Below are 45128 nucleotides of genomic sequence, written 5' to 3' on the forward strand. Positions count from 1 at the left end.
TCGGCCTGAACTTCGCCGACCACGCCGCCGAATCCAACCTGCCGATTCCGGAAGAGCCCGTGGTCTTCACCAAGGCCGTCTCTTGTTTGACGGGCCCGAATGATACCGTTGTCATTCCCCGTGGTTCGGAAAAGACCGACTGGGAGGTCGAGCTGGGCATCGTCATCGGCAAGCGCGCCTCCTACGTCGAACAGGCGGACGCCCTGGACCACGTGGCGGGCTACGTCCTGATCAATGACGTGTCCGAGCGCGCCTTCCAGACCGAGCGCGGCGGCACCTGGGACAAGGGCAAGGGCTGCGACACCTTCGGCCCGGTCGGCCCCTGGATCGTCACCACCGACGAGATCGGGGACGTGCAGCAACTCGACATGTGGCTGGACCTGAACGGCAAGCGCATGCAGACCGGCAACACCAAGACCATGATCTTCGGCGTCGCCGAGATCGTCTCCTACGTCAGCCAGTTCATGACGCTGGAGCCGGGCGACCTGATCACCACGGGCACCCCGCCCGGCGTCGGCCTGGGCCAGAAGCCCGAGCCCTTCTATCTGAAGGCGGGCGACGTCATGGAGCTGGGGATCGAGAAGCTGGGCGTGCAGCGCCAGCAGGTCGTCGCCTGGTCGAAGGACGCCGCCGCATGAGCGCCTATGAAGGACGTTTCGCCGGCCGCACCGCCGTCGTCACCGGCGGGGCCTCGGGTCTGGGCAAGGCTTCGGCCGCCCGCATCATCGCCGAAGGCGGCAAGGTCGTCCTGTGGGACCTGAACGCCGAGACGCTCAAGGCCGCCGCCGAAGAGATCGGCGCGACCGGGGTCGTCGCCCTGGACGTCGCCGACCCTGACGCCGTCGCCGTCGCCGCCGCCGAATCGCACAAGATCCTAGGCGGACGCATCGACATCCTGGTCGCCTCGGCCGGCATCACCGGCGCCACCGTTCCGGTGCAGGAGTTCCCGGTCGACAGCTGGAAGCGCGTGGTCGACATCAATCTGAACGGCGTCTTCTACTGCTGCCGCGCCGTCACGCCCTATATGCTCGACAGCGGCTACGGCCGGATCGTCAACGTGGCCTCGGTCGCGGGCAAGGAAGGCAATCCCAACGCCAGCGCCTATTCGGCGTCCAAGGCCGGGGTGATCGGCTTCACCAAGTCCCTGGGCAAGGAGCTGGCCGGCAAGGGCGTCATCGCCAACAGCCTGACCCCCGCCACCTTCGAAAGCCCGATCCTGGAACAGCTGCCGCAGAGCCAGGTGGACTACATGCGCTCCAAGATTCCGATGGGCCGTCTGGGCGAGGTCGAGGAGAGCGCCGCCATGATCTGCTTCATGGCCTCCGAGGAATGCAGCTTCACCACCGCCTCGACGTTCGATACGTCGGGCGGCCGCACCACCTATTAAAGGAGCGCCGCAAGTGGGCCGCGACCTTCGCATCGTCGATTGCCACGTCCACTTGTGGGACCTGTCGCGCGCTCGCTACGGCTGGCTGCAGGATGATCCCCTGCCGAACAATCCGGCAGGGGACATGTCCCCGATCGCCCACCGAGACTATCTGCTAAAGGACTATCTGGCCGACACGGCGAACTGGCGCGTCGACAAGATCGTCCACGTCGAGGCCGGCCAGCCGCGCGGCGCGCAGTTGGCCGAGACGGACTGGCTTCAGGCCATGGCCGACGATTACGGCTATCCGCACGGCGTAGTCGCCGGGGCGGACCTGACCGATCCCGATGTGGACGCCCTGCTGGAGGCCCACGCCGCCCGGTCCAGCGTCCGGGGCGTGCGCCAGATCGTCTGCTGGCACGCCGATCCGAAGAAGACCTACAATCCAACCGACCCCCTGCTCGCTCCCGCGTGGCGCGCGGGCTTCGGCAAGCTGGCCCGCCACGGCCTGTCGTTCGACCTGCAGCTCTATCCGTCGCAGATGGCCGAGGCGGTCGAACTGGCCGACGCCCACCCCGACATCCCCCTGATCATCAACCACGCCGGTCTGCCGACTGACCGCGACGAGGCCGGCATGGCCGTCTGGCGCGCCGGGCTGAAAGCCCTGGCCGAACGCCCCCAGGTCTCGATCAAGATTTCCGGCCTCGGCATCACCGACCGCGCCTGGACGCCCGACAGCATCCGACCGGTCGTGCTGGAGTGCATCGACATCTTCGGCGCCCGCCGAGCGATGTTCGCCAGCGATTTCCCGGTCGAGCGAGTCCACGGCGCGTTCGACGCCTTCTATTCCGCCTTCGACGCGATCACGGCCGACTTCACGGCCGAGGAACGCGACCGCCTGTTCGCCGCCAACGCCGAGGCGATCTACCGCATCTGATCCATCGTTCGCCGAGCCCGCAGCAAGACGGAGCCGGACCGAGGAAGCCCGAGAGGACGACATGAGTATCGAAACCGACGCCGCCCACACGCCCGGGGGCCTCGCCCTGCCCGCCGGAAACCTGCGCGGACCGCTGGCTTTCGCCATCGGCTGCTTCCTGATCTGGGGGCTGGCCTATGGCCTGCTGGACGTGCTGAACAAGCACTTCCAGGAAACGCTCAGCATCAGCCAGGCGGACAGCTCCTGGCTGCAGATCGCCTATTTCGGCGCCTATCTGCTGCTCAGCCTGCCGGCGGGCATGTTGCTGAACGCGCGCGGCTACAAGTTCGGCATCGTCTCTGGCCTCTGCGTCACCGCCATCGGCGCCCTGCTCTTCATCCCGGCGGCCAATGCGGGCGCCTTCCTGCCCTTCGTCGGATCCATGTTCGTGCTGGCCGCCGGCCTGTGCGTGCTCGAGACGGCCGCCGACACCTACGTCAACGTTCTGGGCGACCCGGCCAAGGCCTCGCAGCGCCTGAACCTGGCCCAGTCGTTCAACGCCCTGGGCGTCTTCATCGGCCCGATGATCGGCGGCGCGGTCTTCTTCAGCCCGACGACGACCGAAGCCCTGGGCGGCGCCACCCGCTCGATCCAGATCGTCTACGGTCTAATCGCCGTGGCCGTCCTGCTGTTCGCCGCCGTCGTCTGGCGCGCCCGCCTGCCCGAAACCGGCCTGGCCGACCACGGCGAGTCCGTCGCGGGCGACGCCCCGGCCAAGCCCCATGCTCCTAAAGGATTGTCCCAGCAGCCTCACTTCATCGCCGGCGTGGTGACCCAGGCCCTCTACATCGGCGCCCAGGTCGGCATCGGCGCCTACTTCATCAATCTGGTGACCCACAACTGGCAGGACCTGACGTCGCAACAGGGCGCCTACATGCTGTCGCTGGCCGCCATCGGCTATCTGGTCGGGCGCTTCGCCGCCACGGGCCTGTTGCTCAAGGTCAAGCCGCGCGCCCTGCTGACCACCTACGGCGTCATCAACGTCATCCTGACGCTGATCGTCTCGGCGGGCATCGACAAGGTGTCGCCCATCGCCCTGATCGCCGTCTTCTTCTTCATGTCGACCATGTTCGCCACCATCTTCGCCCTGGGCACCACGGGCCTGGGGGCCAGCACCAAGAAGGCGTCGTCCCTCATGGTCATGGCCATCGGCGGCGGCGTCCTGCTGCCCTGGCCCATGGGCAAGCTGGCGGACCTGTACGGCGCCAACATCGCCTTCCTGCTGCCCGCCGCCTGCTTCGCCGTCGTCGCCTGGTACGGCTGGAAGGGCGCGGGCCTGGGCCTGAAGGCGGAGGCCTCGTGATGCGTCTGCGCTCCGCCCTCCTCGCCTGCACCCTCCTGGCCGGCACTCCGCTGGCCGCCTGCGCCCAGACAGTTCAGCCCGTCGCCGCGGTCGCGCCTGCGACGCCGATCGACCGGCAGGCCCTGGTCACGCGCCACAACGTCGTCCTGACCGGCGTGGATCGTCACGCCCCGATCATGCTGGGCAATGGCGATCTGGGCTTCACCGCCGACATCACCGGCCTGCAGACCTTCCCGGAGCAGTATTCCGAACTGGCCCCCCTGCTGACCATGGCCCAATGGGGCTGGCACAGCTTCCCCAATCCCGAGGGCTATACCGAGCAGGACGGCCTCGTGAACGTCCCCGTCCCCGGCCGGGGCGAGCAGCCCTACGCCTGGATGAAGTCCTGGGCGGATGCAGAGACCAACCCCGCCTACACCTGGCTGCGGGCCAATCCGCATCGCATCTCGCTCAGCCGCATCGGCCTGACGTTCAATGACGGCCGCACGCTGGACTTCGCCAAGGTGGCCGTCTCGCGCCAGACGCTGGATCTGTGGACCGGCGCCCTGACCAGCCGCTTCACCTATGACGGCCAGCCCGTCGAGGTCGTGACCCGCGTCCATCCGACCCTGGACATGGTGATGGTCGAGATCTCCTCGCCTCTGGTCGCGTCTCAAGGCCTGGGCGTTCAGGTCCGCTATCCGGGCGTGAACCCGGCCATCAACCCCGATCCGACCAGCTTCGACGGCGCGGGAGCCCAGGGCCTTGAGGTCGTCGCCTTCGACACGGGCGACGTCCGCATTCGTCGGACGCTGGACGACACCGTCTACTATTCAGGCATCATCGGCTCGGGAAAGATCGAACAGAGCGGGGCCGACAGCTTCAGCGTCGTCGCCAACGGTCGCGACCGGCTGACCGTCATGGTCCGTTTCGATCAACAGGCCGACAAGACTCTCGCGCCCGCCTATTCCGCCAGCGTTGAGGCCGTCACCCGGCACTGGAACGCCTTCTGGAGCGAGGGCGGCGCCGTCGACTTCTCGGGTTCGACCGATCCGCGCGCTCATGAGCTGGAGCGTCGCGTGGTGCTGTCGCAGTATCTGTCCGCCGTGAACGGCGCGGGCGAGCTGCCGCCACAGGAAGAGGGTCTCTTCTCCAACTCCTGGTACGGCAAGTTCCACCTGGAGATGCACCCCTGGCACGCCGGCTGGCAGGCCATGTGGGGCCGCCCCGAACTACTGGAGCGCAGCCTGCCCTGGTATCTGGGCAACCTCGACAACGCCCGCGCCGAGGCCGCGCGTCACGGGGTCAAGGGCGCCTGGTGGCCCAAGATGGTCGGGCCCGAGGGCCGCAACAGCCCCAGCCTGGTCTCGCCCTTCATCATGTGGCAGCAGCCGCACCCGATCCTGCTGGCTGAACTGATCTGGCGATCGGAAAAGGACCCTGCCGTCCTGGGCCGCTACGCCGAACTGGTCGAGGCCACCGCCGACCTGCTGGCCTCCTGGCCGATCGAGGCGAACGGCCGCCTGAACCTGGGCGCGCCGATGATCCCGGCCCAGGAAAACTATGATCCCCTGACCACGATCAACCCGACTTTCGAGGTCGAGTATTTCCGCTGGGCGCTGGAGACCGCCCAGCAATGGCGCGTTCGTCAGGGCCAGCCCCGCCGCGCCGACTGGGATCAGGCCCTGGCGAAGATCGCCCCGCCCGCGATGAAGGACGGCCTCTACCTGCCGGTCGAGAGCGTGCCGGACTTCTGGGAGACGGCCATGTCCGACGCCTGCCGCAAGCACGCGGCGGCGGCCCAGTGCAAGAACCGCGACCACCCCTCCTTCCTGATGGCCTACGGCTTCATTCCCGGCGCCCGCATCGACCCGGACGCCATGCGCCGCACCTTCGAGGCGGTGGAGCAGAACTGGGACGTGCGTCAGACCTGGGGCTGGGACTTCCCCATGATGGCCATGACCGCCGCCCGCCTGGGCGAACCGGAAAAGGCCGTCGACTGGCTGTTCGCCGATCTGAAGAACAACCAGTGGGGCGTCACCGGCATGACCCCGCGCGTCCACCTGGACGAGCACGCCGACGAACTGGTGCCGGTCTCGGCCGGAGCCGGCGGCGTCGAGATGGCGGTCAACCCCGACGGCGCCGGCTATCGCCGGGCGGCCGAGACCTACTTCCCCTCCAACGGCTCCCTGCTGATGGCGGTGGGCCTGATGGCCGGCGGCTGGGACGGTGCGACCGGCCACGCGCCCGGCTTCCCCAAGGAAGGCTGGACCGTGCGGGTCGAAGGCCTGACGCCCGCTCCCTGACCCTGCTTTGCGATTACACAAGGAACGCCCGATGACGACGTCCCGACGCCTTGCCCTGAAGGCCCTGCTGGCCGCCCCCGCTCTGGCCACCCCCGCCCTGCCGGCCCCCGCCGGCGCAGCCGCAGCGCGATCCGCTGCGCCGCAAGCCGCCGCTCCCCTGATCGAACCACCCCTGCCGCCGGAGGGCCAGGTTCCCGCCTGGCCTGCTCCAAACACCGCGCCGCCGTCGACCCAGGAGACGCCGCACCAGGCGCCGCAATGGTCGGGCCCGGTCCCGCGCGAATGGGTCGATCCGCGCACAGGCCATCGCATCCGCCGGGTCTCGCCCGACGGCGGCGGCGGCAAGCCCTACTTCTACAAGAACATGTTCCTGCCGGCGAAGGCGGGCGCGCCCGACCTCATGGTCATCTCCACGCCCCAGGGCATCTCGACCGTGGACCTGAAGACCTGGGCGCTCAGCGTGCTGGTTCCCGACCAGAACGCCGATCTGATGTTCACGGGGCGCAAGGGCCGCAACGTCTATTATTCGGTCACCGAGCCAGGCGAGACCCAGCTGATGGACCGCGCCAAGACCCTCTACGTCATCGATGCGGACACCCGGCGCGTGCGCCGGATCGGCCGCATTCCCAACGGCCAGGTCAATTCGGTCAATGCCGACGAGACCCTGCTGCTCGGCTTCGTCGCCTATGATTCCCAGCCGCTCCAGCCCGGCGTCGGCGATCCCCGCAACCGCCGCTTCGACCAGGCCGAATACGAAGCAGCCGGGCCGGACGGAAAGCCGCTGAACTTCGCTCGCGCCAAGGGCGTGCGGATGCTGCAGCGCTGGGCCGCCCGCTATCCGATGGAGATCTTCGTCATCGACATGGCGACCGGCGAACGCCGCGTGATCCACAAGACCAATGAATGGATCGGCCACACCCAGTTCTCGCCGACCGATCCCGATCGCATCATCTTCTGCCACGAAGGCCCCTGGCACCGGGTCGACCGCATGTGGACGATGAAGGTCGACGGCTCGGACCTGCGCAAGACGCACCAGCGGACCATGAATTTCGAGATCTTCGGCCACGAGTGGTTCAGCCCCGACGGCAGGCAGGTGCTCTATGATCTGCAGACGCCGCGCGGCCAGGTCTTCTGGGTCGCCTCCGTGGACCTGGAGACGGGCAAGCGCGTCTATCGCCGGGTCGAACAGAACGACTGGTCGGTGCACTACAACGTCTCGTCGGACGGACGGATGTTCGCGGGCGACGGCGGCGACGGCGACATGGTGGCCCATGCGCCGGACGGAAAATGGCTCGTCCTGCTGCGTCCCGAGCCGATCGTCGACGAGGATCCGTCCAGCGACAAGGACGATCAGATCAGCGTCGAGTATCTGCGGTCGCAGCGCCTGGTCGACCTGTCGAACCATGACTACCGGCTGGAGCCCAACCTGACCTTCACGCCGGACGGCCGATGGATCGTCTTCGTCTCCAACATGCATGGCGCCAATCACGTCTATGCGGTGGAGGTGGCGCGGGCGGCCTGACGCCCGCCGTCTCCCCCTCTACGAAAAAGGGCTCTGGAGCGATCCGGGGCCCTTCCTGTTTCGGCGACGCCTCGAGGCAGGTTCCGTAACCTCATGAAATCGTCGCTGTTTTCACGGCTCACTGCAGTCTCGCACGGAGGCCGACAAGAGCCTGTTGCAAAAAGCGGGAAGCTGTTGCAAGAAGTGACACGCGTATCGTCCAACTATACGCAACAGCATACCAACAAATGACACCGGTGCCACGGGCTTCGGTGCGGGGAGAGAAATATGGCACGACCCTTCCGCAACGTCCGCGCCCTCTGTGTCGCCGGCGCTTCCGCCACCGCCCTGATGTGGGGCGTCGCGCCCGCCATGGCCCAGGACGCCGCCGATCAGACCACGGGCGAGGACGCCACCGTCGTCGACGAGATCGTCGTCACCGGCTTCCGCTCCAGCCTGCAGCAGGCGCTGAACGTCAAGCGCCGCGAGGCCGGCGCCGTCGACGCCATCCTGGCTGAAGACATCGCCGACTTCCCCGACCAGAACCTCGCCGAGGCCATCCAGCGGCTGCCCGGCGTGACCATCGAACGGGTCAACGGTCAGGGCACGACCATCTCGGTGCGCGGCCTGGGCGCCGACTTCACCCGCACCCGCATCAACGGCCTGGAGGCCCAGGCGGCGTCGGGCGGCAACCGCAACCGCAGCTTCGACTTCTCGATGTTCGCCTCCGAGCTGTTCAACAGCATCAAGGTCCGCAAGACCCAGTCGGCCGAGATCGAGGAAGGCTCGCTGGGATCGACCGTCGACCTGCAGACCGGCCGCCCGCTGGACTTCGCGAACAGCGGCTTCAACTCCGCCCTGTCAGTCCAGGCCTCCTACAACGACCTGTCGGAAAAGACCGTCCCGCGCACGGCCGGCCTGCTGAGCTGGTCGAATGACAGCAAGACCTTCGGCATCCTGGGCTCCATCGCCTATTCCGAACGTTCGCCGATCCTCGAGAGCTTCAACACGACCCGTTGGCAGAAGGGCGACCCGACGAAAGCCTACGGCGTTGGTCAGAACTTCGGCGGCTGCGTTCCCTGCACCACAGAGGCCCAGCGCACTGAACTGCTGAACGCCTTCTATCCGCGCATCCCGCGCTACACCTTCGGCAACACCCAGGAAGACCGCCTGGGCATGACCGGCGCCCTGCAATGGCGCCCCAGCGACCGCACCGAGGTCGTCCTGGACCTGCTGTGGTCTCGCCTGAACTCCGAACTGGAAAGCCCCAACGTCGAGGCCTGGGCATTCAGCCGCGCGGCCGTCAACAACGTCATCGTGCGCGACTACGCCATCGACGCCGGCAAGAACGCCCTGTCCTACGGCGTGTTCGACAACATGCTGGTGCGCTCGGAAAACGGCTTCACCCGCAATGAAAGCACCTTCGCCCAGGCCTCGCTGAACGTCCGCCACGACTTCACGGATCGCCTGCGCGGCAACATGAAGCTGGGCCTCAACAAATCGGAAGCTCGCACGCCGACAAACGTCACCTACGCCTTCGAACAGGCGGGGGTGAACGGCTACACCATCGACTTCCGCGGCAACGATCGCCTGCCGATGATCGACTACGGCTTCGACATCACCTCGGGCAAGGACTTCACCCTGATCCAGGGCACGCGCTCCACCAGCGGCGGCGATTTCGACAACAACGTCTTCGCCGGCGCCCTGGAGTACGACTGGACGCCTTCCATCACCTTCAAGGCCGGCGGCGAATACCGCACCTACGGCTTCAGCACCTGGGGCGTGGCGCGGGCTCAGACGGCTACGGCGGGCGCTGACCGGATCACCGGCGTGGACGCCCTGGGCAAGATCGTCAGCATCGACGGCAAGATCGGCGTGCCGTCGGGGTCGGACCTGAGCTTCATCGTTCCCGACATCTCGAAGATCAACGACTTCCTCAGCGTCTACGACGACCCGCTGGTGCCGAACCGCAGCGAGCGCGAAGTCGACGAAACGGACAAGGGCGTCTTCGTCCAGGCCGACTTCAACACCGAGGTCGCCAACATGACGGTGCGCGGCAACGTCGGCGTCCGCTACGCCAAGACGGAAGTCGAATCCAAGGGCTGGCAGACGATCTCGTTGCCGGGCGGCGGCAACGCCTACGACTACGTCACCGCCTATAACGACTACGACGACGTCTTGCCGTCGTTCAACCTGGCCATCGAACCGCGCGACGACCTGGTGATCCGCCTGGGCGCCGCCAAGGTGATGTCGCGTCCGACCCTGGGCGACCTGACCCCGGGCGGCGGCGTCTCGCCGACCACGCGCACCGTGTCCTACGGCAACCCGCTGCTGGATCCGTTCCGCGCCACCAACTACGACCTGTCGGTCGAGTGGTATTTCCAGAACGAAGGCCTGCTGGCCGCCGCCGTCTTCTACAAGGACATCGACAGCTTCATCACCTCGGTGACGGAATCGATCGTCTGGAGCGATCTGGGTCTGCCCGACGAGCTGCTGCAAGGCGCCGCGCGTCCGACCGACGTCTTCCAGGTCACGCGCAAGCTCAACGGCGAGGGCGGTTCGCTGCACGGGCTGGAGATCCAGTACCAGCAGCCCTTCACCTTCCTGCCCGGCCTGTGGTCGAACTTCGGCTTCATCGGCAACTTCACCTATGTCGACTCCGAGGTCGACTATGGCGCCGCCGGCAAGAACCGCCTGACGGGTCAGTCGAAGAACACGTTCAACACGACGCTGTATTACGAGGACGGCCCCTTCCAGGCCCGTGTCTCGGCGGCCTACCGCAGCGGCTATCTGATGTCGTTCCCGGGCGGCAACGGCAACTCGGAAGAGGGCATGAACGCGACGACCTACGTCGACGCCTCGATGTCCTACGACATCTCGGACAGCATGACGATCTCGCTGGAAGGCATCAACCTGACCGACGAGTACAACGATCGCTATGTCGACGAGACGAACCGCATCTCTGACTACCGTCACACGGGTCGCGAGATCGCTATCGGATTGCGCTGGAAATACTGATTCACCTCCCTGAACCTTTCAGCGTACCACTCGGCCCGGAGCATCTGCTCCGGGCCTTTTTTCTGTTCGGCCCCCTGCATTCGGACGAAGAAAAACCCCGACACCGAAACGCCGGGGTTTGAACAGTCCGTTCCGGACAAGAAGCCTCAGAGGCCGACCACGCCGCGCGACGCCGTGACCTTGGGTCCCGTTCCGTCCAGGGTGTCGATGTCGCAGTCGATGAAGCGCCAGTTGTCGGCGTTGGCGATGGTCCCCGCCTCGCGCACGTCCCAGCGCAGCCGCTCGAAGGTGAAGTCGCGCAGGGGCGCTTCCTCATAGGCGGCGGCCTCGAAGCCGATCTTGCCGCCCACCGCCCTGATGTCCGACAGGCGCACGTCGCGGATGCGAGGCACGCCCTGCTCGCGCGGGACCGGCGTCGCCAGCGCCCGCCAATAGTCCGGAACATCCGTCATGCCTGCCGGAATCTGGGCGTAGGAGTAGTTCGGATACCAGTTGAGATTCACCCGGAACAGGGTCGCCACGTCCTGCAAGTGGATGTCCCGCAGGGCGATGTTGTTGATGACCCCGCCGCGCGTGTGGCCCGACTTGAAGAAGATTCCCAGCGGCACGGGGTATTCGATCCGCAGGCCCGAAACCTCGATGTCCTGGAACCCGCCCGAGGTCTCGCTGCCGAAGGTCATGCCGGCCAGGGCGTCGCGCACGATGCAGTCGCGCACCTTCACCTCGCGGCAGGGCCGGGCGACCCTCAGGCCGTCCCAGTCGCGCCCCGCCTTGATGCAGATGGCGTCGTCGTTGACCGACAGGTCGCAACGCTCGACCAGCACCCGCTCCGAGGAATCGATGTCGATCCCGTCGGTCGAGGGCCCCCGGCCGCCCAGGTTGTTGCGGATGATCAGGTCCGACACCTTCACGTCGCGCGAATAGCAGACGTGCACGGTCCAGAAGCCCGAACGCGCCAGGTTCAGGCCCGACACCTCGACCTGGTCCGCGTCATAGACATGGATCAGGCGCGGGCGGCGACAGTCGTAGTCGGCCGCCCAACGCAGGTCGCGGGGATCATAATCGCGCCGCATCGCCCAATAGGCGTCCCAGAAGACCTTGCCGTCGCCGTCGACCAGCCCTTCGCCGGTGATGCGGGCGTTCCGCTCGCGATAGACGTTCAGCAGGCCCGCGGGCCACTCCATCTCGATCCCGGCGACGCGCGTGCGCACCATGGGATAGGCGGCGATGTCGCGCAGCCCCTTCAGCGTCGCGCCGCGCCCGATCAGCAGGGTGACGTTCGACTTCACGAACAGGGAGCCGGACAGATAGACGCCGGGCTTCAGCACCACCGTGCCGCCGCCCGCCCCCGCCGCCGCGTCGATGGCGGCCTGGATCGGACGGGTGTTGATGGTCTCGCCGTCCCCGACCGCGCCGAAGTCGGCGGCGTCGAAGGTCCGGCCGGTTCCCTGCGCCCAGGCGGGCGCGGCCGCCACGCCGGTCGCCACGGCGCCGGTAATTCCGAGTTGCAACAAAGAGCGGCGATGCATAGGCGTTCCTCACATGGTCGCGCCGCAAGATGGACGGCGCCTTGTCGCGGTTCACCGGTGTCATTCCGGCTTGCGCTGCTCGAGGACCATTTTATGGTACGCATCAGCAAATAGTGAAACCCCAAACGCCACGGGGTCCGTACCGGAGAGAACGCCTGTGACGCTACGCCGCGCCGCCCCGACGATCGCCTTCCTGCTCGCCAGCACCGTCTTGACCGCACCTGCGCTCGCCCAGTCGGCCGCAGGCGAGCCCTGGGCGCCGCAGTCCAACCCCGGCGTTGAGGCCGAATGGCTGACCGCGCGCCCGCGCCCCAACCTGGATTTCCGCGCGGACGCCCGCCCCTCGCGCGAACAGACCCTGGCGGCGGTCGAATACGTCGCCTCCTCCCAGATCACCGACATGGCCTCGCGTCCCCTGGCCCTGTCGACCGGCAGCAATCTGACGCAGATGTCGTCCAACTGGGTGGCCGCGACCTTCTACATCGGCGCGGCGCGGCTGGCGCGCGTCTCGGACGACCCCGAGACCCTGCGCTTCCTGACGGCCGTGGCCGAGCACTACAACTACAGCCTGCGCGGCGCGCGCTCAGGTCCGACCATGCTGAACGCCGACGACCAGACCATCGGCGACCTGTATCTGGAGCTCTATTCGCGCAGGGGTCAGGACGGGGTGCTGATGCCGCTGCGCCAGCGGCTGGACTATATGATCCCGCACCTGAACCGCGCGGGCGAGACTGACGCCCTGATCTGGTGGTGGGCCGACGCCCTCTACATGGCGCCGCCGGTTCTGGCGCGCATGTCGGCGGTGACCGGCGACCCGAAATACGTCCGCGCCATGGACAAGGAGTTCCGGCGCACCATCGACCGCCTGTGGGTCCCCGAGCAGCGCCTCTTCCTGCGCGACCAGCGCTTCGAGGGCCGCACCGAGGCCAATGGCCGGCCCGTCTACTGGAGCCGCGCCAACGGCTGGGTCATGGGCGGCCTGGCCCGCACCCTGGAGGCCATGCCCGCCGACTTCGAGGGCCGTCAGGACTACGTCGACATCTTCCAGGCCATGGCCGGACGCATCCGCGAACTGCAGCAGGACGACGGCCTGTGGCGCGCCAGCCTGCTGGCCCCCGAACTCTATCCTCAGGCCGAGACCTCGGGTTCGGTCTTCTACGTCTACGCCCTGGCCTGGGGGATCAACCACGGCCTGCTGGACCGTGCGACCTATGAGCCCGCCGTGCTCAAGGGCTGGGCCGCGCTCAACCGCCACGTCCTGCCCAGCGGCCTGATCGGCGCCACGCAGAAGACCGGCGACATGCCCGTGCCGACCGATCCGAACGAGGTCGGCCTCTACACCACCGGGACCTACATCCTGGCGGGGCTGGAGGTCGCCGACCTGAACGGTCCGCAAAAGAGCCTCCCCCTGGCCGAGCCCGCGCACGATGCGCCCGAGGTGATCGCCGCCACTACGCCCGCGCCGCCCGCGCCGGTCACCGTCGTCGGCGAGGCCGAGATCAAACGGCGGGCCGAGGAGATGCAGGCGACCCGCGCCTTGGCCTATGACCCGTCCTCGCTGGGCCGCCCCGCCGAGGTCGAACGCCTGACCCCGCCGCCCGCCGACCAGCAGCAGCCTCGCGCCGTCGTCCGCTTCGCGCCCGACCGCCTCGATGATCTTCTGTGGGAGAACGACCGCGTCGCGCACCGGATCTACGGTCCCGCCCTGGAGGCGCGAGAAGCGCCCTCCGGCTCGGGCGTCGACGTCTGGGCCAAGCGCGTCCGCTATCCCTACATGGACCGCCAGCTGCGCTTCCCCAATTACCACGTCGATCGCGGCGAGGGGCTTGACTACTACGACGTCGGTCGTGGTCGCGGCGCGGGCGGCCTGGGCGTCTGGTACGACAACAAGCTGTGGACCAGCCGCAACTTCTCGACCTATCGCATCGAGGCGACCGGCGGCGACGAGGCCCGCTTCAGCGTCGACTATCGCCCCTGGCCCGTCGATGTGGCCCGCAAGGTCTGGGAGACGCGCGAGTTCAGCCTGCCGCTGGGCTCCAACTTCACCCGCATGACCTCGACCCTGAACTCGGACACGAGCGAGCCCCTGATCGTCGGCGTCGGCATATCCAAACGCCGCAACGCGGCGAGCGCCGGCTTCGTCACCCGCGACGCCGCCAACGGCCGCCTGATGTTCTGGGAGCCGGCCAATCCCGAGCACGGCTCCATCGGCATCGCCATCGCCGTCGACCCGGCCCAGGTCGAAGGCTTCGCCGAGGACGCCGACAACTATCTGATCCTGGTCCGCGTCACGCCGGGCCGGCCCTTCACCTACTACATGGGCTCCGCCTGGGACGGCGGCCTGGACTTCAAGACCCGCGAAGCCTGGGAAGCGCACGTGGCCTCCACGGCCCTGGCTTTCTGACCCTCGGCGGCAGGGGCGTTTCCGCTCCTGCCGCCCCGCTTTCGATCACGCCAGGCGCGTCACCCGCACCGCCATCCAGGGCCGCCCCGGCAGGGCGACGGTCGGGCGCGCGGGATCATGGAAGAAGTATTTGGTTTCCTTGGCCGCCATGACGAACTCGCCCGGCAGGGCCTCGATCGTCATGTTCCAGGTATCGATGACGTCGACCCGGAAACGTTCTCCGCCCGTAATCTCGTCACGCGGCAGATCCAACGCCCATTCGGTCGGCGCCGCATCGCCGAAGTAGCGCAGGTAGTACTGCCCGGCGACGCCGCCCAGATGCTGTTCCCACCACTTGTCGATCGGTTCGACGCCTGGGGTCGGCCCGGCCTCCATGATCGACCTGAGGAAGGCCAGGCGCGGCGCGCTCTCGCCCCGCAGTTCGCCGCCCTCGCCCAGCCAGAAGCCGTCGCCCTTATGCCGGGGCAGACACTCGCTGTGACCGACATAGGTTCCGCCGATCAGGCCGTGCCAGAAGCCTCGCACCATTTCCGGCCCGGTCAGGTCGCCCCAACGGTCTTCCAGCGAGCCTTCGTAGCAGATCTCGTCGAAGATCACCGGCTTCCGCCACACGCTGCGATAGGTTTCCGCCCGCACGTCGTCGAGCACAGCCGAACCGTTCTGGATGCTGGCGTGAGTCACCCAGGGCTTTCCGTGGTCGTAAAGCCGCCGCCAGTTATGGATGGAGCGCAGGCGACCGTACGGGTCCTGGCTTTGCACCAACTGGAACAGTCGGTCGAAGTCAGAGTCCGTCTTGGTCTTCAGCAGGTCGAACTCATTGGCCAGCGACCACCAGACGTTTCGATAGGCCGCCAGGCGCGCGACGACATAACGGACGTAATGGTCATCCGCTTCAGCCGCCATTTCCTCGAAACCGAAGGTCTCGTCGTAGGGATGGAACAGGATGACGTCCGCCTGGATCCCCAGGTCGCACAGAGCCGCCACGCAGGCGTCGAGGCGCTGGAAATAGGCTGGATTGAAGCGGGTGAAATCCCAGTCACGCGGCCCCGGCCCCGTCTTCTCATAGGGAGAGAGAGCCTCGTTCGTGGCGATGGTGGCGTTGGGAAAGACCAGCATCCGCAGTTTGTTGAATGGAGAGGCGGCCAGGGTCTCCAGCGTCTGTCGCCGCCGGGCTTCCGGCTGATGGGTCCAGCCGTAGCTGGTGGTTCCGATCTGGCGGAAGGGCGCTCCATCGGCGTAGGCGAAGTGGTAGTCGTCCTGGACCGCCACGGGACCGTGGTTGCCGCTGGAAGGCGCGATCGCCTCGAACCTGCCTTCCTGACCGTTCAGCGCCTTCAGGTCGCTTTCGACCCGCCAACGCCACGCGCCCGGGGTCGGCGGCGAGAAGCGAATGCGATAGACGCCTCCGCCGTCATAGAAGCCTGGCGCTCGGACCGTCGTCTCGCCCTGGGTGAAGACGCCCGTCACGGCCGTCCGGAACGGCTCCGACGCGCCGGGCGCCGTCAGAGCCGTTTCGAACAGACCCCACTGCTCGACCTGGACGGCCTGGCTCGCAGCACGCGCCGCGCGTCCGCCGAGCGCGGCCCAGGCGGCTCCGGCCGCGCCGCTCGCCACTACGCTTCTGCGCGTCATCGTCAGTCTCATCGACTCATCCTCCCCTGGCAGCGGGTAGATAAGCCGATCAAAAATCATCATACAAGTTATGTGTGCAGGGCGCGGCCTTGCGCCGCGTCAGACCTGGTGCAGCTTCGCCGGGCGACGCTTCTTCCACGACCCCTCGATGTGGTCGCGCATGGCTCTGGCCGCGCCCTCCGGATCGCGCGCCATGATGGCGTCATAGACCCTTACGTGGGCCTCATGCGTCGCACGGATATGCTCCACGTTCAGCTTGCCGCTGTAGCTGTGGGTCTTCACGGCCTTGCTCTGGATGCTGTCGATGATGGCCTTGCTCAGCCGATCGCCCGACAGGCTCATGATGATGTCGTGAAAGGCCACGTCCTCATGCACATAGCCTGCGGGCGTGGTGATCAGGCTCTCCAGCTTCTGCATTTGCCGAGTCAGTTCCTCGGCGGCCTCAGGCGTCAGCTTGCGCGCGGCCTTGGCGGCCATCTCGCCCTCCAAGGAGGCGCGAATTTCCGACAGGTTGTCAAGATAGGACAGGCCGTCCTCGCGACGGAACAGAGCGCTCAGGATCATGGGGTCCAGCAGGTTCCATGAGGACGGATCCTGGATGATGGTGCCGCGGCCCTGCTGCGAGACGACCAGTCCCTTCTCCGTCAGCGCGGTCGTGGCTTCACGGACCACGGTCCGACTGACGCCATAGATGTCGCACAGGACGTTCTCGGGCGGCAGGGCCGATCCGGCGGGATGAATCTCGGTGACGATGGCGTTGACGAGATCCTCGACCACGGCGGCCGACAGTCGCGGCCGACGCGCGACGCGAGACGACGTTTGGGGGGTCACAGCCATGATCTGATCTCGTTCGACGCTCCGCGCCCAGGCTGGGCCAGCATACGTATCACGATATGAGAGTCGAGACGCCGACCGCCATTGAAAGGCTCTGTTTTCCCGCCAGTTGGGACTTGCCAGCCCGAAACATCATACATATTATCAAACTGCATTCGGTTGGCTTGAGAGTTTCATGAAGATCACCGGCTATCGCAGCCTCACCACCGTCCACGACTGGGGCCGCCCGATCGGCGACGCCAACGGGGTGATCGCATCGGGCGTCACCGAGAACGCTATCCTCCTGCTTGAGACGGATGGCGGCCTGACCGGGGTGGGTCTGGGTCAGCATGCCGACATCGCCAGGGTCTTTCCCGCTGTCGAGAACGAGGACCCCCGCGCCGTCACCGCCCTCTATGACAGAATGCTGGCCCATGTGTTCAAGAGCGGCCACGCCGGCGCCACCTTCGGGGCCATCGCCGCCATCGACATGGCCCTTTGGGATCTGAAGGCCAAGATGGCTGACGAGCCGCTGTGGCGGATGCTGGGCGCGCGTGATCGCTTCGTTCCCGGCTATGCGTCGGGACTATGCTTCGGCCTGGACGACGACGCCTTCGCCGCCCATTACGCCCAATGGGCCGAGCGCGGATTCAGCTCCGCCAAGGTCAAGGGCGGCCTGGATCTGGATCGCGACATCCGCCGCCTCAAGATCGCCCGCGAGGTGCTCGGCCGCAACAGCGCGCGCCCCGCCCTCATGCTCGACGTCAACGAGTGCTGGAGCCGCAAACAGGCTGTCCGCCATCTCGCGGAGATCCAGCAGCATCTGGATTTGACCTGGATTGAGGAGCCGGTCCGTCGCTGGGACGCCGACGGCCACGCCATGATCAGCCGCGCCGCCCATTGCGCCGTCGCCACCGGCGAGAACCTGACGGGTCTGGATCAGTTCACCCCCCTGTTCGACGCCAAGGCGGTCGACATCGTCCAGACCGGCAGCGTTTGGGGCGTCACCCACTTCCACCGCGTCTCCATGGCCGCCCATGCCCACAACCTGCCGGTTTCGCCGGTCGGCTACGACTGCAACCCGATCGCTCACGCCGCCGCCGCCGCTCCCAACATGCTCGGCGTCGAACTTCAGGACTTCGGCTTCCCGATCGGCCTCAAGGTCGATCAGGAAATCGCTGACGGCGGCCTGATTCTGGGTGATCGTCCGGGCTTGGGAATCGAGGTCGACGAGGCGGCGATCAACGCCAACCGGCTGAGCGGAACCTGGTCCAGCCCCAGCGGGCCTCATGTCCGCCCCAGGCGGGCCGGGCTCGACCTGGTCCCGAACAACCGGACCGCCGCCAACCGATAAGACGTCACAAGACGCGATTGGAAACGACAGGATGCAGCAGAACAGTCTAGGCGGCGACGGCCCTCTGGTGTCCACGCTGGCGCTCGGCGGAGCCTCTCTGGGCGGCGTCTATCAGGACGTATCGCAGGCCGAAGCCGATGAAGTGGTCGCCGCCGCGTTGCAGGCCGGCGTCAATCTGATCGATGTCGCGCCCTATTACGGCCTGACCCGCGCCGAGACAGCCCTGGGCGTCGCCCTGCGCGGCGCGGCGCGCAACGACTACGTCCTGATGACCAAGGTGGGCCGCTATGGCGACAAGGATTGGGACTTCTCGCGCGACGGCACCCTGCGCAGCCTGGACGCCAGCCTTGCGCGTCTCGGCGTCGACCACATCGACGTGCTGCAATGCCACGACATAGAGCATGGCGACAGACGCCAGTTGCTGGACGAAGCCCTGCCGACCCTGCGGACGCTCAAGAGCGAGGGCGTCATCGGACGGATCGGCGTCACCGGCTACGACCTCTCCCTGCTCGAAGATGTCGCCGTTGAGCAGCAGGTCGACACCGTCATGGCCTATTGCACCTACACCCTTCAGGATCGACGTCTGGCCGAAACGGCCCGACGCCTGAACGCGGCGGGAATCAGCGTCTTCAACGCCTCGCCGCTCGGCATGGGACTGCTGACGGCCAAGGGCCCTCCGGACTGGCATCCCGCCCACCCCGCCGTGCGTCAGGCGGCCGCAGAAGCGGCGAAGGCCTGCGCCGCACTCGGTGCGGACCTGTCCGTCGTCGCGCTGCAGTTCGCCTTTCAAACCGCGGCCCGGATCGGCGTCGCTTCCACCGTGGTCGGCATGTCCAAGGCGTCCAATCTGACCCGCAACATCGAAGCCATGACCGCCCCGCTGGATCCGGCGATCCTCGCCGCCGTCGAGGCCGCCCTGGCCTCCGTGCGCGACATCGGTTGGGACGTACTGCCCGGCGATGGCGGCAAGGCCGGCCGATGATCGACGCTCACCTTCACCTGTGGGACCCGCAGCGTCTCAGCTATGACTGGCTGAAGCACGTTCCATCCATCGCCGGACGTCACGGCCCCGAGGAGTGGGCGCGCCAGCAGGCGGAGCCTCGCCAAGCCGTCTTCGTCCAGGCCGACTGCGCGCCCGAACAAACCCTGAATGAGGTCGATTGGGTCAGCGGCCTGGATCGCTCCCCCTTGCAGATTCTCGGCGTGGTCGCCTTTGCGCCGCTGGAAGAAGGGGAAGCCGTCAGGCCCCTGCTGCGCCAATTGAAACAACGACCTCTGGTTTGCGGCGTCCGTCGCTCAGTCCAGAATGAAGCGCCCGGCTTCATCTCCTCGGCCGCCCATATCGAGGGTCTGGTCGCGTCAGCCGAAGAAGGACTCAGCCTGGACCTCTGCGCCCGCGACCACCAGTTGCCCGAACTGATCGAAGCCCTGGACGCGCTGTTCGCGGCCGCGCCGCACGCGCGCGTCGTCTTGGACCATCTCGGCAAACCCGACATCGCCGTCGGCAAGGGCGACATCCGCCATAGCGATTGGGCCGCCAATCTGGAGCATCTGGCGAAGCGGCCTCAGGTCTTCGCCAAACTGTCCGGCCTGACGACCCAGGACGACTGGGCCGAGGGCCGGGACGAGGCCCTGCGCCCCTATATCGACCACGCCCTGACCTGCTTCGGTCCTTCGCGCCTGATGTACGGCGGGGACTGGCCTGTCGCTGAACTGGCCCGAGGGGGACTGTCCCGCTGGAGGACGCTTTTCGACATCGCCACAGCCCGCCTTTCGAACGCCGAGCGTGCGCTCATCCGTCATGAGACCGCGCGCGGCTTCTACCGCCTGCCACCCGTCTGATATCGCCGCGAGCCCTGGATTTCCCATGACCCTCGAACGAACCGCCCAGACCGTCGAAGGCGTTCGCCGTCGCCGGCTCCAGCTATCGCTGATGGTCAATTTCTTCCTGCTGATGGCGCTTTACAGCGGCGTGCTCGGCGTGCTGCTGCCCAATCAGATCGCGGCCCTGGACCCCGCGAACAAGGCCAACAACCTGGCCCTGCTGTTCGCCGTCACCTCGGTCTTCTCGACCCTGACGACGCCGATCGCCGGCGCTCTTTCCGACCGGACCCGTTCACGCTGGGGGCGGCGGTCTCCGTGGATCGCCATAGCCTCGGTGATCGGCTCGATCTGTCTTTTCGGCGTGTCCTGGATGACCAGCTTCTGGGCCCTGATGGTGTTCTGGGTCATGGCCACGGTCGCCTACAACTCCATGCAGCCGGCCATGACCACCGTCATCGCCGACCGCTTCCCGCCCGAGGCGCGCGGCGTGGTGTCCGGCATCGTCGGCGCCGGGATGACGGCCGGCCTGACCGCCGGCACGGTGGTCGCCGGCTATCTGGCGGGCGCCCAGGTCATGGCCTACGCCCTGTTCGCCCTGGCCATCGCCGCCTCCTGCCTCGTCTTCGTGGTCATCAACCGCGAGCCGTCCAGCGCCGACCTGCCCGCCCGGCCTTTTTCGTGGATCGCCTTCGCCAAGGGGTTCTGGATCAGTCCGAAGGAGCATCCCGACTTCGCCTGGGCCTTCGCGGGACGCTTCACGGTCTACATGGGCTACCAGGCCATCGCGGCCTACATGCTCTACATCCTGCGCGACTATATCGGTCTGTCGGACGGCGACTCCAACATCGCCATCGCCAATATGGCGATCCTGACCCTGATCTGTCTGGTGGCGTCGTCGCTGGTCTCGGGCTGGCTGTCGGACCGTTATCAGCGCCGCAAGCCCTTCGTCTTCGGCGCCAGCCTGATCATGGGCTGCGCCATGCTGGCTCCCCTCCTGCTGCCGAACATGACGGGGATGTGGATCTATGCCGGGATCATCGGCCTGGGCTACGGCATGTTCATGTCGATCGACATGGCCCTGATGACCCAGGTCCTGCCTCAAAGCGCCGAGGGGGATGAAGGCAAGGACCTGGGCGTGCTGACCACGGCGGTCAACATTCCCCAGATCATCAGCCCGGTCATGGCCGCCGTTCTGCTGCACCTGTTCGACGGCGACTATTCGGTGATCTTCATCGCCGCCGTGATCTTCGTCTTCGGTTCCGCCCTCTGCGTCATGCCGATCCGATCCGTCCGCTAACGCAGCGAAATGTTATAATACGTATGATGATAATTTGACATACCGAAACGGCGTTCGTAGGGTTTCATCAAGGCCGGAAAAAACAGGCCGCCAGGTTGGAACCTCAGCAGGACCCCGTGATGTCAACAAAGACCCATCTGATGGCCGCGACCGCCTTGGGCGTGCTGGCCGTCGCCCTACCCGCCGTCGCCTCGGCTCAAGTCGCATCTGCTTCTGATACCGGTGGCCAGGACGCCACCGTCGTAGACGAGATCGTCGTCACCGGCATCCGCGCCAGCCAGCAGCAATCCATCGACATCAAGCGTAAAGCCGTCGGCGTCGTCGACTCGATCGCGTCCGAGGACCTGGGCAAGCTGCCCGATCAGAACGTGGCGGAATCGCTTCAGCGCGTGCCTGGCGTCACCATCGACCGCAACCGCGGCGAAGGCCGTTTCGTGACCGTGCGCGGCTTCGGCCCCAAGTTCAACGCCGTCACCGTCAACGGCCGCACCCTGGCCACAGACAACAACGGCCGCGAGTTCTCCTTCGACGTCCTGCCGTCCGAAATCATCGCCGGCGCCGATGTCTACAAATCGCCCCAAGCCGACATCAACGGCGCCTCGATCGGCGCCACCATCAATGTCCGCACCTTGCGTCCGCTGGACCAGCGCGAGTCCTTCGCCGCCGCCGCCTCGGTCGGCTCGACCTGGGCCGAACTGGCCGACAGCTACAGCTCGGACGCTTCGGGCGTCCTGTCCTGGCGCAATGACGACCGCACCCTGGGCTTCGCCCTGGCCGCCTCCTACATCGACCAGGACACCCGCAACGACGAATTCACCATCGGCGCCGGCCACGTCTTCCGCTCCAGCGGTGATTCCTACTACAGCCGCGGCGGCGTCCAGGGCGCGCGCATCGGACCCGACGTGGCGCCTTTCGACAAGGTCTCCATGCCGTCGAACCTGTCGCCCTTCTTCTTCGAGCGCAGCAAGCAGATGCTGGGCCTGAACGCCTCGGGCCAGTATCGCCCGCAGGACAATCTGACCCTGACGCTCGACGCCATGTACGTGAAGGCGGACATCACCGAACGGCAGACCGGACTTGCCTTCGACTTCGCCGGCGGCGACTTGGTCGAGCAAGTGGTCCAGGGCAATGAGGCGGTCTATCAGCGCTACGTCGGCGGCTTCGTCGACCAGATCATGCAATACGACACCCGCAACGTCGAAACCCGTCAGTTGGGCTTCAACGCGGACTGGCAGGTCACCGACGATCTGAAGCTGTCGTTCGACGTCTCGACCTCGACCGCGGAACGCAAGAGCGACCAGGCGCCCAGCTTCACCACCATCCGCCGCAAGGGCGTCGACCTGTGGTGGGATCGTCGTGGCGGTTCGCCCATCTATGAATACGGCTTCGGCTACCCGGGTTCGAACGCCGACGCCGCCGTCGATCCGAACGGCCTGACCGCACACTACTACATCTGGAACAGCCCCGGCCGGACCAAGGACACCATCGACGAATACCGTATCGACGGCGAATGGGCGCCGGCCGGCAACGTCACAGTCTATGCCGGCATGGGTTATCAGAACCGCGTCAAGGACATCTACGGCACCTCCATGCCGTTCGGTCAGCAATGCGCCTATTGCGACTCCAACGAGGCCCTGCCGGCGGACCTGTTCACGCCGACCGGCATGAACTTCTTCGACGGTCGCGGCGGCGACATCATGCACGACTGGCTGACCTATGATCCCAACGCCCTGATCGCCTATGTGAAGGGTCTGGCCGATCGCGACGGCAAGCCGTTCGAACCCAGCGTCCATGACCCTTCCGGTTCGTCCGTCGTCGATGAGAAGGTCTGGACCGGCTATCTGATGGGTCAGGTCGAGGCCGACCTAGGCGGAATGCCGCTGACGGTGAACATGGGCGTTCGCATCGAGGACACCTCCTACACCTCGTCCGGCGCCTCGCGCACGGTGCTGAGCGCCAAGCCCAACGGCGCCGGTCAGAACATCATCGTCCTGTCCGACGTGGAGCCGATCAGCTTCAAGGGCGAATACACTGACATCCTGCCGTCGTTGAACGCTCGCCTTTCCGTCACCGACGACGTCATCGTGCGCTTCGCCGCCTCGCGCGTCATGACGCGCCCGACGCTCAGCGACCTGTCGCCCCGCCAGTCGATCCAGACCAACCCCGGCAATGAATCGATCAAGCGCGGCAACCCCGACCTGAAGCCCTTCCGCGCGACGCAGTTCGAGGCGGGGGTCGAGTGGTACTTCGCTCCGACGTCGCTGCTGTCCTTCGCGGCCTTCTACAAGAACCTCGACTCCTTCGTGAGCACCAGCACGACGACGGAACGCGTCGACGAGGTCGACTTCTCGGTCACGGTGCCGAGCAATGGCGACGGCGCGACCATCAAGGGCGTCGAACTGGGCTATCGTCAGGTGTTCGACAACCTGCCGGCGCCGTTCGACGGCCTGGGCGCCCAGGCCAGCTTCACCTACGCCGACTCCGACGCCGAATACTCCAACGCCGGCGGCGTCTCATACGGCCTGGAAGGGCTGTCGAAATACTCCTACAGCCTCGTCGGCTTCTATGAGAAGGGCCCGATCCAGGCTCGCCTGGCCTATACGTGGCGCGATGAGTTTGTCGCCGTCGCCGTCGGCCGCAACAGCGAGCCGGAGTTCTTCGACGCCTATGGCCAGTTGGACGCCGGCGTTTCCTACGACGTGACGGACAAGGTCACCGTCTTCCTGGACGCCCTCAATCTGACCGACGAGGAGGAGTTCCTCTATTCGGTCTCTCCGGACCGGACCAAGGAATTCCGCACCACCGGCCGCCGCGTGTCCGCCGGAGTGCGCATGCGCTTCTAACCCCTCTCTCCCTGCCGTTTTGGTGCGCCGCCTCCCGTTCGTCGGGGGGCGGTTTTTCTTTGTCTGCAAGCCTCCTCTCTCCCGCTTGACGATGGGCCTATGGAGGCCTAGCTAAACATAATATGTCTTATGTTTAGGAGCTCAGGGATGAGACTGGCAGGCAAGACCGCCCTGGTGACGGCGGCGGCGCAGGGGATCGGGCGCGCGACGGCCGAAGCCTTCCTGCGCGAAGGCGCGACCGTCATCGCCGTGGACATCAACGCCGACGGCCTGGCCGACCTGGAGGGCGCGACGACGCGCAGGCTGGATGTCACCGACCCGCAGGCGGTCCGCGCCATCGCCGCGGAGTTCCCCCAGGTCGACGTGCTCTACAACTGCGCCGGGTTCGTCCATGCGGGCACCATCCTAGACTGCGAAGAAGACGACTGGGCCTTCTCCAACACCCTGAACGTCACCGCCCAGTACCGCATGATCCGCGCCTTCCTGCCGCAGATGATCGCGGGCGGCGGCGGCTCGATCATCAACATGTCCTCGGTCTGCTCCAGCATCAAGGCCGTGCCCAACCGCTTCGCCTATGGCGCCACCAAGGCCGCCGTGATCGGCCTGACGAAATCCGTCGCCGCCGACTTCGTCACCCATGGCATTCGCTGCAACGCCATCTGCCCCGGCACGGTCGAAACCCCGTCACTGCTGCAGCGGCTGCGCGACACCGGCGACTTCGACAAGGCCTATGCCGAATTCACCGCCCGTCAGGCCATGGGCCGTTTCGGCCGCCCGACCGAGTTGGCGGCCCTGGCCGTCTACCTGGCCTCCGATGAATCCGCCTTCACCACCGGCACGGTCAATGTGATCGACGGCGGCTGGGTCAACTGAGCTTCTGCAGGAACCGTTCACGATGAAACTTCTTCGCTTCGGCCCCCAGGATCAGGAAAAGCCTGGCGTGATCGACGCCGACGGCCGTATCCGCGACCTCAGCGGCGTCATCCCGGACATCGATGGCGCCGCCCTGTCGGACGACAGCCTGGCCCGCCTGCGCGCGCTCGACCTGACCGCCCTGCCTCTGGCGCCGGAGGGCGTCCGCTACGGCGCCTGCGTGGGCAAGGTCGGGAAGTTCCTCTGCATCGGCCTGAACTACGCCGACCACGCCGAAGAGTCCGGCCTGCCCATCCCTGAAGAGCCCGTGCTCTTCTCCAAGGCGATCTCCTGCATCGTCGGCCCGAACGACACGGTGCTGAAGCCCCGAGGCTCCACCAAGCTGGACTGGGAAGTCGAGCTGGGCATCGTCATCGGCAAGGACGCCGCCTACGTTTCGGAAGAAGAGGCCGAGGCCTGCATCGCCGGCTACTGCACGATCAACGACGTGTCCGAGCGCGCCTTCCAGACCGAGCGGGGCGGCACCTGGGACAAGGGCAAGGGTTGCGACACCTTCGGCCCGATCGGCCCCTGGCTGGTCACCCGCGACGAGGTTCCTGACCCCACCGACCTGCACATGTGGCTGAAGGTCAACGGCAAGACCTTCCAGGACGGCTCGACCGCCACCATGATCTTCAAGCCCGCCTTCATCGTCCACTACGTCAGCCAGTTCATGAGCCTGCAGCCGGGCGACGTCATCTCCACCGGCACCCCGCCGGGCGTCGGCCTGGGCCAGAAGCCCGAGCCGCTTTACCTGAACGCCGGCGACGTGATGGAACTCGGGATTGCAGGCCTGGGCGAGCAGCGACAGGTCGTCGCGCAGGCCTTATTTCCGTCCCCGTCCAGCATTGACACCGAGGGTTCATCCGCTAGGTTCATATCATAATACATAATATGATTATGGGGAGTGCGGGACATGGGGCAGGCAACAGGTTTCGGCAGACTCGCAGCGGGGATCTTCACCGCAGGGCTCATGCTTTCGGCGAACGCCGCCGCGGCGCAGACGATGATCCATGTCGCGCCCGGCGGCGATGACCGCAATCCCGGCAGCGCCGCCCGGCCCGTCAAGACCCTGCCCCGCGCCCAGGCCCTGGTTCGGGATCACAATCGGCGCGACGACGTGATCGTCGAGATCGCGGGCGGCGTCTATCGCCTGGATCAACCTCTCGTCTTCAAGGCGGCCGACGGCGGTCAGGGCGACCACTCCGTGATCTGGCGCGCCAAGGACGCGGATCGACCGGTCGTCTCCGGCGGCTTCGACGTCTCCGGCTTCACCCTGTTCGATGAAGATCGCCGCATCTATGTGGCCGACCTGCCCAAGGGGTTGGACGCCCGGCAGGTCTGGGTCAACGACACCCTGGCCGAACGCCCCTGGCTCGAGATCCGTCATTCGGACGTCAGCTTCACCGCAACGGGCCTGCAGATCACCAACCCTGACCTAGCCTTCATCGGCTCGCTGCAACACCCGGAACGGCTGGAGATCGAGGCGACCGGCTTCTTTACAGACCGCTTCTCGCCCGTCGCCTCGATCAGCGGGACGACGCTGACGATGCAGCAACCCGCCTGGGACAACAACACCTGGGGCTACGACACCATCTCGAAGCCCATCTTCCCAGACGATTCCCGCCTGTTTCTGGTCAATGCTCCCGAACTGATCGGCAAGACCAACGACTGGCACGCCAAGCCCTATCAGTGGTTCATCGATCCAAAGGCGGGAAAGCTCTATCTTCGCATCGCCCAGGACGACGACATCGCCAGGCTGCGGGTCACGATTCCCGCCCTGCCCGCCCTGATGTCGATCAGCGGCACGCCCGAGGCGCCGATCCGCAACCTCTCCTTCAGCGGTCTTCGCTTCTCCTACACCTCGTGGATGGGTCCTTCCGAGTCGACCGGCTACGCCAACCAGCAGAGCGGCGCCTTCCTCAAGGATGTGTCGTCCATCCGACCGGCGGACGCCTGGTCCTCGTGCGGTTGGGGCTGCCCGGAGTTCGAATCCATGCGCCAGCTGTGGCATCAGATTCCTGCCGCCGTGCAGGTAGCGGCGGCCCACAACATCGTGTTCGAGAACAACCATTTCACCCAGTTGGGCCAGATCGCGCTCGGTCTGGGCAATGAGGCCAACGCCAATCTGTCTGGGGTCGGCCTGGCGGTTCAGGACGTGCGGGTCAGCCGCAACCACTTCGGCGTCCTGTCCGGCAGCGCCATCATGGCGGGCGGAGTGCGCCTGGACGCTCACCACCCTACGGATCCGAACCTGATCCTTCGCAATATTGAGATCGCCGATAACGTCATCGCCGGCGTCAGCCAGGACTACAAGGACAACGCCGCCATCCTGACGACCTACGTCGACGGCGCGCGCATCCTGCACAACGACATCACCGACGCCCCCTATGATGCGGTCGCCGTGGGCTGGGGCTGGGGCTACAACGACGCTGGCGGCAACCCCAACTACGACCAGAACCAGAAGGGGTATCTCTACAACACCCGCTTCACCACGCCCACGACGCTCCGCAACACGCTGATCGAAGGCAACCGCATCCACGGGGTGAAGACCTGGTACATGGACGGCGGAGCCATCTACAACCTGTCCGCCAACCCGAACGCGATCATCCGCGGCAACCACATCTTCGACATTCGCGACAAGATCGGCGTCTATCTGGACGAGGGGTCCAAGCACTTCACTGTCACCGGCAACGTCATCGACACCCAGGGCAAGTGGCTGAACATCAACACGGCCGGGCGAATGTATGACCGCGGCATCTCGACCGACAACCGCGCGACCGGAAACTGGCACAACTCCCTGCGCACCGGCGGCCGCTGGCTGGCCCGCATCGGCAACACGGCCGAGGGCAACTTCCTCTATCCGGCCCGCGACTGGCCGGCCGAGGCCAGGGCCGTCATGGACGACGCAGGCCCTCGCCCTATCGCTGAGTCCGCCCCTGTCGCTGAGTCCGCCCGATGAGCGCGGTTTCGCGTCGCGGCCTGCTGGGCGGAGCAGGACTGGCTGGACTGGCCGCCGCCGCTCCCGCCGCCTCGGCCCGCGCCCTGCAGACGCCCCCGCTGGAGGTGCTCGACCTCAGAGCCTCCTCCGCCGTTGAACCGATCGGGCTTGAGGATCAGGCCGTGCGCCTGTCCTGGCGGCTGCAAAGCCCCGACCGGGACGTTCATCAAACCCGCTACGAGATCCAGGCCGCCAGCACGCGCGAACTGCTGGAGAGCGGCGCGCCCGATCTTTGGCACGCAGGCGAAGTGCTGACGGATCAGAGCATGGACGTGTCCTGGCTGGGCAGTCCGCTCAAATCGCGCCAGGTCGTCTGGTGGAGGGTGCTGGTGCGCGACAACAAGGGACGGCGTGCGACCAGCGCCGTCTCGCGCTTCGAAATGGGCCTGATTCAGCCTTCGGATTGGCGAGCGAACTGGATCGCGGCCGAGACCGTCATGGCCCGCGCAGACCGCGAGGCGGGTCTTCTGTGGATGCGCGGCGATCGTCCGGCGGACCGATCCGACCGCTATTTCCGCCTGAACTTCACCCTGCCTTCGGCGGCCGACGTCACCCTTTTCTCCATAGCCAATTTCGACGCCGAAATCTGGCTGGACGGACGCACGGTGGAGCGCCCGCATCACCCGTCCATCTCGTTCGGCGTCGCGCCGATCGCCGAGACCCGCCACCGCCTGGGCGCAGGCCGTCACGTCGTGGCCTTCCGGGTCAAGGATCCCAACGCCTTCAACGAGCCCAAGCTGCACGAAATCGCAGCGGCGGCCATGATCCGCGCCGACCTGGGCGGCGGCCGCGTCGAGCGCATCACCTCACGCGGCATGAAGACGGCGCTGCACGCCCCGACCGGTTGGGAGCAGCCCGGCTTCAACGACGCGCGCTGGTCCGCCGCCGATGTTTCGAAGAACCAGCCTCAGGCCTGGCCAGGCTATGGCGCGTTTCTGCTGCGCAAGGGGTTCACCCTGTCGCGCCCGGTCGCCCACGCCCGCCTCTATGCGACAGCGCTCGGCGTCTATGAGGCGCAGATCAACGGCCGTCGCGTCGGCGACGCCCTGCTCAGCCCTGAAAGCACCGACTTCCGCAAGACGGCCCTCTATCAGGTCCACGACGTGACCGATCTGCTGTCGCCCGGCGAGAACGCCATCGGCGCCATGGTCGGCGACGGCTGGTACGGCAGCTATCATGCACCGGCGGGCCGCTACGCCTTCGGCGACGCGCCGCTGCGCTTCTTCGCCCAGTTGGAGGTCACCTATGCGGACGGCGTACGCGAGACCATCGTCACCGACGACAGCTGGCGCCTGACCGAGGCCCCGGTCACCAAGGGCGAAATCTACTATGGCGAGGACTATGACGCCCGGCTGGAGAAGACCGGTTGGGCGACGCCCGGCTATGACGCCGGCGGATGGCGCGCGGTCGAGATCGCGCCGAAGCCGCCGTGCGCGCTCAAGGCCCAGGTCAGCCCGCCCTTGCGCCGCATCGAGACGCTGAAAGCCAAGTCGATCACAAAGGTCGGCTCGAACTATATCCTCGACTACGGGCAGAACTTCTCCGGCTGGTCGCGCCTGAAGGCGAAGGGCCGCGCCGGCCAGGCCGTCACGCTGAAGTTCGCCGAGGTGCTGCAGAACGACGGACACGTCGACCAGTCCAACCTGCGCGCCGCACGCGCCGCGCTCGTCTATACTCTGAGGGGCGATCCGGCCGGGGAGACCTATGAGCCGCGCTTCACCTATTTCGGCTTCCGCTACGTGGAGGTCGAAGGTTTTGAGGAAGCGACGGGGCGCGCGCCCACGGCCGATGATATCGAAGGCATCGTCGTCTCCTCCAACCTGACCGAGACGGGTCACCTGAGAGTGGCCGATCCCGTGATCCACGGCCTGTGGCGCAACACCCTGTGGAGCCAGCGCTCCAACTTCTTCGGCGTGCCGACCGACTGCCCGCAACGCGATGAGCGCCTGGGCTGGACTGGCGACGCCAACGTCTTCTGGGACGCGGCCGCCTTCAACATGGACGTCGCCGCCTTCACCGAACGGTTCATGGGAGACGTGCGCGACGCCCAGGGGCCGCGCGGCGAGTTTCCCGACTATGCGCCCGCCGGCTGGCAGGACCTGGGGCTGGGCGCCTCGCCCGGCTGGGCCGACGGCGGGGTCATCCTGCCCTGGACGGCGTGGAAGCGTTACGGCGACACCGCCGTGGTGGATCAGAACTGGGCCGCGATGACGCGCTATCTGCGCTTCATCCTGGAGCACAACCCAGACTACATCTGGCGCCGCGAGCGCGGCTATGATTTTGGCGACTGGGTGGCGCTGGATGCGGTCAATCCAGGCGACGAGACCACCCCCAAAGCCCTGATCGGCACGGCGATGTGGAAGCACTCGGTCGACGCCATGGCCGAGATGGCGCTCGGCTCCGGCCGACGCCCGGAAGCGGTCCGCTATCAGGAACTTTCGCAGCGCATCACCGCAGCCTTCCAGCAGGAATTCGTGCGGCCGGACGGCTCCATGGGCAACGGCTCTCAGGCCGGCTACATTCTGGCGCTGTGGTTCGGGCTCGTGCCCGACGCTCTGCGCGCCGCCGCGACGGGCCATCTGGTCGCCGATATCCGTCGTCGGGGAACGCTTCTTTCCACGGGCTTCCTCGGCACGCCCTACAGCCTCGACGCCCTGGTGGAGAACGGACAGGACATCCTCGTCTACGACCTGCTGCTGCGCACGGACTTCCCGTCCTGGGGCTATATGATCCGCAAGGACGCCACGACCATCTGGGAGCGCTGGAACGGCGATGTCGGCGACGTGGCCATGAACTCGTTCAATCACTACGCCCTTGGTGCGGTGACGGGATTCGTCTTCCGCCGTATCGCGGGGATCGATCCGGTCCGCGCCGGCTTCCTCAGTTTCCGCTTCGATCCTGTCTTGGACTCCCGCGTGCCGCGCGGCGGGGGCGATTACGACAGCATCCTGGGCCGTATCACCACCGACTGGGAGATGCAGCCGGACGGCGGCTTCGACCTGCGTCTGGTCGTGCCGACCAACAGCCGGGCCGAGGTCCGCATCCCGGCGCGCTCCGCCGACAAGGTGCGCGAGACCGGCCTGCCCCTGACCCAGGTCGAGGGCGTCGTCGTGCGCGGCATGGACGGCGATTGTCTGGTGCTGGAGGTCGGCTCCGGCGATTACAGGTTCACGTCCAGAGCCTGATCTCGTCCTCCCCTTCTCCCCGAAACGCCCCTCCCGGTCCGCGCCGGGAGGGGTTCTTCGTATGGCGGCCGCTCAAAAAAGAAGCCCTCCCGGCGAATACGGGAGGGCTGAAGGTTCAGGAGTGAAAAGGGCTGATCAAGGCGTGGTGCGATAGTTCCAGCGCACGCTGTCGCTCAGCTCGCGGCCGCCGGCCTCGGTCGTCGCCTCGACCAGGTTTTCGCCCGGCGCCAGATCGATCTCCCAGACGGCGGCGTGGTCCTCGACCGGCACGGCCGTCCAGTCGCCGCCGTTCAGACGCAGGCGCACCTGATCCTGGTTGGAGAAGACCTTCACCTTCACCCGTTGGGTGCGCTTGTTCACGTCGCGGCGACTGGTGATGTGAAGCATCGGCTCATTCGACCAATTGGCCTGATACCAGTAGTAGGCGTCCTTGCGCGTCTGGCGGTCCTCGGTGACCAGGCCCTTGTCGTTGATGGCCGGACGGTCGCCCTCGTTGCGCTTGAACGATGGGAAGTCGAAACCCAGCCAGATGAAGTTGGACCACAGGAAAGGCCGCTGACGCATCTCGCGCCAATGCACCTCATGGAAGGTCGTCTGCCACTGTTCGGGGTGCCAGTAGCCGTCAGCCACAGGCCGGCGCAGCACCGGATCCTCCTGATGCTGGATGCTGGCTCCCGCGCCGTACTCGCTGACGCCGATCGGACGGTGCGGCATCCGCGCGTGCAGCTCGTCCGCCCAGGGACCGATGTCCTTGGGTTCGGTCCAATACCAGCCGAAATAGCGATTATAGGAAACGGTGTCGCTGTGCTGAGCGATGGAGTCGTCATCCGCCAGACAGCAGTGGGCATAGGTGGTCGGCCGGGTCGGATCCATTTCCTTGGCGGTGCTCTGCAGCGCCGCCATCAGCCGGTTGGCCGCGTCGCCCGAGGTCCGCAGTTCATTGCCGATGCCCCACAAGCCCACGGAGGGATGATTGTCGTTCTGGGCGATCAGCTCGCGCATCTGCTGGACCAGGTTTTCACGGAACTGATCGGAGGGGTCCATGTCGTCGATCAGCGGCACTTCCGTGACCAGCAGCAGCCCAAGACGGTTCGCCGTCTCATAGACGCGTTGCGGATGCTGCATATGCGCCAGACGCAGGGCGGTGACGCCCATGTCCGACATGATCTGCATGTCCTCGTCGATCTCGGCGTCCGTGACGATGGGCCCCTTGCCGAAGCGGGTCGGCATCTGGATGTTGGCTCCGTAGAGGGCGTAGGGCTGGCCGTTCAGCAGGAACTCGCCCTTGTCGCTGAGACCCACGGTGCGGACGCCCAGAGGAACCTCGGCGCTGTCGATCGCCTGACCGTCCAACAGGATTTCAGACACCGCCCTGTAGAGGTACGGCGATCGCCGTCCTTCCCACAACCTCGGATTGACCAGAGCCAGGGTCTGCTCCACCGTCTGCCCTCGGCCGGCCGCCAGGGTCGTCGGCGTACGGGTCTCGGCAACGACAGCGCCGTCCGCATCGATGACGCGCGTCAGCACCTCGAACCGCCGCGCCGCGCGGCTGTCGTTACGCACCTGCACTCTAGCGCCGATCGTCGCCTGCCCAGGCGTCAGGGCCTCGGTGCGGACATGCAGGCCCGGCCCGCCCTGCTGCATCAGGTCAATGTGCAGGTCCGGCGTCTCGATCAGCTTCACCTCGCGATACAGGCCGCCGAAGATGTTGAAGTCGCCGTTCAGCGGCGCGTATCGGGTGTTGCGCGCGTTATCGACACGGACGGCCAGCAGGTTGCCCCCGCTACGCAGGGCGTCGGTCACATCATAGCGGAAGGCGGCGTATCCGCCCTCGTGCGTACCCACGGCGCGGCCGTTCAGATAGACGTCGGCCTTCAACGTCGCGCCGCCGAAATGCAGGAAGTAACGCTTGCCCGGCCGGGGCGTCTGATCCAGCGTCAGACGATACCAGGCGGGACCGCGATAATAGACGCCTTCCGGCTCGCCCCGCGCCTTGGCTCCGCCGATGCCGGAATCCTCGACATTGTAGGTATGCGGCACGACGACCGCGCTCCAGGCCCGATCGTCGAACCGGAACGCCTGGGCGCCGACGGCGTCGGTCCGCGTAAAGCGCCAGCCGTCGGTCAGGGGCCTTTCGTCCGCCGCCGAGGCCGCGCCGACGGCCAGAACCCACGTCGCGCCGCCTATGATCAGGCGCGCGCGCAGGGATTGGGGTGAGATGCGCTTCATGGAAGATCCTCCTCGCGCCCTTGGCGGGCGTCGTTACGTCGCTTTGGAGCGGTCAGGTCAGGCGGCTTACGTCGCCGGTGCGGATGTCACGGCTTCGGACGGTCCGGACCGCGCCTCGCGGCGCGGCGCTGGAGCGCAGACCGTCAATGACGGCGCCCTGGACATCGTCCATGACGACGGCGGGCCGCGCGTCCGCCTCCTCAACCTCGAAGGTCGTGTCCTTGACGCTGATGTTGCGGGCGTGGCGGACATAGAGCCCATGGGCGGGGAAGGTCCCCATGAAGCTGGGTTCGAGCGAGGAGTTGATGCGCTCGGGGATGTCCCGCGACGCGTCCTCACGCGTGCCGCCGCCGCTGGAACGCACATGGATGTCGGAGAAGCTGACGTCCTCGATCGTTCCGCCTGGAATGCCGACCACCCCGCTGACGAAATCGCCCCGCGCGCCCGAGACGTTGATGTTCGAGAACCGTACGCGACGCACGCGCGACATCTGGGCGCCGCGCGGCGCCCGATTGCGCGCCGACAACCGCACGAAGATCGGATGGTTCACCGGATTGCGCAGGATGATGTTGGAAAAGACCACGTCCTCCAGCACCCCGCCGTCGATGGCTCCCATCTGCAGTCCGCGCGTGTTCTCGCAGGTGCAGTCCGACACCAGGATATTGCGGAAACCCGCCGCCGAATCCGTGCCCAGCTTGATCCGGCCCAGCACCCCGACGTTATCCACCGACATATAGGGCGAAGGCTGATAGGTCCCGTCCACCACCGTGCCCAGCAGATAGCCGCTGGTCTTGCAGCCGATGACGCTGACGTCCTCGCACATGCGGAATTCCTGCAGCGCCATGCTGCTCTTCAGCACGATGGCGTCGTCCTTGGGGGCGTTGACCAGGCAGTTGGTCACCCGCACGTCCCGGCAGGCGTCGATATCGATGCCGTCGCGGTCCGTGTCGACGGTCAGGCCGTCGATCCGTACGTTGGTCGAGCCGAGGACATAGCAGGCGAAATGCCCGCCCTGCAGAATGGTGAAATCGCGCAGGAGAATGTTGCGGCAGCGGGTGAAGGCGACCGCCTTGTTGCCTCGCCCTTCATAGGCCATCTCGCGCGGGATGGCGCGGCGCGCCTCGTCTGCGGTCAGGCCCTGTTCGCTCGGCGATTTCCAGCCCGCCATGCCGTGCCAGCGCGGCGTCGGACCCTCGCGATCCAGACCGATGCCGTGAATCAGCCCCTTGCCGATGATGGCGACGTCCGTGACGCCGTCGCCATAGATCAGGCTGTTGTGGAAATGGCTGACGCCATAATCCTGAAGCTGCTCCTCGAAGACGTTTTCGGGCAGGTCGTAGCGGCCCGCGTGCTTGCGCGGATCCGCCGCCTCAATGACGGAACCGTTCATCAGCACCAGGGTGATGAAGCTGCGCAGACGGATCGAGAAACACAGATAATGACCCGGCGGCACCACCACTGTGCCGCCGCCCTTGGCCGAAGCGGCCTCGATCGCCTTGTTGATGGCGTCGGAATCGATGGCGATGCCGTCGCCCGCCGCCCCATAGTCGCGGACGTTGTAGAAGCCGCTCAGGGAGCCTGAGGCGCGCACGATCGTCGGGCTCATCGCCATGGCCGCACCCAGTCCCAGGGTCACGAACCGACGGCTGAATTCCGCCCTCTCTCCCAATGCGCCATCCGCCATGCGTTCCATCCCCTCTTCGTTGGAAGGCATGTTGTATGACGTATTATCTTAAATCAAGTCTGAGCCAGCTGAATAGCCTGCGGCATCGGGTCAACCCTGCGATACCAGCGCCTCGGACGAGATATCCTCGATCGACGTGACGCCAGACAGAGCCATGGCCACCCTCATCTCCGCTGCGACCAACTCCAGCAGGCGAGCCACCCCTGCCTCGCCGCCGGCCGCCAACGCATAGATGTAGGCCCGTCCCAGCAGGACGCCCTTCGCCCCCAACGCCAGCATTCGCATCACGTCGAGCCCGGTGCGGACCCCGCCGTCGACGAGCACCGTCAGATCGTCGCCCACCGCCTCGGCGATGGCCGGCAGGGCGCGAGCGGTCGAGATGGCTCCATCCAGCTGACGTCCGCCGTGGTTCGACACCACCAGCCCCGTCGCGCCGAAGCGCAGGGCGTCGCGCGCATCTTCGGGGTCGAGCACGCCCTTGATGATGATGTCGCCCTTCCACACGTCGCGAATCCATTCCAGGTCCGACCAACTGATCGACGGATCGAAATTCTGACCCAGCCAGCCGATGTAATCGGCCAGACCCGTCGCCTTGCCGCGGTAGGCCGAGATGTTCCCCAGATCATGCGGATGCCCCAGCAGGCCGACGTCAAACGCCCAGTGCGGATGAAGGGCGGCCTGGATCGTGCGACGCGCGCCCGACCATGGGCCGCTCATGCCCGAATGGGGATCGCGATAGCGCGACCCAGGCACCGGCATATCGACGGTGAAGACCAGCTTGGTCACGCCCAGAGCCATGGCCCGCTCCAGCGCATCGCGCATGAAGGCTCGGTCCTTCAGCACATAGAGCTGGAACCATACCGGCTGGCCGCAACCGTCGATCACTTCCTTCATCGAGCAGACGCTGACGGTGGACAGGACGTAGGGCACGCCGGCGGCGCAGGCGGCGCGAGCCACCTGCACCTCGCCCCGCCGCGCCGACATGCCGCCCAGGCCGATGGGCGCCAGCGCCACCGGCATGGCGATCTTCTCGCCGAACAGCTCGGTCGTCAGGCTCAGACTCGAGACGTCGCGCAAGACGCGCTGACGCAGCGCCACGCCCGCCAGATCATCGACATTGTCGCGCAGCGTCTTCTCGGCGAAGGCGCCGCCATCGATATAGTCGAACAGGAAGCGCGGCAGACGACGGCGCGCCGCCTCGCGAAAGTCGGTGGTCGAGGCGATGATCATGACAGGTCTTTCAGTCGCCGATCCTCGTCCAACCTCAACGTCAGATCAGCATAGGACGGCATGTCGGACAGGATATGGCGGGTCAGCCGCTCATAGTGCTGAATGAAACGCGCGACCTCGGCGTCGCTCATGACGCGAGCGCCGTCGGGGGCCCGGGCGCGCAGGGCCTGTTCCTGCTGCAGGCGCCAACGCGCCACCACTTCAAAACCCGGGGCGGCCAGCAACACCAGCCGGTCGATGCGTGCGAAAAGATCGGCGTAGGCGCCGGCCAGGGCCTCATTGGCGTAACGCCGCCAGACGCCGTCTGGGTCGAACCGCGCCTCCAGATCGTTCACAGGAGCGACCAGGTCCGCCTCGGCCTGAGGCCGGGCGCCGACGCACCACCCCTCGAAGATCAGCACGTCCAGCGGTCCCTGGGCTCGGGTCCAGCCCGCTTCAGGGGCGGGATCGTCCGTCGCCTTGTCGAAACGCGGCAGAAGCACGTCTTGTCCGGCCTTCGCCGCCTCCACCAGCGCCAGCCCTTGCGGCACATCGTGGGTTCCAGGCGCGCCCCGCACGGCGAACAGGGGATGGACCGCCCGCGCCAACGCCTGACGCCGATCATGCGACAGATAGAGATCGTCCAGCGACAGGACCGCTGCCCGAACGCCCCGCCCTTTCAGCCGCTGCTCAAGCGCGGCCGACAAGGTCGACTTGCCGGACCCTTGCGCGCCGCAAAGGCCTAGGACGAACGGCCCGGCGCCGCGCCAGTCGTCCAGCGCCTGCTCGAGAGCGTCAAGCGACCTGGTCAAGCAGCGGCTCTCCGGCAAAGAAGCGGTCGAGATTGTCGGCCGCCCGCATCCCCATGGCGACGCGGGTCTCCACGGTGGCGCTTCCCAGGTGCGGCGACAGCACCGCGTTCGGCGCCTGCAACAGAGCGGGATTGACGGCGGGCTCGCCCTGATAGACGTCCAGACCGGCCCCGGCGATCACGCCATCCTGCAGCGCCTGAGCCAGGTCGTTCTCGTTCACGACAGACCCCCGCGCCGTATTGATCAGGATGGCGGTGGGCTTCATCCGCCGCAACACGCGCGCATCGATCAGGTGGTGCGTGGCCGCTCCCCCCGGCGTGTGCAGCGACAGGACGTCAGACGCCTCGGCCAGGCTTTCCAGGGTGTCGTGATAGGCTGCGTCTCCCTCATCCTCCGCTCGACGGCGGCTGTGATAGGCGATCTTCATGCCGAGAGCCGCCCTCGCCCGATCTGCAGTAGCGCGCGCGATCCGGCCATAGCCGACCAGGCCCAAGGTCTTGCCCGCCAGAGACTGGCCCAGAAGATGGGTCGGACGCCAACCCTGCCACGCCCCGGCCCTCAACTCACGCTCCCCTTCGCCGGAACGGCGCGCCGCCGTCAGCATCAGCAGAAGCGCCAATTCCGCCGTGGCGTCGGTCAGGACGTCCGGCGTGTTGGTGACAGCGATCCCGGCGGCCTTGGCCGCTTCCAGATCGATATGTTCATAGCCCGCGCCATAGTTGGCGATGATGCGTACGCGTGCGCCCGGGGCGGACAGCACCTCGGCTGGAACCCGATCGGACACCGTCGGGCACAGGGCGTCGTAATCGCCCATAGCGGCGCGCAGTTGCTCCAGACCAAGCGGTGTATCGCTCTCGTTCAGCGTCACCTCATAGTGCTGCGCCAGGCGCGTCTCCACGGCCTGGGGCCAGCGCCGGGTGATCAGGATTTTCGGCTTCATGCCTCGCCTCAGATCAGGCCGCGTCGGGCCAGGTTGCGCATCAGGTCCGCCGCACCGAAGGTCCACGGCTCGCACTGGTCGGTCGGCCGCACCCGGTTCACCAGCGCGCCCAAGCGGTCGCAGGCGATCCGCACCACATCGCCCGACGCGTGAGTGAAGCCCTTCCCCTTTTCGTAGCGGTCCTCGACCGGCGCGAACAGGGTCCCGAGAAACAGCACGAGCCCATCCGGATAGCGGTGATGCTCATTGATCGCCTGGACCGCCAGATCGGCGGGATCACGGCTGATCTCGCTCATGGCCGAGCGCCCGTTCATGACGAAGCCGTCTCGGCCCGTCACCGTCAGCGCGATCTCCAGCCGACGCACCGCCTCCAGGTCGAACATCCCGTCGAACAAGCGCACGAACGGGCCGACGGCGGCGGCGGCGTTGTTGTCCTTGGCCTTGCCCAGCAACAGGGCCGAACGCCCCTCGACGTCGCGCAGGTTGACGTCATTGCCCAAGGTCGCGCCGATGATCGCACCGCGCGAGGAGACGACCAGCACCACCTCAGGCTCGGGGTTGTTCCAGGTCGAGGCCGGATGGACGCCGATGTCGGCGCCGGCTCCCACGCTCGACAGCGGCTGACCCTTGGTGAAGATTTCGGCGTCGGGACCGATGCCGACCTCCAGATACTGGCTCCAGGCGCCCGCCGCGATAAGGGTCTGTTTCAGCGCCGCCGCCTCCGGCGATCCGGGCTTGAGGCGACGCAGATCGTCGCCCACCAGGTCGCGGATATGGTCACGGATGCCCGCCGCCGCCGACAGATCGCCGCGCGCGCGTTCCTCGATCACGCGCTCCAGCATGGAGGTGACGAAGGTCACGCCTGCCGCCTTCACCGCCTGCAGGTCGATCGGCGACAGCAGCCAGGGCCGCGTCGGATCGCGCGTCTCGGCGTCCGTATTGGCCAGGACATCCGCCAGAGTCCCCGCATCCTCGCCCTCGGCCGCCTTCAAAGCCGCCGTGGGATCGCTCGCCTCGCACAGGTCGCGCGCGGTCGGAAAGGTCCGCGAGACGTCCGTTAGGCGCGCGCCGTCAACGCGCACCAGGAGCGGACCTGAGGCCGCCGGGGACCAGATCCGACCGAAAAGAAGGGCGTCGTCATCAACGGGCAGGATGGCGGCGGGGGTCAGACGCATCTCTTGATCCTCAGCGATACTTGAATACGGGCGCGCGCTTTTCGGCGAAGGCGGCCCGGCCCTCGCGCGCGTCCTCGGTGGCGAAGCAGATGGTCTGCAGATCGCGTTCGTACTCGACTGCTTTCTCATAAGGCATGGCGTGGGCCGCCTTCAGGTTCAGCTTGGCCGTTTCGGCGGCGATGGGCGCGCGCGAAGCGATGACCTCAGCGATGGCGCGGGCGCGGGCCAGCAGATCGCGGGGCGCCGTCACCTCGCTGACCAGACCCCATCCTCTGGCCGTTTCCGCGTCCACCGGGTCGCCCGTCAGGATCATCAGCGCTGCATTGGACGCGCCGATGGAATGGGACAGGCCCGCCGCCATGCCGCCGCCGCCGATCCAGCCCAGTTTGATCTCGGGCGCGGCGAACCTGGCGTTGGTCGAGGCGATGCGGATGTCGCAGCTCATCGCCGTCTCCAGCCCGCCGCCGAGCGCGTAGCCGTTGACCGCCGCGATGGTCGGTTTGCGGCACAGGCGCACCGCGTCGCAATAGTCGCCCCGGTTCCGGAACTGCCACGGCGTCTTGTAGTCATCCAGGGTCCTGATGTCCGACCCGGCGCAGAACGCCTTCTCCCCCGCCCCAGTGATGACGACGCAGCGAATGGTCTCGGAGGCGTCGCACTCGGCGATGGCGGCCTCGACGGCGTGGGCCATCTCGGGCGTGACCGCGTTCAGCTTCTGCGGTCGGTTCAGGGTGATGACGGCGACATGGCCGTCCACTTCAAACAACAGTTCGGGCTCTTCGCTCATGTCGATCGTCCTCAAGTTTCAGCGCCGTTCGGCCGGAGCCGCACAAACAGCGCCTGCAGATGGTTCAGCACCACATCAGCGTCGTCGCCGGCTTCCAGCCCTTGGCGCAGACGTTCCGAGGCGGCGGTCTGAAAGGCGATGGCGCCGTCATGACGCGGGCGCAGGCTCGCTCCTTCCAGGGTCGCGAAGGTATCGGCGTAGAAGCCTCCCCAGCGGGCGTTGACCTCCGCGTCGCGCCACGCGCTTTTGAGCGACGGTTGACCGTCATGCTCGGGGATGAATCCGCCCTGAGCCTCGGGCGACATCAGCCACCGCAGGTGGTTCAGCAAACCCGGCGTGACGGCGCAACGTTTCGAGACGCCGATCCCCGTGCCGCCCAGAATCGAACCCACGGGTCCGCCGGCGCGGGCGCGCGGCGCATCGGCGAAACCCAGCACGCCTCCGGGCGCATAGTTCACATAGCCATAGACCAGGGGACACAGGACCACGTCTTCGTGACGACTCATGTGCTCCAGGATGCCGATGGGATTCAGCCCGCCCAGCCCTTTCGGACTATGCGCCGCCAGCCGCGACAGCAACGCCCAGGCTTCGCGCCCCGCCGCTCGTTCGACGAAGATCTGGCCGTCAGCCGCCGGGTTCGCGCCCAGGGCGGCGCAGATGGACTGGAAGCTGAGCGCGGCGTGCGGACCGGACAGCGAAAGAACGACGCCGCCCTGCTCCGCCAGATCGGCCACGTCGTCCCACGTCGTCGGCGGTCTCTCCATCGACTCGCGCCGCCAGGCCATGACCTGGGTCGCGGCGTCCAGGGGCAGGGCCCAATGCCGCCCTGCGTAGCGATAGGAGGACAGGCTGCGTCCCATCACTTTCGCCCCCCAGTTCGCGATCTCTTCGGCGGTGAAGAGCTCTTCGAGCGGGATCAGGCAGTCGGCGGCGACGGCTTCACCCACATGCGGGTGATCCAGCACGACCAGATCGTAGAGGCCGCACTGCTCGGCGATCGGGCGTTCTTCGAATCCTTCCAACGAATGGCGGTCCCAGCTCAGGGCGAAGCCGTCGCGCGCCGGGTCGATCCGGGCGGCGGCGGATTCCAGCGCGCGGTAGCCGCGCGGGTGGTCCCAGGTCAGGCCGCGATAGGCGGGCGCCGTCATCCCGCCCGCACCACGCCCGCCGCGATCAGGGCCTCGATCTCGGTCGGGTCGCGGCCCGTCTCGCCCAGGATCTCGCGCGTGTGCTCGCCGACCAGAGGCGCGCCGCGCTCGACCACGGACGGAGTCTTGGAGAATTTGATCGGGAAGCCCGGCGTCTTCACCCGGCCTTCTGTCGGATGGTCGTATTCGACGAAGGTTCCATTGTGCTGGATCTGGGGATCATCGACGACGTCCGCATAGCCGTAGACAGGGCCGCACCAGATGTCGTTCTCACGGAACAGGGCCAGCCATTCGGCGCTGGTGCGGTTGACCAGACGACGCCGGACGCAGGCGTAGATTTCGTCGCGGTGGGCCCAGCTGTCGGTCTCATCGTCCAGATCGGCGAAGAAGGGCTCCTCGATCAGGCGGCCGAGAGTCTTCAGCGAGGCCATGGCGATGGAGATATGGCCGTCGCTGGTGGCGAAGACCCCGTATGGCGCGCGAATATAGCTATGGGCGTGCGGCTCGGCCGATCGGGTCTGGGGCTTGCCGCCGACGGTGAAGACCGACAGCTCCTGCATCTGAATGGTGGTGATGGCGTCCAGCATGTTGACCTGGACCAGTTGCCCCTCGCCCGTACGCTCGCGATGGAAAAGGGCCGCCAGCGCACCCTCGAAGGCGGTGTAGGCGGTGATGGCGTCGACGAGATACTGGCCCGCCGGCGACGGCGGCTGATCCGCCGAGCCCGAGGACATCATCGCCCCAGACATGGCCTGCAGCAGCAGGTCCTGGCCCGGATAGTTCCGGTAAGGCCCGTCCTCGCCGTAGCCGGACATGGAGACGTAGATCAGACGCGGATTGATCTTCGACAGGGTCTCGTAGTCGACGCCCAGGCGTGCGGCCACGCCGGGCCGATAGTTCTGCAGGAAGATGTCGGCCGTCTTGACCATTTCCAGCAGCAGGGCCTTGCCCTCGTCCGCCTTCAGGTCGACGGCCAGCGACCGCTTGTTCCGATTCAGCGACAGGAAGGAGACGTTGATCTGGTTGCCGCGCGCGCCGCCGGCTGCGACGTGACGCTGCCACTCGCCGGTCGTCGGCTCGACCTTGATCACGTCGGCGCCCATATCGCCCATGCGTTGGGCGGCGAAGGGACCGGCCATGGCGATGGAGCAGTCCAGAACGCGGATTCCGTTGAGGATTCCCATTGTCTTCAATACCCTTGCAAGTTCAGCCCATTACCCAGCCGCCGTTGACGTGCAGCGTCTGACCGGTGATGAAGCCCGCCTCTTCGGCGGCGAAAAAAGCGACGGCGTGGGCGATGTCACCGACGTGCCCCCGTCGTTTGACGGCCTGGCTGTCCAGCACGTGACGGACATAGCCTTCGGGGTCCGGATGAATGGCCTCGGCGTCGGTGGGAAAGGCCCCCGGCGCTATGGCGTTGACGGTGATCCCATAGGCGCCGAACTCACGCGCCCAGGCCCTCGTCAGACCGATAAGCGCGCCCTTCGACGCCACATAGGGCGACAGGTTGGCCCACTCGCCCGAGATGGTGATGCTGGAGATATTGATGATGCGGCCGAAGGCGCGCTCGCGCATGCCCGGAAGGGCTTCCTGCACCGCCACGACGCCCGCATCGACGTTGATGCGCTGGACCGCCTGATGCTCCTCGATCGAGTAGTCCTCGAAGGGCTTGGACGGATAGACGGCCGCGTTATTGATCACCACGTCGAAGCCGCCGACCTCGCCCAGACGCGCCTTCAACTCGGCGCGAAAGCCCTCAAGGTCCGACAGGTCGGCGATCGAGACCACCAGTCGCCCCGTCGTGACCGAGGTCGCCGCATCTTGCAGCGCCGCCACCTTGGCTGGGTCGTTATCGACCGCCACCACCGTCGCACCGCGCCCCATCAACTGCAGCGTCGTCTGGAGGCCCAGCCCGCCCGCCGCGCCCGTGTAGAGAACGACCTTCCCCTGCATGTCCTGAACACCCGCCATCCTCAGCGTCCCCCAATCGACGGATAGACGCCCGAGGGTTCGGGATACTCATCCTCGGGTTGGCGCTGCACGCCCTCGATGCGGCGAACGGCGTCCGCCACCGCGGCCTTATCGGGCAGGATGCGGAAGGCGCTGTCGTAACACCGCTCTTCGCCATGCTCGAGCTGGATCAGTTCCCCCCGGTCGCGGGCGAAATCCTTGCCGAGCACATGGTTGGTCGAGGGTTCGATCCCCACGGCGTAGTGCCCGGCGTGCAGATTCTGCCATTCGTACATGGCCGGGAACTGCGACTTCAGCGTCTCGACCTCGAAGCCGAAGCCCAGAGCCTCATTGACCAGGGCGACGCTCACCCGCCCCTCGGCGTCCGGCGCCATGTCATGCTGCCAGACCTGCTCGTGGAAATTGCGGATCGGCGCCGGCAGGGTGCGATATCCGGCGCCCTGCTTGCGATAATCCTCGCCGGCATGGGCCGCCCAGACCACGTCCCGGATCGGCGCCACATAACGCGCGCCTTCATCCAGCACCGGATAGCCGACGTTGATATGGTAGCAATACATGTGCGGCGTTCGATAGAAGCCGTGGTTCACCACCCGGTCGTGCAGCCGGATTTCGTCACCGCCGACCGTCGCCTCGATGCGGCGGATCAGATGCAGGTCTTCGCCGAAAACCGTGGCCTGCTGCACCACCCCCTCGGCCCACAGGATGCAGTCGTCGCCTTCCCACCGCTCGCCATAGCCGGTCAGGCGCGCGGGAATCGTCCCCACGCGGCCGTGCAGAGACGAACTGACCGTTTTGCGCGGGCCATAGAAATAATGCTCCGCCGGATCGTCGTGCATGAACAGGACGTGGTCCAGCCCGCACGTCACCATCAGGCCCGAGAAGGAACGGAACCAGCCCAGGCCGCCCTCTCCTTCATACTCGTGAAGACCTGGATGGCGGAAGCCGGATGGCGAATGCCACCCCACGGCGCGCCCGTTGTGCTCGCACTCAGCAATGTCCATGGCCCGATCGATCAGGACGGTGAAGCGCAACCCCGTGCCCGTGCGGAATTCCAATTGGCGAACGCCCCGCTCGACGCCGTCGCCCAGGGTGGCAAGACGGACTCCGGCGAACTGCGACAAGGCGCCGGTGCGCTCGGACAGGGCGCGACGACTCAGCGTCCGGCCATACAATTGGGTCACGGCTTGCCTCCCTAAGCAGGCTCGTTATTATAATATGTATTATGTTTATAGATGGCCTTTCCGGCCCGTCAACGCCCTCCATGAGGTCCCTGTGAGTTCACCCCCCACGCGTCGCTGCTTTGCCGTGGATCTGCACGACGATCCCGTTCAGATCGCTCGCTATCGGGAATGGCATCGCGCCGGAGGGCCGCCCGCCGCCGTGACAGAAGCCATCCGCGCCGATGACGTGCGCGAGCTGGAGATCTGGCTGGTGGGCGACCGCATGTTCATGATCCTGGAACAGGGGGACGCCTATGACGCCGCCGCCAAGGCCGCACGCGACGCGGCCAATCCGGACGTCCAGGCCTGGGACGCCCTGATGCGCAGCTTCCAGAAGCCCCTGCCCTTCGCGCCCGACCAGACCTGGGTCGAGATGATCTGCATCTACGCCTTGTCCGAACAGCCGTCGTCGGGCAATCCAGCCCTGCAACAAGGATGATCCCCATGACCGAGACGCTTGAGCTATCGCACTGGATCGGCGGCGAGAAGATCGCCGGGTCGCGGCCGGGCGAGAGCCTGAACCCGTCCGATACGCGTCAGGTCGTGGCGCGCACGCCCAAGGGCGGGGCGGCCGAGGTGGATCAGGCGGTCCAGGCGGCGCGCGCCGCCTTCGGTCCCTGGGCCGACGCTTCGCCCGAGGTGCGCTCGGACATCCTGGACCGGGCCGGGACCCTGCTGATGGAGCGGCGCGAGGCGGTCGGCCGCCTGCT

33 protein-coding genes (1 of these 33 running past the window's edge) are annotated in these 45128 nt (G+C 66.7%); 19 read left to right on the forward strand and 14 right to left on the reverse strand.

From position 1 onward, the window contains the following. The 7 genes from ACWGL1_RS07550 to ACWGL1_RS07580 form a co-directional block, all read left to right on the forward strand. On the forward strand, positions 1-638 hold the 3' portion of the coding sequence (locus ACWGL1_RS07550; RefSeq protein ID WP_452111652.1) for a fumarylacetoacetate hydrolase family protein. Its footprint begins 226 nt before the window's first position; the window shows 638 of its 864 coding nt (coding positions 227-864); its start codon lies beyond the left edge, outside the window; it ends in the stop codon at positions 636-638. Continuing rightward, positions 635-1387, forward strand: a complete 753-nt coding sequence (locus ACWGL1_RS07555) for an SDR family NAD(P)-dependent oxidoreductase (protein ID WP_452111653.1) — start codon at positions 635-637, stop codon at positions 1385-1387. Before ACWGL1_RS07550 ends, ACWGL1_RS07555 begins: the two co-directional genes overlap by 4 nt. A 13-nt stretch (positions 1388-1400) precedes the next feature. Beyond that, positions 1401-2303: an amidohydrolase family protein gene (locus tag ACWGL1_RS07560; protein WP_452111654.1), complete on the forward strand. Its 903-nt coding sequence runs from the start codon at positions 1401-1403 to the stop codon at positions 2301-2303. Positions 2304-2364: 61 nt separating this feature from the next. Then, positions 2365-3645: a sugar MFS transporter gene (locus tag ACWGL1_RS07565; RefSeq protein WP_346520810.1), complete on the forward strand. Its 1281-nt coding sequence runs from the start codon at positions 2365-2367 to the stop codon at positions 3643-3645. Further along, entirely contained in the window at positions 3645-5930 is a 2286-nt protein-coding gene (locus tag ACWGL1_RS07570; RefSeq protein ID WP_452111655.1) for a hypothetical protein, read from the forward strand. The genes ACWGL1_RS07565 and ACWGL1_RS07570 overlap by 1 nt, the downstream gene beginning before the upstream one ends. A 31-nt stretch (positions 5931-5961) precedes the next feature. Continuing rightward, the gene (locus ACWGL1_RS07575) at positions 5962-7452 is read left to right on the forward strand and encodes an oligogalacturonate lyase family protein (protein WP_452111656.1); all 1491 of its coding nucleotides are present in this window, start codon (positions 5962-5964) and stop codon (positions 7450-7452) included. A 267-nt stretch (positions 7453-7719) separates the two neighbouring features. Next, positions 7720-10449, forward strand: coding sequence for a TonB-dependent receptor (locus ACWGL1_RS07580; protein WP_452111657.1), 2730 nt, complete (start codon positions 7720-7722; stop codon positions 10447-10449). Between the two features lie 146 nt (positions 10450-10595). Here ACWGL1_RS07580 and ACWGL1_RS07585 read toward each other — a convergent pair whose 3' ends face one another. Then, complete coding sequence (locus tag ACWGL1_RS07585; RefSeq protein ID WP_346520802.1) at positions 10596-11978, reverse strand: glycoside hydrolase family 28 protein; 1383 nt, start codon at positions 11976-11978, stop codon at positions 10596-10598. Positions 11979-12135: 157 nt separating this feature from the next. Here ACWGL1_RS07585 and ACWGL1_RS07590 point away from each other — a divergent pair, with 157 nt between their 5' ends. Further along, positions 12136-14382, forward strand: a complete 2247-nt coding sequence (locus ACWGL1_RS07590) for a glycoside hydrolase family 88 protein (protein WP_452111658.1) — start codon at positions 12136-12138, stop codon at positions 14380-14382. 45 nt (positions 14383-14427) lie between these two features. Here the strand turns inward: ACWGL1_RS07590 and ACWGL1_RS07595 are convergent, their stop codons facing one another. After that, positions 14428-16014 (reverse strand): DUF5605 domain-containing protein, encoded by a 1587-nt coding sequence (locus ACWGL1_RS07595; protein WP_452111659.1) that lies wholly within the window; start codon positions 16012-16014, stop codon positions 14428-14430. A gap of 99 nt (positions 16015-16113) precedes the next feature. Further along, the gene (locus ACWGL1_RS07600) at positions 16114-16851 is read right to left on the reverse strand and encodes a FadR/GntR family transcriptional regulator (protein WP_291776994.1); all 738 of its coding nucleotides are present in this window, start codon (positions 16849-16851) and stop codon (positions 16114-16116) included. A 172-nt stretch (positions 16852-17023) separates the two neighbouring features. Here ACWGL1_RS07600 and ACWGL1_RS07605 point away from each other — a divergent pair, with 172 nt between their 5' ends. The 9 genes from ACWGL1_RS07605 (at position 17024) to ACWGL1_RS07645 (ending at position 31243) form a co-directional block, all read left to right on the forward strand. Continuing rightward, positions 17024-18181: a mandelate racemase/muconate lactonizing enzyme family protein gene (locus ACWGL1_RS07605; RefSeq protein ID WP_291776997.1), complete on the forward strand. Its 1158-nt coding sequence runs from the start codon at positions 17024-17026 to the stop codon at positions 18179-18181. A 31-nt stretch (positions 18182-18212) separates the two neighbouring features. Beyond that, positions 18213-19163 carry an aldo/keto reductase gene (locus ACWGL1_RS07610; RefSeq protein ID WP_452111660.1) on the forward strand — a complete coding sequence of 317 codons (951 nt, stop codon included), beginning with the start codon at positions 18213-18215 and terminating at the stop codon, positions 19161-19163. Continuing rightward, the gene (locus ACWGL1_RS07615; RefSeq protein WP_452111661.1) at positions 19160-20023 is read left to right on the forward strand and encodes an amidohydrolase family protein; all 864 of its coding nucleotides are present in this window, start codon (positions 19160-19162) and stop codon (positions 20021-20023) included. The genes ACWGL1_RS07610 and ACWGL1_RS07615 overlap by 4 nt, the downstream gene beginning before the upstream one ends. A gap of 25 nt (positions 20024-20048) precedes the next feature. Further along, on the forward strand, positions 20049-21302 hold the full coding sequence (locus ACWGL1_RS07620; RefSeq protein WP_452111662.1) for an MFS transporter: 1254 nt from the start codon (positions 20049-20051) through the stop codon (positions 21300-21302). A gap of 140 nt (positions 21303-21442) precedes the next feature. Continuing rightward, positions 21443-24145, forward strand: a complete 2703-nt coding sequence (locus ACWGL1_RS07625; RefSeq protein WP_452111663.1) for a TonB-dependent receptor — start codon at positions 21443-21445, stop codon at positions 24143-24145. A 147-nt stretch (positions 24146-24292) separates the two neighbouring features. Continuing rightward, on the forward strand, positions 24293-25018 hold the full coding sequence (locus ACWGL1_RS07630) for an SDR family oxidoreductase (RefSeq protein ID WP_346487090.1): 726 nt from the start codon (positions 24293-24295) through the stop codon (positions 25016-25018). A 22-nt stretch (positions 25019-25040) separates the two neighbouring features. After that, a complete protein-coding gene (locus tag ACWGL1_RS07635) occupies positions 25041-25943 on the forward strand; it encodes a fumarylacetoacetate hydrolase family protein (protein WP_452111664.1) in 903 nt (300 codons plus the stop codon). Positions 25944-26030: 87 nt separating this feature from the next. Continuing rightward, the gene (locus tag ACWGL1_RS07640; protein WP_452111665.1) at positions 26031-28019 is read left to right on the forward strand and encodes a right-handed parallel beta-helix repeat-containing protein; all 1989 of its coding nucleotides are present in this window, start codon (positions 26031-26033) and stop codon (positions 28017-28019) included. Next, a complete protein-coding gene (locus ACWGL1_RS07645) occupies positions 28016-31243 on the forward strand; it encodes a family 78 glycoside hydrolase catalytic domain (protein WP_452111666.1) in 3228 nt (1075 codons plus the stop codon). The genes ACWGL1_RS07640 and ACWGL1_RS07645 overlap by 4 nt, the downstream gene beginning before the upstream one ends. Positions 31244-31378: 135 nt before the next feature. On the opposite strand, the gene ACWGL1_RS07650 is transcribed toward ACWGL1_RS07645, so the two are convergent. From ACWGL1_RS07650 to ACWGL1_RS07700, 11 genes are all read right to left on the reverse strand, one after another. Then, entirely contained in the window at positions 31379-33472 is a 2094-nt protein-coding gene (locus ACWGL1_RS07650; protein ID WP_452111667.1) for a glycoside hydrolase family 2 TIM barrel-domain containing protein, read from the reverse strand. Between the two features lie 52 nt (positions 33473-33524). Next, entirely contained in the window at positions 33525-35156 is a 1632-nt protein-coding gene (locus tag ACWGL1_RS07655; RefSeq protein ID WP_452111668.1) for a rhamnogalacturonidase, read from the reverse strand. A gap of 90 nt (positions 35157-35246) precedes the next feature. Next, positions 35247-36386: an FMN-dependent L-lactate dehydrogenase LldD gene (gene lldD / locus ACWGL1_RS07660; RefSeq protein WP_291777030.1), complete on the reverse strand. Its 1140-nt coding sequence runs from the start codon at positions 36384-36386 to the stop codon at positions 35247-35249. Beyond that, positions 36383-37177, reverse strand: a complete 795-nt coding sequence (locus ACWGL1_RS07665) for a kinase (RefSeq protein ID WP_452111669.1) — start codon at positions 37175-37177, stop codon at positions 36383-36385. Before ACWGL1_RS07665 ends, lldD begins: the two co-directional genes overlap by 4 nt. After that, the gene (locus tag ACWGL1_RS07670) at positions 37161-38117 is read right to left on the reverse strand and encodes a 2-hydroxyacid dehydrogenase (protein ID WP_346487077.1); all 957 of its coding nucleotides are present in this window, start codon (positions 38115-38117) and stop codon (positions 37161-37163) included. The genes ACWGL1_RS07665 and ACWGL1_RS07670 overlap by 17 nt, the downstream gene beginning before the upstream one ends. Before the next feature lie 8 nt (positions 38118-38125). Beyond that, entirely contained in the window at positions 38126-39286 is a 1161-nt protein-coding gene (locus ACWGL1_RS07675) for a fumarylacetoacetate hydrolase family protein (RefSeq protein WP_452111681.1), read from the reverse strand. Between the two features lie 16 nt (positions 39287-39302). Next, entirely contained in the window at positions 39303-40079 is a 777-nt protein-coding gene (locus ACWGL1_RS07680; protein ID WP_452111670.1) for an enoyl-CoA hydratase/isomerase family protein, read from the reverse strand. Between the two features lie 11 nt (positions 40080-40090). Next, the gene (locus ACWGL1_RS07685; RefSeq protein WP_452111671.1) at positions 40091-41227 is read right to left on the reverse strand and encodes an ABC transporter substrate-binding protein; all 1137 of its coding nucleotides are present in this window, start codon (positions 41225-41227) and stop codon (positions 40091-40093) included. After that, positions 41224-42411, reverse strand: a complete 1188-nt coding sequence (locus tag ACWGL1_RS07690; RefSeq protein ID WP_452111672.1) for a CaiB/BaiF CoA transferase family protein — start codon at positions 42409-42411, stop codon at positions 41224-41226. The genes ACWGL1_RS07685 and ACWGL1_RS07690 overlap by 4 nt, the downstream gene beginning before the upstream one ends. Before the next feature lie 22 nt (positions 42412-42433). Further along, complete coding sequence (locus ACWGL1_RS07695; protein ID WP_338578087.1) at positions 42434-43198, reverse strand: SDR family NAD(P)-dependent oxidoreductase; 765 nt, start codon at positions 43196-43198, stop codon at positions 42434-42436. 2 nt (positions 43199-43200) lie between these two features. Next, complete coding sequence (locus ACWGL1_RS07700; protein WP_338578086.1) at positions 43201-44379, reverse strand: aldose 1-epimerase family protein; 1179 nt, start codon at positions 44377-44379, stop codon at positions 43201-43203. A gap of 91 nt (positions 44380-44470) precedes the next feature. Here ACWGL1_RS07700 and ACWGL1_RS07705 point away from each other — a divergent pair, with 91 nt between their 5' ends. Both ACWGL1_RS07705 and ACWGL1_RS07710 read left to right on the forward strand, forming a co-directional pair. Beyond that, positions 44471-44857, forward strand: a complete 387-nt coding sequence (locus ACWGL1_RS07705) for an L-rhamnose mutarotase (RefSeq protein WP_338578085.1) — start codon at positions 44471-44473, stop codon at positions 44855-44857. Positions 44858-44862: 5 nt separating this feature from the next. Beyond that, positions 44863-45128: aldehyde dehydrogenase family protein (locus ACWGL1_RS07710; protein ID WP_452111673.1), on the forward strand; the 266-nt coding region annotated here is incomplete at its 3' end.

The organism is Brevundimonas sp. NPDC055812 (assembly GCF_053616535.1).

Bases quoted from the DNA above. Each gene is read 5' to 3' on its own strand.
- ACWGL1_RS07685 (WP_452111671.1), bottom strand. From the start codon at position 41,227: ATGACGGCGCCCGCCTATCGCGGCCTGACCTGGGACCACCCGCGCGGC.
- ACWGL1_RS07570 (WP_452111655.1), top strand. From the start codon at position 3,645: ATGCGTCTGCGCTCCGCCCTCCTCGCCTGCACCCTCCTGGCCGGCACT.
- lldD (WP_291777030.1), bottom strand. From the start codon at position 36,386: ATGATCATCGCCTCGACCACCGACTTTCGCGAGGCGGCGCGCCGTCGT.
- ACWGL1_RS07640 (WP_452111665.1), top strand. From the start codon at position 26,031: ATGCTTTCGGCGAACGCCGCCGCGGCGCAGACGATGATCCATGTCGCG.
- ACWGL1_RS07565 (WP_346520810.1), top strand. From the start codon at position 2,365: ATGAGTATCGAAACCGACGCCGCCCACACGCCCGGGGGCCTCGCCCTG.
- ACWGL1_RS07690 (WP_452111672.1), bottom strand. From the start codon at position 42,411: ATGGGAATCCTCAACGGAATCCGCGTTCTGGACTGCTCCATCGCCATG.
- ACWGL1_RS07680 (WP_452111670.1), bottom strand. From the start codon at position 40,079: ATGAGCGAAGAGCCCGAACTGTTGTTTGAAGTGGACGGCCATGTCGCC.
- ACWGL1_RS07630 (WP_346487090.1), top strand. From the start codon at position 24,293: ATGAGACTGGCAGGCAAGACCGCCCTGGTGACGGCGGCGGCGCAGGGG.
- ACWGL1_RS07670 (WP_346487077.1), bottom strand. From the start codon at position 38,117: ATGAAGCCGAAAATCCTGATCACCCGGCGCTGGCCCCAGGCCGTGGAG.
- ACWGL1_RS07610 (WP_452111660.1), top strand. From the start codon at position 18,213: ATGCAGCAGAACAGTCTAGGCGGCGACGGCCCTCTGGTGTCCACGCTG.
- ACWGL1_RS07625 (WP_452111663.1), top strand. From the start codon at position 21,443: ATGGCCGCGACCGCCTTGGGCGTGCTGGCCGTCGCCCTACCCGCCGTC.
- ACWGL1_RS07655 (WP_452111668.1), bottom strand. From the start codon at position 35,156: ATGGCGGATGGCGCATTGGGAGAGAGGGCGGAATTCAGCCGTCGGTTC.
- ACWGL1_RS07620 (WP_452111662.1), top strand. From the start codon at position 20,049: ATGACCCTCGAACGAACCGCCCAGACCGTCGAAGGCGTTCGCCGTCGC.
- ACWGL1_RS07615 (WP_452111661.1), top strand. From the start codon at position 19,160: ATGATCGACGCTCACCTTCACCTGTGGGACCCGCAGCGTCTCAGCTAT.
- ACWGL1_RS07580 (WP_452111657.1), top strand. From the start codon at position 7,720: ATGGCACGACCCTTCCGCAACGTCCGCGCCCTCTGTGTCGCCGGCGCT.
- ACWGL1_RS07555 (WP_452111653.1), top strand. From the start codon at position 635: ATGAGCGCCTATGAAGGACGTTTCGCCGGCCGCACCGCCGTCGTCACC.
- ACWGL1_RS07645 (WP_452111666.1), top strand. From the start codon at position 28,016: ATGAGCGCGGTTTCGCGTCGCGGCCTGCTGGGCGGAGCAGGACTGGCT.
- ACWGL1_RS07575 (WP_452111656.1), top strand. From the start codon at position 5,962: ATGACGACGTCCCGACGCCTTGCCCTGAAGGCCCTGCTGGCCGCCCCC.
- ACWGL1_RS07635 (WP_452111664.1), top strand. From the start codon at position 25,041: ATGAAACTTCTTCGCTTCGGCCCCCAGGATCAGGAAAAGCCTGGCGTG.
- ACWGL1_RS07605 (WP_291776997.1), top strand. From the start codon at position 17,024: ATGAAGATCACCGGCTATCGCAGCCTCACCACCGTCCACGACTGGGGC.
- ACWGL1_RS07585 (WP_346520802.1), bottom strand. From the start codon at position 11,978: ATGCATCGCCGCTCTTTGTTGCAACTCGGAATTACCGGCGCCGTGGCG.
- ACWGL1_RS07600 (WP_291776994.1), bottom strand. From the start codon at position 16,851: ATGGCTGTGACCCCCCAAACGTCGTCTCGCGTCGCGCGTCGGCCGCGA.
- ACWGL1_RS07595 (WP_452111659.1), bottom strand. From the start codon at position 16,014: ATGACGCGCAGAAGCGTAGTGGCGAGCGGCGCGGCCGGAGCCGCCTGG.
- ACWGL1_RS07695 (WP_338578087.1), bottom strand. From the start codon at position 43,198: ATGGCGGGTGTTCAGGACATGCAGGGGAAGGTCGTTCTCTACACGGGC.
- ACWGL1_RS07650 (WP_452111667.1), bottom strand. From the start codon at position 33,472: ATGAAGCGCATCTCACCCCAATCCCTGCGCGCGCGCCTGATCATAGGC.